We start from the raw sequence: 57,671 nt of genomic DNA on the forward strand, positions 1-57,671 counted from the left end.
AAAAGCTAAAGCGGGCACGGTCAAATGTGGGAGCTGGCTTGCCTGCGATGGCATCAACTGGGTGTACCTGATGCACCGAGTTGTCTGCATCGCAGGCAAGCCACCCACAGAAAAGCAGATCTGCTTTTGATCTTGATCTGAGCGAACGCGGGTAGTGCAGAGCGGGTAAACCGGCAGGACGCCGTGACCGAAGAAACGGATATGTACACCCGCATGGCGCAGTAATTGCGTCCTCCCCAATCCACCCCCCCAAAAAAGGAGCACCCCCCATGCAACTACGCGCCTTGCGATATTTCCACGAGGTCGCCCGCTGCGCCTCCCTGCGTAAGGCCGCCGAACGTCTTTACGTCACCCCCACCGCCGTCAGCCGCCAGATCGAACACCTGGAACACTTCTTCGGCGCCGCCCTGATTGAGCGCGGCCCCCGCGGCATCCGCCTCACCGCCGAGGGCGAATGCCTGGCCGAACAAGTCACCTCAACCCTGCGCGGCCTCGACCAGGTACGCGAAGTCATCGCCAGCCGCCAAAGCCAGGTGGCCGGTAACATCAGCATCCATGTGTCAGAAAGTATCGTTTCCACCGTGCTCGCCCCGGTGCTCGCCACCTTCTACCGCGCCCACCCCAAGGTCACCTTCAACATCGTGATCGCCAGCGCCTCGGCCACCCTCGACGCCCTGTGCAGCGGCGAGGCGGACCTGGGCCTGGCGTTCTACCTGCAAGAGCGCGCCGACGTCGAAGTCACCGCCCACTGCCAGTTATGGCACCGGGTGCTGGTCAGCGCCGAACACCCCTTCGCCCAGCGCGACAGCATCGAATTGAGCGAACTGCAAGGCCAGCCCCTGGCGATTCCCGACTCGGCCTACGGCGTGCGCCAGGCCCTGGAAGTGGCGGCAAAAAAACGCGGCGTCACCCTCGAACCGGTGTTCACCACCAGCTCCCTGGAAGTGCAGAAGAGCCTGGCCCGGCAACGGGCAGCGGTGCTGATTTTGCCCCAGGTCGAGGCAGACGTGCGGGACCTGGGCGACGGCCTGGTCGCCGTGCCGATCGCCGATGAAGACCTCGGCCGCATCCGCATCGACCTCTGCGTGTACCGCAACCGCCCCCGCTCGGTGGCGGTGCTCAAGTGCCAGGAAATGCTGGCGGGGGCGATGCAGCGTTGTTCGCTGAACTGAGCCTGAGCCTCAGAAGATGTTGATCGGCACATTGGCGACGAGGCGGAACTCATCGTAGCTGCCGTCAATCTGCCCGCCGCTGGCGCGATGGTTGTAGACGATGGTGCGCAGTACGGTGTTCTTGAGTGTTCCGGACTGAATCACATAGGCCAGCATCAAGCCGTTTTCGTTGTGCTTGGCGCCATCCAGGCTGCGCACGTTGTAGCCGGTGTTGTGACCGTTGCGGTCGCCATCGTAATGGGTGCCGTCGATGTCCCAACCCTTGGCGTGCCACAGGCTGGCGGTGAGGCCGGGCACACCGTAGGCGGCGAAGTCCAGGTCGTAGCGCAACTGCCAGGACTTTTCGTTGGGGCCGTTGTAGTCCGAGTACAGCGAGTTGGCCATGTAGTTGCCGGTGGACTCCCACACGTAGTCGAAGTATTCGTTGCCGAATACCTGCTGCCAGGCCAGGGTCAGGCTGTGGGCCAGGTGCGTGGCGGTGAAGGCCAGGCTGGCGGCGTTATTGTCGATGTAGCCGAGGTTTTTGTCGCCCGAGTCGCTGGTGTGGTAGTAGTTGAAGGCGGTCTTCAAGGCGATGTCGCTTTTGTCACCGATGCGGTGGGTCAGGCCGACGTAGGTCTGGTCCCACATGTCTTCGAAACGCGACGCGTAGACGCTGGCTTCCAGCCCGTAACCCGGTTTTACCGTGGCTCCCAGGTAGCTGATGCGTGCGCCGCTGTAGGCGCGGTTGCCGAAGGTGGTGGTGAGCTTTTCGGCGCCGGTGCCGGTGCGTGGAATCGCCCGCTCGAAGCTGCCGCCCTGCACCGACAGCCAGTCGAATTCGTTGCTGAACAAGCCCACGCCCTGGAAGCTGGAGGGCAGGGCGCGGTTGTCCTTGTAACGCAGGATCGGATTGTCGGCCATCAGCCGACCTGCCTTGATCTCGGTGCTCGACAGGCGCAAACGCACGTCGCCCACCCCCAGGCGGCTCCAGGTGGGAATCGCATCGCCGTCGCCGTCCACCAGCACCCGGTCGCCGCCATTGGCCACCTTGCCGTGCCCGCGCTCCAGGTTGACCGCGCTGAAGATCCCCGCATCCACGCCCACGCCAATCAGGCCCTGGGTGTAGCCGGAGCTGTACTTGAGCATGCTGGTCTGCACCCAGGTTTCCCGTACACGCGTGGGCTCGACGCCGCCGGCTTTCTTGATGCTCAAGTGGGTGGTGCGTTTGGTGTGCTGGTTGGAATAGTAGTGACGCAGGTTCAGGTCCAGGGTGCTGCCTTCGAGAAAGCCCGGTGCGCTGGCCTGGGCGTTTTCCTGGGCGAAAGCCTGGGTGCTGGACGCCAGGGTGACGGCCAGTAAAAGACGTGGATACATGGTAAATCCCCATACAAATCAGACGTAAGGCGACCGTCCCGGCAGGCCCTCAGGTGCTGCCGGTCGGTGGCGAAAAGACGCGGGACAGTGGGAAAAGGTATTCAGCGAACCGAAGCTTCTGCGAGCCGGGTTTCGCGGGCCGGGCTGCCGGGCAGCGGCGGACGGGTTTCCTTGGCGAACCAGGCGGCGGTGAGGCACACCAGGTTGGCGATCAGCAGGTACCAGACCGGCGACATCGGGTCGCCTGTGGTGCCGATCAGCCAGGTGATGATGATCTGCGCAGTGCCGCCAAACGCCGCCACACCGAAGGCGTAGACGATGGAGAAACCGGTGGAGCGCACGGATTTCGGGAAGCTTTCCACCAGCAACACGATCAGCGCCGCGCCACTCATGCCGTGCAGGCCCGAGAGTACCGCCAGGGTCAACAGGAAGGTCGCCGGGCTTGGGTGCTCGGTCATCAGTTGCAGGGCCGGGAATAAAATCAACAGCAACACCACCCGCGGTGTCATCAGGATCGTACGGCGCCCGAAGCGGTCGCAGAGCATGCCGCCGGCCACCGCGCACACGGCCATCGCTGCGCCGGCCACCAGAGTCGAGAGCATCGAGATGCTGGTGGGCAGCTTCAGTTCGGTGAGGGCGAAGGTGGTCATGTAGTTGAGGAAGTACTGGGTGATGGTGCTGCCGGAAAGGATCAGCAACCCCAGCACCAGTGCGCGCCGGTGCTTGCCGCAGACTTCCCGTACCAGGTCGCCGGTGCTGGTCTGCTCGCCGTGGCCGTGGAAGGTTTCGGCGAGGTTGCGGCGGATGTAGATGCCGATCGGCAACACCAGCAGGCCGAACACGAACGGCACGCGCCAGCCCCAGCTGTTGAGGTCTTCCGGGGACATGACCTTGGTCAGGGTGAACCCTACCAGCCCGGCCACCATGGCTGCGACGCCCTGGGCGACTACTTGCCAGCAGGCGTAGGTCCCGCGTTTGTGGGGTGGCGCCGCTTCGAGGATGTAGGTGGTGGCGGGGCCGGCTTCACCGCCCCAGGCCAGGCCCTGGATCATGCGGGTGAGCACCAGCAGGATCGGCGCCGCGATACCGATGGTCTCGTAACCGGGCAATATCGCGATGCTGCCGGTGCCCACGGCCATCATCACCAGGGTCAACAGCATCGCCGGTTTGCGCCCGACGCGGTCGGCGTAGGCGCCGATCAGTACTGCGCCCAGGGGCCGGACGATAAAGCCGATACCGAACGCCGTGACCGACAGCATCAGGCTGACGAAGGCGCTGTCGGACGGGAAGAACGTGTGGCCGATCATCACCGCAAAGGTTGCGTACACACCAAAGTCGAAAAACTCCACGGCGTTGCCCAGGACTACGGCGAAGATGCTCTTTTTGCCGGCGTCCGGGGACGGTGTTTCGGGTGCGTGATCAGGATCGGATCGTGTCAATTGCTCAGTGTGCATACCAGCCCCTCGATTTTAGTTATAGGTCGTCCGAGCTCCAGGCCAAGAGGGCCCGGAGCTGGCGTGTGGGTGGGCAGTTCTTACAGCGTCAAAAGTCAGGAAGGATTCGGCCAGTGGTGGATTGCGCCACGCCAGCTCTCGTAGGTTTTAGCGATTTGCAGCAGCCATTGATCGGCAAAACGCGGGGCAATCATCTGCAGGCCGATGGGCATGCCATCGGCGGCGAAACCGCAGTTGATCGACAATGCCGGTTGCTCGCCCATGTTCCACGGCACCGTGAACACGATGTGTTCGAACGGCAGTTGCGGGTTGTTGCTCGGTGATGGCCACTCGGCCGGGAACGCATTGACCTGGTTGGTGGGGGACAGCACCAGGTCGAGTTCGGTGAACACCTGCGCGGCGCGGCGGCGCATTTCAAAGGTCTGGTTGAAACCCTTTACGGCTTGTACGCCGCTGATCTCGGCGCCCGGCGCGGCCCAGTCGCGGATGTACGGCAAGACCTTGTCGAACTGCTCGCTGCTCAGGGCCGACAAATCGCCCCACTGGCGGGCGCGCCAGAAATGGTCGAGGCCATCGAGTTGTGCGCGGTCCATGATTGGCGGGATCAGCGTGACTTTGGCGCCGTGGGCTTCGAACAGCCGTGCGGCTTGCTCCACGGCTTCACACACGAAGCCCTCAGGCTGCATGCCTGCGCCGGGTTCAAGCATCAGGCCGACGCGCAGGCCCCTGACCGACAGCGGCTGGTTACTCCACTGGGTGGTGAGCGGCGGAAGGCTGGTGGCATCGCGGGCATCGGGGCGGGCCAGGTGTTGCATCAACAGCACGCAGTCGTCGACGGTGCGGGTCATGGGCCCGGCGGCGCGGCCGGTGTAGTACGGGTCGATGGGAATGCGGCCCAGGGTCGGCTTGAATCCCACCAGGCCGCACCAGGCGGCGGGCAGGCGCACCGAGCCACCGATGTCGGTGCCCACGTGCAGCGGGCCGTAACCGGCGGCGGCCGCTGCGGCGGCACCGGAGCTGGAACCGCCGGTGTTGTTGGCGGTGTTCCACGGGTTGCGGGTGATGCCGTGGAAGCTCGACAGGCCGGAAGACAGCATGCCGAAGTCCGGGTTGGTGGTCTTGGCCAGGATTATCGCGCCCGCGTCACGCATGCGGGCTGCGGGCGGTGCGTCCCTGAGGGCCGGGGTCAGGCGGGTGGCCGCGCTGCCGAGGGGAATGGGCACGCCTTCGGTGGCGATCAATTCCTTGAGAGTCACCGGTACGCCATCAAGGGCGCCGTTGGGTTGGCCCTTGTTCCAGCGTTCGGTGGAGGCCTGGGCCTGCTGGCGCACCTGTTGCGGGTCGAAGGCATAGAGCGCGTTGATCTGCGGCTCCCAGCGGTCGATGTGGGCCAGGAGTTGGTCGTAGTAGTCGATGGGCGCGAGTTGCCGGCTGGCAAATTGCGCCAGCAGTTCGGCGGCCGTAAGGGTATGCAGGTCAGTCATCGAACGCTTCCTTGTGATGGGCCGGCTGGCTCATGGCGGGTTGCAGTAGGAACGACTATATAAACCCCGGTGTGAAGCGGCCATCACAATCGGTGCAGTTCAGTGTTGCGTTTTTGTGTGCACTGAACCCCGAGGCGCAGCCCCTGGGTTATTTCAAAACCTCAGGCGCAGGCGCTTGAGGCTTTTGTCGTACGGATGGAGCGGTGATTGAAGAACGGCTCCTGTCGAGGTGGGCGGTTCGTTCGAGCGTGTGAAGTGTTCCAGGTGGTGAAGTCGAAGCGAGTGACGGAGACTACGTTTTCCTGGATGAGCATGATGGGGGCAGGGTGGCTGTTGTCTGAATAACGCGTGCCCAGGTTGACTTCCAGTGTGTCCTTGTCACGGTAGCCGCTGAGCAGGGGCAGAAGAGTGAAGGTGTGGTCCATTCCTTCTGACTCGGTGGGCATGCCCACGAATACGACAATGCCGACATACACCTTTCGATCGTTCAAGCTGAACATGCAAGGCGTGTACTTCTGGATGGATTCTTTGAGCAGGTATTTGAAAGGCGTGCCTTCAAGGATGTTCAAGGCGAGCCGGCAGTTGAGTTGTTCATCGGATTTCAACTTCAGCTGTTTTTTCTTCGCGTTGACATACAGTCTCGCCCAGAGGGAAGGAATGACCAGGGTGGTCAAACCGGTCTGCAGCCAAAAAACCCAAAGTGCGGCATTCTTTTTGTTGGCAATATCGAGCTCTACCAACAGGGCGCCAAGATAGCTGCCGTAGTCTGTTGCAACCTCACGACCTGCAAATGCCAGAGTCAAGGCACTTGCCAGGCTAGCGACGACCAGGCAAACCAGCCCCAGTCGCGCAACCTGTAGATAGAGTAACTGCCCTTCAAAACGATGCAGCCGGCAGTAGTAATAGGGATGCTTGATACACACCAGATAACCGCTGACCAGTAACGGGAAAATGATCAGCAGGCCCATGAATCATTGGCCTCCATTTTGCGGACTTGGCGAATTGCTTCCTTGTAGGCCTCGGATTCCATGACTTCTTCGGCGGAGACTGAAATACCCCATTCTCCCTCAATCCTCATGGTTCTTTTTGACTTGATGGCTTCCACCGTATCCAAGTCATCCTGAGTCGGCTTACCGGCAAACAACGAATACAATCCAAACATGGCGACGACCTCGAAAAGATGTAGTCGTTTTTATAGCAAGCGGCCTTGACCCCCGCCATTGATGGCCGGCGTGCCAGCGTCGCCAGTTCCCGTAGGAAACGTCTCCATTCACTCCAACGGTCTAAAACGTCGGCGGCGTAATCACCCAGATCACCACCGCATCCACCTTTCCGGGGTTGCCATAGCGATGGGGCTCACTGCTGGGGAAGCTGAAACTGTCGCCTTCAACCAGCTGAAAATGCCGCTCGCCCACCCATAACTCAAACGTTCCGCTCAACACATAACCCGCCTCTTCACCCTCATGGCTATAGCTCTGCTGGCTATAGGTGCCCGGTGGAAAGCGCGAGTGCAGCATCTCCAATTGATGATTGGGCAGGGGCGTCAGCAACTGGTCGACGATCCCGTCCTCATAGTGAATGCTCTGGCGATTGTTCCTGCGCACCACAAAACCTTCATCCTCCGCTGCCGGCGTGGTCTCGCTGGCAAAAAACCACTGGATCGTCACCCCCAGGCTGCGGGCGATGTTGAACAAGGCCGGGATCGACGGGTAGGCGAGGTTGCGTTCCAGTTGGCTGATATAGCCGGCCGTCAATTCGCTCATCTGCGCCAATTCGGTAAGCGTCATGCCCCGGGCCTTGCGCAAGCCGCGGATGCGGGTGCCGAGAAACAGCTGTGGCGGTTGGTCGTTCAAATGTCCCACGCTACTTTCAATCCTTCATAAATCGCCTCTTCGGCGGTACGCGGCGCCAGGCAATCGCCGATCCGCGTGAACGCCACCAGGCCTTCCAGTTCTGCGCCCAGAGTGTCCACCGGCTGGTGGCCCTGGCACAACACCAGGGTGTCGATATTTTCCAGCAGCATCGGCTCGCCGCTGGCGGTATGTTGCAGGTAGACGGTAGTGTCGTCGCAGCCGTACAAACGGGCGTAAGGGATGATCGGAATGCCCAGCCGATGCAGTTCGCCGGCCAGTTGGTCACGCACGTACAACGGCAGGTTTTCCCCGCAATGGGTGCCGTTCACCGCCAGTTGCACCTGATGGCCGGCACGGGTGAGGCGCTCGGCAATGCCCGGGCCGATCCAGTCGCAACGCCAGTCCACCACGACCACCGAACGGCCCAGCGGCACCTCATCGCGCAGCACTTGCCAGGCATCCACCACCTGTAATTCGCCGCCGCGTTCGAAGGCCGGCCAGTAGGGCTCGGCGCCGGTGGCGATGATCACCCGGTCAGGTTGTTCGCGTTCCACCAATGGGCGGTCGACGCGGGTGTTGCGCACCACGCGGACCCCGGCCAGTTCCATCTCGCGCTGCAGGTTGGTACTGGCGCCGCCGAACTCGCTGCGTCGGGGCAGTAACTGCGCCAGAAGCACTTGGCCGCCCAATTGGGCACTGGCTTCATACAAGGTCACCTCATGTCCGCGCTGCGCCGCCACCGCTGCCGCTTTCATCCCTGCCGGGCCGCCACCGGCGACCATGATCCGCTGGCGTCGCAGTGCCGGTTGCAGTTGGCCAAACTGCAATTCGCGGCCGGTCTCGGGATGCTGGATGCAGGAGATCGGCAGGCCTTTGTGGAAGTGGCCGATGCACGCCTGATTGCAGGCGATGCAGGCGCGTACATCCTCGGCATGGCCGCTTGAGGTCTTGACCGGCATGCGCGGGTCGCAGATCAGCGCGCGGGTCATGCCGAACACATCGGCCTGGCCGCGTTGCAGCATCAATTCGGCCTCCTGGGGCTGGTTGATGCGCCCGGTAACGAACAGCGGAATCGACAGGTGCGTCTTGAACGTCGCCGCTTCTGTCGCCAGGTACGCCGGGGCAATGGCCATGGGCGGCACGATATGGATCGCGCCGCCGAGGGAGGCCGAGGTGCCGGCAACGATGTGCACATAATCCAGGTGTGATTGCAGCTGTTGCACGGCGGCCAGGGAATCCTCTTCGGTCAGGCCTTCGGGGTCGCGTTCATCGGCAGAAATGCGCAGGCCGATGATGAAGTGCTCGTCGGTTTCGGCACGCACCGTGGCGATGATTTCCCGCAGGAAACGCAGGCGTTGTTCCAGCTCGCCGTTGTAGCCGTCGGTGCGGCGATTCACCCGCGGGTTGAGAAATTGCGCAGGCAGGTAACCATGGCTGGCGACCACTTCCACACCGTCAATCCCGGCCTGATACAGGCGCCTTGCCGCAGCGCCGTAGCCGGCGACGATCTCGTCGATCATTGTCTGGTCAAGGGCGCGCGGCATCACCCGGAAGCGTTCGTTGGGCACCCCGGAAGCCGAGTAAGCCACCGCCAGCAAACCGTCGGCCGACTCCATGATTTCCCGCCCTGGATGGAAAATCTGCGACAGCACCACGGTGCCGTGGGCGTGGCAGGTTTCGGCCAGTCGGCGATAGCCGTCGATGCAGCTGTCATCGGTGGCCATCAGCACATGGGAGGTGTAGCGGGCGCTGTCGTGCACCCCGGCCACCTGCAACACAATCAACCCCACGCCGCCTTCGGCGCGTGCCCGGTGGTAGGCGATCAACTGCTCGTTGACCTGGTTGTCGGTGGGCATCGAGGTGTCGTGCCCGCTGGACATGATGCGATTTTTCAGGCGTTTGCCGCGCAGTACCAGCGGTTCAAAAAGATGCGGAAAGGCATGGGGCGACATGGTGCGGATACTCCAGGCGCTGTTGTTATTATTTTTCTATAGGAGGTCAGCCTCAGTAAAAAATCAACTTGTTTTTTTACTGGTGACTGGATTAGCGTCAACCACATCACCCACCCGCCTGGAGAATAAAAATGCCTGGGGCCACCGAACGACAGCTGCGCGAAGAGCTTGCCGCCTGCTACCGGCTGATCGCGCACTTTCGCATGAGCGATTTGATTTTCACCCATATCTCGGTGCGTATCCCGGGGCCCGAGCATCACTTTTTGATCAACCCCTATGGGCTGATGTTCGAGGAGATCACCGCCTCCAGCCTGGTGAAGATCGGCCTGGACGGACGTGCGGTCGAGGCTTCGGCCCATGGCGTCAACCCGGCGGGGTTTGTGATTCACAGCGCGATTCACGGCGCCCGCGAAGATGCGCAGTGCGTGCTGCACACCCACACCCGCGCCGGCTGTGCGGTGGCGGCCCTGGAATGCGGGCTGTTGCCGGTGAATCAGATTTCCATGGAGTTCTACGGCAAGGTCGCCTACCACGACTACGAAGGCGTGGCGCTGGACATGGACGAGCAACAGCGACTGGTGCACGACCTCGGCGACAAGCCGGTGTTGATGCTGCGCAACCATGGTTTGTTGACGGTAGGGGAGACGGTCAGTCAGGCGTTCCTGCGCATGTATTACCTGGAGAAGGCCTGCGATATCCAGATCGCCGCCCAGGCGTGCGGCAAGCTGATCCTGCCGCCTGCGCACGTGTGTGAGTACACCGAGCGGCAGTTCAATGAGCCAGGCCGGCCACTGGAAGAGGGCGAACTGGCAGACCCGGACGCCATGCAACTGGCATGGGCGGCATTGCTGCGGTTACTGGATCGGGTGTCGCCGGGGTTCCGGGAGTGAGGTAGAGTCGTCCAGCCGACTCAACCCAAGGACACCGCCTCATGACCCAGGAATCCCGTTTCTCCCGCATGGAACCGGAGTTGCGCAAGGCCAATCTGGTGCAGGCGACGTTGGCCTGCCTCAAGCGCGACGGCTTCCAGGGCGCGTCGATCCGCAAGATCAGCGCCGAGGCCGGGGTGTCGGTGGGGCTGATCAGTCACCACTATTCGGGCAAGGATGAGCTGGTGGCCGAGGCCTATCGGTCAATCACCCGGCAGGTCATGGACCTGCTGCGGGATGCGATGGCCAAGGCGCCGCCCAGTCCGCGGGAGCGGCTGTCGGCGTTCTTCCGCGGCTCGTTCTCCCCCGAATTGCTCGACCCGCAACTGCTGGATGCCTGGCTGGTGTTCTGGGGGGCGGTCAAGACGGCCCCGGCGATCAACCAGGCCCACGAACACTCCTATGGCGAGTACCGCACCATCATGCGTTCGGCCTTGGTGGACATGGCCGGGGAGGAGGGCTGGAAGCAGTTCGATGCCGATTTGGCGGCCATCGCCTTGAGCGCCTTGCTCGACGGCTTGTGGCTGGAATCGGGGCTCAATCCCGGCACCTTCACCCCGGAGCAGGGCATCCAGATCTGCGAAGCCTGGGTCGATGGCTTGCAGTCGGGCGGGCGCAAGCGCTTCCAGATCAAACCCTGAACTGACGATTCCGCGCCGCCTGGACGCAATGTCCGGGCCGGCATTTTCCCCTCGAAAAATATTTGCAGTTACCCGATTGCCTCCTTACTGAACACTCGTTTAGTATCGCCCCATGTCGCACCCCTCAAGCCAATTAAAATAATTCGAGGATTCCATGACTACAGATCCGTCCGTGCTCACTCAGGTGCAGGCAGGCGTTGCCTGGATCACCCTCAATCGCGGCCCCCAGCGCAACGCCCTGGACATCCCGACCCTCAAGCACCTGCATGCCTTGCTGGACGGTTTCAACCGCGACCCGGCTGTGCGCGTGGTGGTACTGACCGGCAGTGGTCGCAGCTTCTGCGCCGGTGCCGACCTTGCCGAATGGGCCGATGCCGAAGCCCGTGGCGCCCTCGAAACCTACGGCTGGACCGAAACCGCCCACGCCCTGATGACCCGCCTGCACACCCTCGACAAACCCACCCTCGCCGCCATCAACGGCACGGCGGTCGGTGCCGGCATGGACCTCACCCTGTGCTGCGACCTGCGCGTCGCCGCGCAATCGGCACGCTTCAAGGCCGGCTACACCAGCATGGCCTACTCGCCGGACGCCGGCGCCAGCTGGCATCTGCCGCGCCTGATCGGCAGCGAGCAAGCCAAGCGCCTGCTGTTCCTCGATGAATTGTGGAGCGCCGACCGCGCCCTGGCCGCCGGGCTGGTGGGCGAAGTCGTTGCCGACGAGCAACTGCATACCCACGTCGCCGAGCTGGCCACGCGCCTGGCCAACGGCCCGACCTTTGCGTTTGCCCAGACCAAAACCCTCATCCGCGAAGGCGCCGGGCGCAGCCTGCCCGAGCAGCTTCAGGCGGAACTCGCCGCCGGTTTGCTGTGTGGACGCAGCGCCGACGGTGCTGAAGCCCTGCGCGCCTCGATGGAAAAGCGCCCACCGAACTTCTCCGGCAACTGATTCCCCTTCAAAACACCCTCGAACGATCGACAGGTAGCGCCATGAATTTCCAGCCCAGCCAAGAACAAGACATGTTGGTGGACGCGGTACGCAGTTTTGTTGCCAAGGAGTTGTTGCCCCACGAGGAGGCGGTGGACCGCGCCGATGAAGTTTCGCCGGAGCTTGCCGCGCAGATTCGTGACAAGGCCATCGCTGCCGGTTTCTATGCCTTCAACATGCCGGAAGACGTCGGCGGTGGCGGCCTGGACTACCTGTCACAGGCGTTGATCGAGCGTGAGTTGTCGAAAGTCTCCTGGGCGCTGCATGTGTTTGTCGCCCGGCCGTCGAAAATCCTCATGGCCTGCACCGGCGCGCAGATTGGCGAGTACCTGTTGCCGTGCGTGCAGGGCAAGAAGATCGACTGCTTTGCCCTGACCGAACCGGGTGCCGGTTCCGACGCCAATGCGATCAAGACCCGCGCCGTGCGCAGCGGTGATGACTTTGTGCTCAATGGCAGCAAGCACTTCATCAGCCACGCCGGCCACGCGGATTTCGCCATCGTGTTTGCCGTTACCGACACCTACGAACACAACGGTCGCCAACGCAATGCGGTGACCTCGTTCCTGGTGGACCGTGGCACGCCGGGCATGACCATTCGCCGGGGGCCAAAATGCGTCAGCAACCGCGGCTACCACACTTATGAAATGTTCTTCGACGACTGCCGCGTACCAGCCTCCAAAGTCCTCGGCGAAGTCGGCAAAGGTTGGGAAGTCGCCAATGCCTGGCTGACCGCAGGCCGGGTGATGGTGGCTGCCAACTGCGTCGGCCAGGCCCAGCGTGCGCTGGACGTTTCCCTGCAATGGGCGGCCGACCGCAAGCAGTTCGGCCAGCCCATCGGCACCTACCAAGGCATCTCGTTCAAGCTCGCCGACATGGCCACGCAAATCCGTGCGGCCGAACTGCTGACCCTGAACACCGCCTGGAAAATGGACCAGGGCACCATGACCGACGGCGAGGCCGGCATGGCCAAGTTGTTTGCCAGCGAAGTACTGGGCAAGGTTGCCGATGAAGCAGTGCAGATCTATGGCGGCATGGGTTTGATGGACGAAGGCCCGGTGGAGCGCATCTGGCGCAACGCGCGGATCGAGCGGATCTGGGAAGGCACTTCGGAAATCCAGCGCCACATTATTGCCCGCGAACTGTTGCGGCCACTGTTGCGTTGATCGGGTCGGAGAACGCTTATGTCCCAGGCTATTCGCGACAATCTCAAGCGCCTGCTGGCGCCCCGTCACCTGGCATTCGTCGGTGGGCGCAGCATGGCCCGTGCCCTCAAGCGCTGCGCCGAGGGTGGTTTTGCCGGCCAGATGTGGCTGGTCAACCCGCAATATGACAGCCTCGATGGCGTTCCCTGCGTGCGTCGCGTGGCCGATTTGCCGTGCGGTCCGGACGCGGTGTTTATCGCTACCAATCGCGAGCTGACCCTGACCTGTGTCGCCGAACTGGCGGCCATTGGCACCGGTGGCGCCATCTGCTACGCCTCCGGGTTTGCCGAAACCGGCGCCGAGGGCCAAGCCTTGCAGCAACAACTGCTCAAGGCCGCTGGCGAGATGGCACTGCTGGGCCCCAATTGCTATGGCCTGCTGGATTACCTGCACAGCTCGGCGTTGTGGCCGGTGGCCCATGGCGGCAAGCCGGTCGAGAAGGGCGTTGCGGTGCTGACCCAGAGCGGCAACTTTGCCTACAACCTGTCCATGAGCGACCGTTCGCTGCCGGTGGCCTATATGGCGTCGGTGGGCAACCAGGCGCAGTTGGGGGTTGCCGAGTTGATGGACGTGCTGCTCGACGAGCCGCGCGTTACGGCGATTGGCTTGCACCTGGAAGGCTTGAAGAATGTGCCGGGGTTCGCCCGTGCGGCCCACAAGGCCCTGGAGAAAGGCATTCCGATCATCGCCCTGAAAACCGGTGTGTCACAGATCGGCGCCGAGTTGGCTTTGAGTCATACCAGTTCGTTGTCGGGTTCCGATGCGCTGTACGACAGTCTGTTCGCGCGCCTGGGTGTGATCCGGGTCAGCGGGCCGGTGAGTTTTGTCGAGACCCTGAAGGCGGCGGCCTGCGGTAATCTGCCGGCGGGCAACAGCCTGATCGCCCTGGCTTGTTCCGGTGGTGATGCCGGGTTGATTGCCGACTACGCCGAGCGCAACGATTTGAGCCTGCCGAAGCTCGACGAAGGCCAGCGTGAAGAGTTGGCGCAGGTGCTGCCCAGCTACGCCAACCTGGTCAACCCGCTGGATTTCACCACGGCCATCTGGGGCAACAGCGACGCGCTTAATACGATGCTCGACACGGCACTGCGCACCGAAGCGGATGCGGCAATGCTGGTGCTCGACTACCCGGCGGAATTTACCGGTGAGCGCAAGGAGTGCGACCTGCTGCTGGAGCTGTTTTGCAGTGCGCTGACTCGCCACGGCAAGACTGGCTTTGTCACCTCTGCATTTCCCGAATTGCTCCCGGCCCACGCTCGCGAGCGTCTGCATGCCCAGGGCGTTGCCGCGTTGCAAGGCGTGGAAGATGCGCTGGCGGCCTGGGGCCGGATTGCCGACTATCAAGACAATCGCCGGGCGTTGTTGGCGCGGGGTGAGTCGATACTGGTGCCGCTGTGCCCGCAAGCGCTTGAACAACACGGACAGTCGCTGGATGAATGGGATTCCAAGCAGGCTTTACGGGCTTTCGGCCTGACCACGCCAGCCGGTGTCTTGAGCACTCCCGAGCGGGCCATCGCCGATGCCAAAGTGCTGGGTTACCCGCTGGTACTCAAGGCCGTCAGTGCCGACTTGCCGCATAAAACCGAAGCCGGCGCCGTGGCGCTCAACCTGCAGGACGGCTTCGCCTTGACTGCTGCCCTGGCTCATATGCGCGAGCAAATCGCCGCTTATGCGCCGGATGTGCCGTTCGATCAGCTGCTGCTGGAGTCCATGGCTACGCCGCCGCTGGCCGAGCTGATTGTCGGCATCAAGCGCGAAAACGACTTCGGCCTGGCGCTGGTGATCGGCGCTGGTGGAATCCTCGTGGAGTTGCTCAAGGACAGCCGCAGCCTGCTGCTGCCCACCACCGACGACGCAATCCGCAACGCCTTGCTCAGCCTGCGCAGCGCCGCATTGCTGCAAGGCTTTCGCGGACGCGAAGTGGCCGACATGGAAGCCCTGGTGGCGGCGATTCGTGCGGTGGCCGACTACGCCTGCGCCAACGCCGGGCAATTGCTGGAACTCGATGTAAACCCATTGCTGGTCAATGCCCGGGGCGCCACGGCGGTCGATGCATTGATCCGTCTCGCCCAGGCGTGAAGGAGATGACAATGCAAAGCAAAACCTTGACGGGCGGCCAGGCCCTGGTGCGATTGCTGGCCAACTATGGTGTCGACACGGTGTTCGGGATTCCCGGCGTGCACACGCTGGAGCTGTATCGCGGCTTGCCGGGCAGCGGTATTCGGCATGTGCTGACCCGCCACGAGCAGGGCGCCGGCTTTATGGCCGACGGTTATGCGCGGGTCAGCGGTAAGCCGGGGGTGTGTTTCATCATCACCGGGCCGGGGGTGACCAACGCCGCGACGGCGATCGGCCAGGCGTATGCCGACTCGATTCCGCTGCTGGTGATTTCCAGCGTCAACCACACCGCCAGCCTCGGCAAAGGCTGGGGCTGCCTGCATGAAACCCAGGACCAGCGGGCGATGACCGCGCCCATCACTGCGTTTTCGGCAGTAGCGTTGAGTGCCGAGGATTTGCCGGAGTTGATCGCGCGGGCCTACGCGGTGTTCGACAGTGAGCGACCGCGCCCGGTGCATATTTCGGTGCCGCTGGATGTACTGTCGGCGCCGATCAAACGGGACTGGAGCAATGAGGTGGTGCGCCGTCCCGGGCGCGGTTTGCCATCGGCTGAAAGTCTTGATCAGGCAGTGGCAAAACTGGCTGCGGCCAAGCGGCCAATGATCATTGCCGGTGGCGGCGCACTGTTGGCGGCCGAGGCCTTGCAGCGCTTGAGCACACAACTGGCGGCGCCGTTTTTCAGCAGTGTCGCCGGCAAGGGATTGTTGCCGGTGGAGCATCCGCTGAATGCCGGTTCGACCCTGTGTGTCGAGCCCGGCTGGCAGCTCATCGCCGAGGCGGATGTGGTGTTGGCCATCGGCACCGAAATGGCCGATACCGACTTCTGGCGTGAACGCCTGCCGATTAATGGCGAGCTGCTGCGGGTGGATATCGACCCGCGCAAGTTCAACGATTTCTATTCCTGCGCCGTCGCGTTGCACGGTGATGCCCGGCAAACGACGCTGGCTTTGCTGGAACGCTTGCCAGCCACGCCGCGCAACGCGGATGCCGCCACCGCTGCGGTCGCGACGTTACGCCAGGCAATCAGCAGCGGCCATGGTCCGTTGCAACGCATTCACCAGGCGATTCTCGACCGCGTCGCCGCCGAGTTGCCCGCCAATGCCTTCATCAGCAGTGACATGACCCAACTGGCCTACACCGGCAACTACGCCTTTCCCAGCAACACCACCCGCAGTTGGCTGCATCCCACCGGCTACGGCACCCTGGGCTATGGCCTGCCGGCCGGTATCGGCGCCAAGTTCGGCGCACCGCAACGGCCCGGCCTGGTGCTGGTGGGCGACGGCGGCTTTCTCTACACCGCCCAGGAACTGGCCACGGCCGTGGAAGAACTGGACAGCCCGCTGGTGGTGTTGCTCTGGAACAACGACGCCCTGGGGCAGATTCGCGACGACATGCTGAACCTGGACATCGAACCCATCGGCGTACTGCCGCGCAACCCGGACTTCGCCGCCCTGGCGCGGGCGTTCGGCTGCACGGTCAGCGAGCCACAGAACCTGGATGAGCTGCAGACGGATTTGCGTAACGGTTTCAAGCGCAACGGCGTGACCTTGATCGAGTTGAAGCATGCCTGTGTGAACCTTTAGAGGAGCAACACCATGAGCGAAAACAACAACAAAATGACTCAAGCGATGCACCGGCGGGACTTCCTCAAGCACAGCGCCGTAGCCGGTGCCGTGGCCGCCGCGTTTTCCATGGGCCTGCCGCTGCAGGCCTTTGCCGAGGAGGCCACGCCCAAGCCGGGCGGCGTGCTGCGCATGGGCCTGGCCGGCGGCAGCACCACCGACTCCCGCGACCCGGGATCCTGGGTCGACACCTTCACCTTCGTCGGCTTTTCGGCGGTGTACAACACCCTCACGGAAATCGCGGTGGACGGCAGCGCCATCCCCGAATTGGCCGAAAGCTTCGAGTCGACGCCCGACGCGCGCACCTGGACCTTCAAGCTGCGCCAGGGCGTGACCTTCCATAACGGCAAAAGCCTGACCGCTGACGACGTGGTGGCCTCGATCAACCATCACCTGGCAGCCAACTCCACCTCGGCGGCCAAGACGGTGATCGGCGATGTGGCCAGTGTCAGCGCCAAGGGCAGCGATGCCGTGGTGTTCGAATTGCACTCGGGCAATGCCGATTTCGCTTATGTAGTCGCCGATTACCACCTGGTGATCATGCCCGCCAAGGACGGCGCCGCCGACTGGCAGGCCGGGATCGGCACCAGCGGTTATCGCCTGAAAAGCTTCGAGCCGGGGGTACGCATGGACCTGGAGCGCAACCCCGATTACTGGAAGCCGGGCAGGGCACACTTCGCCAGTGCCGAGCTGTTGGCGATTGCCGACGGCGCAGCGCGGGTCAATGCGCTGGTCACCGGGCAAGTCGACGTGATCAACAAGGTCGACCTGAAAACCGTAGCCCTGCTCAAGCGCAATCCCACGCTGGTCATCGAAGAAACCAAGGGCGCCCAGCACTACACCTTCCCGATGTTGTGCGACAGCAACGAGTTCAAGAACAACGACATCCGCATGGCGATGAAGCATGCGATCAACCGCGAAACCCTGCTGGCCTCGGTGCTGCATGGCTATGGCCTGGTGGGCAACGACCATCCGATCCAGCCCGGCAGCCGCTTCATCAACGCCGCCCTGGAGCAGCGCACCTACGACCCGGACAAGTCGCGATTCTACCTGCGCAAGGCCGGTGTGGAGTCGCTGAAGGTGCGCCTGCAAGCTTCCGATGCCGCCTACACCGGCGCGGTGGATGCTTCGGTGCTGTTCAAGGAGCAGGCGCGCCAGGCCGGGATTGATATCGACGTGGTGCGCGAGCCGGCGGATGGCTATTTCTCCAATATCTGGATGAAGCAGCCGTTCACCACCTCGTTCTGGTACAGCAGCCTGACTGCCGACCGCATGTTCAGCATCGGCTACGCCAAGGGCGCGGCGTGGAACGAAACCCATTGGAATAACGACCGCTTCAACCAGTTGCTCAACGCAGCGCGAGGCGAGATGAACGCGCCGCTGCGCCAGGAGATGTACAACGAAATGCAGAGCCTGTGCCGGGACGACGGCGGTGCGATTGTGCCGTTGTTCGCCAGCTCCGTGGCGGCCCGCTCGAACCGCGTCAGCCATGGACCGCTGACGGCGCCGTATGGGGAACTGGATGGGTTGCGGCTGATCGAGCGGTGGTGGCAGGCGTGAAGATTCCAGATACGCCACAAATCAAATGTGGGAGCGGGCTTGCTCGCGAATGCGGTGGGTCAGTCTCTATCTGTATTGGCTGACACACCGCTTTCGCGAGCAAGCCCGCTCCCACATTGAACATTTGTCGCCTTCGAGAACATGCCCCACTCATGAGAACCGAACATGAATAGCCTATTCAAACTGGTACTCCAACGCCTCGCCCTTGGCCTGCTGTCGTTGTTCGCCGTCTCGGTGATCATCTTCCTGGCGGTCGGCATGCTCCCCGGTGATATCGCCCAGGCCATGCTCGGCCAGTCCGCCACGCCGGAAACCATCGCCGCCTTTCGCGCCCAACTGGGCCTGGACCTGCCGCCCCTGAGCCGGTTCGTGCAATGGCTGCTGCGCCTTCTGCACGGCGACCTCGGCGCTTCCCTGGCCAACCAGCGGCCCATCGCTGAACTGATCGGCGCACGCCTGGGCAACACCTTGCGCCTCGCGGCACTGGCGGCGTTGGTCTCGGTGCCCCTGGCGCTGGTGCTGGGGATGCTCGCCGCGCTGTACCGCAACAGCTGGTTCGACCGCCTGCTCAACACCTCGGCCCTGAGTGCGGTGTCGTTCCCGGAGTTCTTCGTCGCCTACCTGCTGATCCTGGTGTTTTCGGTCAAGCTGGGCTGGTTTCCCAGCCTGTCCAACCTGGCGCCGGATGCCTCATTCGCCACCATTCTCGAACGTTCGGTGTTGCCGGTGGCCACCCTGAGCCTGGTGGTGATCGCGCAGATGATGCGCATGACCCGTGCCTCGCTGATCAACCTGCTGGCCAGCCCGTATATCGAAATGGCCCGGCTCAAGGGCATCAGCCAGTCGCGGATTATCTGGCGCCACGCACTGCCCAATGCCCTGGCGCCCATCGTCAACGTGATCGCGCTCAACCTCGCGTACCTGGTGGTGGGCGTAGTGGTGGTGGAGGTGGTGTTTGTCTACCCGGGCCTCGGCCAGTTGCTGGTGGACTCGGTGTCCAAGCGCGATATCCCGGTGGTGCAGGCGTGCAGCCTGATCTTTGCCGCCACCTACATCCTGCTCAATACCGGCGCCGATGTGCTGTCCATCGCCACCAACCCACGCCTGATGCATCCCAAGGGGTAGACCATGAGCCTTCTCACACAACTGGCCCGGGCGCCATTGAGCGCGAAGTTCGGCCTGCTGGTCATCGTGCTGTACGTGCTGGTGGCGTTGTTTGCACCGCTGCTCGCGCCCTATGGCGAAACCCAGGTGGTGGGCGACGGGTTTGCGCCCTGGAGCGGCCAATTCCTGCTGGGCACCGATAACCTCGGGCGGGACATGTTCAGCCGCCTGGTGTATGGCGCGCGCAACACCCTGGGCATCGCTTTTTTGACCACGGTGCTGGCGTTTTTGCTGGGCGGTTTGAGCGGCTTGATAGCCGCGATCAAGGGCGGCTGGGTCGACCAGGGATTGTCGCGGGTGGTGGATATCCTGATGGCGATCCCGCAACTGATCTTCGCCTTGCTGATCCTCAGCGTGGTGGGCACCAATGCCACCTCGCTGGTGCTGGTGATTGCACTGCTGGATTCGACCCGGGTGTTTCGGCTGTCCCGGGCTGTGGCGATGACCGTGGTGGTGCAGGATTTTGTCGAAGCCGCGCGCTTGCGTGGGGAAGGGCTCTGGTGGCTGGTCACCCGGGAAGTGCTGCCCAACGCCGCCGCGCCGCTGATTGCCGAGTTCGGCCTGCGCTTTTGCTTCGTGTTTTTGTTTATCAGCGCGCTGTCGTTCCTTGGCCTGGGCATTCAACCGCCCACCGCCGATTGGGGCAGCATGGTCCGCGACAACGCGGTGCTGATCACCTTCGGTGACATCAGCCCGTTGCTGCCGGCGCTGGCAGTGGCGTTGATCACCGTCAGCGTGAATTTTGTCGTCGACTGGATGCTGCATAAATCCAGCGGCCTGAAGGAGTGTTGAGGATGGACAAGCCATTGCTGGAAATCCGCAACCTGCAGATTGAAGGGCATTACGAAGACGCCTGGCATCCGTTGATCAAGGGTATCGACCTGACGTTGCAACGGGGTGAGGTACTGGGGCTGATTGGTGAGTCTGGCGCGGGTAAATCAACGTTGGGCCTGGCGGCCATGGGTTTTGCCCGCGATGGTTGTCGCATCACCGGTGGCTCGGTGTGCTTTGACGGCATTCAACTGTTGCAGGCCAAACCCGAAGCCTTGCGCAAGCTGCGAGGACTGCGGATTGCCTACGTAGCGCAATCCGCTGCCGCGTCGTTCAACCCGGCCCATCGGCTGATTGACCAGCATGTGGAAACCGCCGTGATCAACGGTGGCATCAGCCGCGCCCAGGCTGAACGCGAGGCGGTGGAGTTGTACCGCGTGCTGCGCCTGCCCAATCCGGAAACCATCGGCCAGCGTTATCCGCATCAGGTCTCCGGCGGGCAACTGCAACGGGTGATGACCGCCATGGCGATGGCCTGTCACCCGGACCTGATCATCTTCGACGAACCCACCACCGCCCTCGACGTCACCACCCAGATCGAAGTGCTGGCGGCGATTCGCGATGCGGTGAAAACCTTCGGCAGTGCCGCGCTGTATATCAGCCATGACCTGGCAGTGGTCGCGCAGATGGCCGACCGCATCATGGTGCTGCGCCACGGCAAGCTGGTGGAGGAGGCCGAGACCCGCACCATGCTCAGCGCACCGCAGCAGGACTACACCAAGTCCCTGTGGGCGGTGCGCAGCTTTCGCACCGAGCCCAAGGCTTGCCCGCAGCAGCAGGTGCCGTTGCTGGAAGTGCGTCAGGTGTGCGCCAGCTACGGGCATCAGCCGGTGCTGCATGACGTGTCGATGAGCTTGCATCGCGGCCAGACGTTGGCGGTGATCGGTGAGTCCGGCAGCGGCAAAAGCTCCACCGCACGCTTGATTACGGGGTTGCTGCCGGCTACGGCGGGGCAGGTGCTGTATGACGGTGAAGCGTTGCCGGCGGACTTTCGCCGGCGCAGCAAGGAGCAGTTGCGACGGATCCAGATGATCTACCAGATCCCCGATACCGCGCTGAACCCGCGCCAGCGCATCGTCGACATCATTGGCCGGCCACTGACCTTCTACCTCGGCCTCAAGGGCAAGGCCATGCGCGCCCGAGTCGCCGAGTTGCTGGAGATGATCGAGCTGGACCCGGCCACCTTCATGGAGCGTCAGCCCCGTGAGCTGTCCGGCGGCCAGAAGCAACGTATCTGCATCGCTCGCGCCCTGGCGGCCGACCCACAATTGATCATCTGCGACGAAGTGACCTCGGCCCTGGATCAGTTAGTGGCCGAGGGCGTGCTGAAACTGCTCAACCGCATTCAGCAGCAGTTGGGCGTGGCCTACCTGTTTATCACCCATGACGTGGCCACGGTGCGCGCCATCGCCGACGAAGTGGTGGTGATGCAGCGGGGCAGGGTGGTGGACCAGGGCAGCCGCAGCGCGATCTTCACCCCGCCGTATCAGGACTACACCGGCTTGCTGTTTTCATCGGAGCCGGAAATGGACCCCGACTGGCTCGACCATTTGCTGGCCAAACGGGCCGCGCTTACTTCTTGAGGAGTTTTTATGAAGGTGTTGATTGTCCACGCCCATCCCGAGCCGCAGTCGTTTACCGCGGCCTTGCGTGACCAGGCCACGGCTACCCTGCAAGCGCAGGGGCATGAGGTGCAGGTCAGTGATTTGTACGCGATGAACTGGAATCCCGTAGCCAGCGCCTCGGACTTCACCTCGCGGGAGAACCCCGACTACCTGGTGTATGCCCTGGAGCAGCGCCTGGGGGTGAAAAGCCAATCCATCGCGGCGGATATCCAGCAGGAGTTGGACAAGCTGCTGTGGGCCGATCTGCTGATCCTCAATTTCCCGATCTTCTGGTTCTCGGCGCCCGCGATGCTCAAGGGCTGGATTGACCGGGTTCTGGTGTCGGGCGTGTGCTACGGCGGCAAGCGGTTCTATGATCAGGGCGGGCTCGCCGGCAAGAAAGCGCTGGTCACGGTGACCCTCGGCGGGCGCGAGCATATGTTTGGCGAGGGTGCGATTCACGGGCCGTTGGAGGACATGCTGCGGCCGATCCTGCGTGGCACGCTGGCGTATGTCGGGTTTGAGGTGCTGGAGCCGTTTGTGGCGTGGCATGTGCCGTATATCAGCGCCGAGGCCCGGCAGACTTTCCTGCACAGTTACCAGCAGCGATTGGAAGGGCTGGCGGATGACCAGCCGTTGGTGTTTCCGAAGTTGGCGCAGTTTGATGAGGCTCTTTATCCACTTTAGTCAAGTGAATGAAGATCCAGTGTGGGAGCGGGCTTGCTCGCGAAAGCGGCGCGCCAGTTGATGCATGTGCTGGCTGAACCACCGCATTCGCGAGCAAGCCCGCTCCCACATTTGATCTTCATTGTCAGGCGCGATTGTGTACCCGCAACCGCTCGGCAGCGCTGCGCAGCAGCTGTTCCGTGCCGTCCCAGCCCAGGCAGCCATCGGTGATCGACACGCCGTATTTCATCGACGGGCTCAATGGCTGGCAGCCTTCGAACAGATGGCTCTCGATCATCATGCCGATCAGCGACGTGTCGCCCTGCAGGCGCTGCTCCAGCACGTCGTTGAACACCGCCGGTTGGCGCAGCGGGTCTTTGCCGCTGTTGGCGTGGCTGCAGTCGACCATGATCCGCGGCGCGACTTTGCTCTTGGCAAGGTCGGCGTGAACCTGGGCCACGCTCTGGCGATCGTAGTTCGGCCCACGATGGCCGCCACGCAACACGAGGTGAGTGTCGGGGTTGCCCGGGGTCTGGATGATCGCCGGATGGCCCTGGCTGTCGACACCGAAGTGACGGTGCGGGTGAGCGGCGGAGCGCATGGCGTCACAGGCGATGGCCACGCCGCCGTCGGTGCCGTTCTTGAAGCCGACGGGCATGCCGAGGCCGCTGGCCATTTCGCGATGAATCTGCGATTCGGTGGTGCGCGCGCCAATGGCGACCCAGCTCAACAGGTCATCGAAGTAGCCGGCAGCCATCGGTTGCAGCAGCTCGGTGGCGACCGGCAGGCCCAGGCGCAGCATTTCCCGCATCAGTTCCCGGGACAGGGTCAGGCCCGCGGCCATGTCGTCGCTGCCATCCAGTCGCGGGTCGTAGGCCAGGCCTTTCCAACCGATGGTGGTGCGGGGTTTTTCGACGTAGGCGCGGATCACCAGCAGCATCTGGTCACTGACTTCATGGGCCAGTTTTTTCAGGTTGCGTGCGTATTCCATGGCCGATTCCGGGTCGTGGATCGAGCACGGGCCGACGATCACCAGCAGGCGTGAGTCTTCGCCCTGGAGAATGGCGCGCACGGCTTGGCGATGGGCGTGGATCTGTTCGTTGAGGAATGGGCTCAGGGGCAGTTGGTGCTTGAGCTCAAGGGCACTGGGCAAACGCTGGGTCAGCGCTTCATTGGCGCAGGACAGGGTGGAAACAGGCAGAGCGGCGATCGAGGCGTTCATATTCGGGCTTCCTGGGCAAGCGGCGGGCTGTTCCCGCACGCTCTGCCCTACTGGGGTGTTCGACAATTGGCCGTATTGGCTACGTGTGTTGGCTTGCCACCAATAGGTGACCGATCGGAGGCGGCAGGCTGTCCCGAACGGAGCTTGCTAAATCGCCAGGCGGTGGAGGTGTCGTAGCGGTAATAGGTGGCGTAGTTCATGGCGTGAGTCCTTTAAGTGTTCGGTGTGTGGCAAAAATAATAAGGGCTGAAAAAACAAAACCCCCGGTCGGGGAGCCGACCGGGGGTTAGATTTCTCTGGTAGGCGACCCCTTGAGTAGTGGGCGCCGATTTCAGGTATCAGGCGCGCCAGTGGCTAAACCAATACCCAAAATAAAAGCTGACCAGTGCGCTCAAATCGCTCACGCGGGCAGCCACGACCGAGCGCTGGGCGCTGGCAGCAGGGCAAACCTGAGTGTGGGTGAGTTGCAACATGGTGTGTCTCCAAATGATGGGGGGAGCTTAACTGAGGCGAGCGGGTGGATTCAATCAGTAATTTCTATTGAGTGTGGGTACTTACGGCTATGACCCTAGTGTCGATATGCTGCACGGACTTCACGATGATTGCCTGGATGCGACCATGACGGCCTTGACGATTGCTGCTGCCCAATCCATTTCCATTGCGGGCGACGTACCCGGAAATATCGCGCGTCACCTGGCATTCATGCGCACGGCGGCAGAGCATGGTGTGCAATTGCTGGTGTTTCCGGAACTGTCCCTGACCGGCTATGAACCGTCACTGGCTGCCGGGCTGGCGATCGCGCCCGGCGATGAAGCGCTCGCGCCGCTGCGGGAGATGGCCTGTGAGTTGTGCATCACCGCGGTGGTGGGCATGCCGATTCGCCTGGGGGGCGCCAGTGAGGTGTTGATCGGTGCGCTGGTGCTGGGGCCGGATGGCTCGGTGGCGGTCTATACCAAGCAGCATCTGCATCCCGGTGAAGACGTGGCGTTTGCTGCGGGGCAGGGCGGGGCGGCCCTTGAATGGGGGGACGACCGGATCGCCCTGGCGGTATGCGCGGATTTTTCCCACGCCAGCCACCCTCGACAGGCTGCCGAGGACGGGGCGAACATCTACGCTGCGGGTGTGCTGATCAGCGAAGGCGGCTACGCGCCGGACACCGCCTTGCTACAGGGCTATGCCGCCGAGCACCGGATGCTGGTGCTGATGGCCAACCACGGTGGCCCATCCGGTGGCTGGGCCTGCGCCGGGCGCAGCGCAATCTGGGGCGCCGACGGTGGTTTGATCGCGGCTAGCCCGGGTGTAGGCGATACGCTGGTGATTGCACGACGCGACACCGGCGGCCAGTGGCAGGGAGAACAGGTGGCAATCTAGGGAGTTCAGGCACATGGCGTTTCAACTGCAGGCCGCGACCAGCCAACACCTGGCCTTCGCCCGGACCCTGACCCACCAGGCCATGGGTAATTATTATCGCCAATACGACTTGTCGTGGTCCGATGCCGGTTTCGATACCGCCTGGGCCGGACGAGAAAACTGGCTGATCTGTCGCGATAACGAGGTGCTGGGTTTCATCAGCATCAGTCGTGACCCCAAGGCACTGTATATCCGCGAGCTGCACATCCTTGAGGCGTTTCGTCATCAAGGGGCTGGCGGCTGGGTTATCGAGCAGATGGTGTACAAGGCGCGCGCGGAAGGGCTGGGTCTTTTACGGTTGACCGTTTTCAAGACCAACCCGGCGCGAAGGCTCTATCAGCGCAAGGGCCTGGAAATCGTTGGGGCGGAGGATTGCTTCTGGCGCATGGAGCGCAATTGCCGGCCGTGATCGGGTGCGAGTACTGCCAGTTCGAGGAAAACAGGCACTTGGTTTTAATAAGCGCATACTCACTTCAAGAAATGACTTCCTGCTCTTGTCTCACGGTTTCGCCCTCAACCGGGATGATCCCGTCCTTCATGCCCAACAGGACCGCGACCTTGTGGGCTTCTCCACGCCGTCCCTTTTTGCGCCCAGCGAGCACTTGATAAGTGGTTGCCGGGTCCACGCCATGTTCCCGGGCGAACGCTTGAACAGACTTACCTTGATGTTCCAGCCAGGCCTTGGCTTGTGCAGCAGTGCGAATACCGGGCATAGTTCAAAACCGTTCAAGTTTGTGTAAAACGAGATGAGTGTGTCACCTCTAGGGGTGTGCCAAATAGGATCATACATCCAAATGAGTGGAATCGGTTTCCGGTTAAGGCAAGAAAGAGAGCGGCTTGGCCTGTCGCAGAAAACTTTTGGTGAAATAGGAGGTGTAGAGGCGAACGCACAGGGTAAATATGAAAATGGCGGACGCGCGCCAAAGGCTGATTACTTGTCCCGCGTGGCAGAAAGAGGTGTCGATATCCTGTACGTGTTGACCGGCAATCCAACGCCGACCCAACTTGAAAACCTGAGCCAGGTCGAGGAGAAAGTGCTGGGGAACTACCGTGCGATGTTCAAGGAAGACCAGGACGCAATCCATCGCCTGACTTCTACCCTGGCCGAGCATTCACTCACCACCAATGGAAAAAACCGGTCATCGGCCCCGGATTCCTGACCTTTTACCCAGGAAATTGAGCCGTCCGCCATTCGGCGGCGGCCCGTTGTGCATTGAAACTCTATATATATGACGCTTGCAGCTAGGTCTGCGCCGTGGTTTTTTGCTAAGGTGTTCAGCAACCTATAAGACCATATCGCGAGGTGTCTGCTTGATTAGGGTGCTAGTAGTCGATGACCATGATCTCGTTCGTACAGGCATTACACGAATGCTGGCTGACATCGATGGCCTGCAAGTAGTCGGCCAGGCCGAGTCAGGGGAGGAATCCCTGATCAAGGCCCGGGAGTTGAAGCCCGATGTGGTTTTGATGGACGTCAAGATGCCCGGGATCGGCGGTCTTGGCGCCACTACGAAGTTGTTGCGCAGCCATCCGGATATCAAAGTCGTGGTAGTGACCGTGTGCGAGGAAGATCCTTTTCCTACACGGCTTCTACAGGCGGGCGCTGCCGGCTATCTGACAAAGGGCGCGGGATTGGCCGAGATGGTCCAGGCTATCCGCCTGGTATTCGCCGGCCAACGCTACATCAGCCCGCAGATTGCCCAGCAGTTGGCGATCAAGTCGTTTCAGCCCACCAGCGACTCGCCGTTCGATGCGCTGTCGGAGCGGGAAATTCAGATCGCCCTGATGATTGTCGGCTGTCAAAAAGTCCAGTCGATTTCCGACAAGCTGTGCCTGTCGCCGAAAACCGTGAACACCTACCGTTATCGGATTTTCGAAAAGCTTTCCATCAGCAGTGATGTTGAATTGACCCTGCTGGCGGTACGCCACGGCATGGTAGACGCCAGCGCCTGAAATGACAGCCTCTGAAATTAAAGTGCTGTTCGATCCGAGTGCGTTCCTTGCAACCTGCAGTGGCCGTCCCGGCGTGTATCGCATGTTCGACAGCGAAGCGCGCCTGCTCTACGTCGGTAAAGCCAAGAACCTGAAAAGCCGCCTGGCGAGTTACTTCCGCAAGACGGGCCTGGCGCCGAAGACCGCGGCGCTGGTGGCGCGTATCGCCCAGGTGGAAACCACCATCACCGCCAATGAAACCGAGGCGCTGCTGCTTGAGCAGACGCTGATCAAGGAATGGCGGCCGCCCTACAACATCCTGCTGCGTGACGATAAGTCCTACCCGTACGTGTTTCTCTCGGACGGCGACTTTCCGCGTCTGAGCATCCATCGCGGCGCCAAGAAGCAGAAGGGCAAGTACTTCGGGCCTTACCCCAGCGCCGGCGCCATCCGCGAAAGCCTGAGCCTGCTGCAAAAGGCGTTTTTCGTGCGCCAGTGCGAAGACAGTTTCTATAAGAACCGCAACCGCCCGTGCCTGCAGTACCAGATCAAGCGCTGCAAGGCGCCGTGCGTGGGCCTGGTTGAGCCTGCGGAATATGCCGAGGACGTGCGTCACTCGGTGATGTTCCTCGAAGGCCGCAGCAATGCCCTGGCCGATGAACTGTCCGGCGCCATGGAGCAAGCGGCCAGCACCCTGGATTTCGAGCGCGCCGCAGAGCTACGCGACCAGATCTCCCTGCTGCGCCGCGTACAGGACCAGCAGAGCATGGAAGGCGGCACCGGTGACGTCGACGTCATCGCCGCCTTCGTCAACCCGGGCGGCGCCTGTGTGCACCTGATCAGCGTGCGCGGCGGCCGGGTGCTGGGCAGCAAGAACTTCTTCCCCCAGACCGGTATAGAAGAGGAGGTCGCCGAAGTCATGGCGGCGTTCCTCGGCCAGTACTACGTCAGCAGCCCCGAGCGCGACCTGCCGAGCGAACTGATCGTCAACGTGGTGCACGAGGACTTCCCGGCGCTGATCGAAGCGATTCACGAACTGCGTGGCCGCGAGCTGGACATCAGCCACCGCGTGCGCGGCACCCGTGCGCGCTGGCAGCAGTTGGCCGTGACCAACGCCGAACAGGCCTTGGGTGCACGCTTGGCCAACCGGCAGCATGTCGCCGCGCGGTTTGACGCCTTGGCCGAAGTCCTCAACCTTGACGAACCGCCCCAGCGCCTCGAGTGCTACGACATCAGCCACTCCAGCGGCGAGGCTACCGTGGCTTCCTGCGTGGTGTTCGGGCCGGAAGGGCCGATCAAGTCCGATTACCGGCGCTACAACATCGAAGGCGTCACCCCGGGCGATGACTACGCCGCCATGCACCAGGCCCTGACCCGCCGCTTCAGCAAACTGAAGGACGGCGAGGGCAAGCTGCCGGATATCCTGCTGGTGGATGGTGGCAAGGGCCAACTGTCCATGGCCCGCGACGTGCTCAACGAACTGGCGGTACCCGACCTGATCCTGCTCGGCGTGGCCAAGGGTGCCACCCGCAAGGCCGGTTTTGAAACCTTGTACTTGAATGATGCAGCCCATGAGTTCACCTTGAAGGGCGACTCCCCGGCGCTGCACCTTATCCAGCAGATCCGCGACGAAGCCCACCGTTTCGCCATCACCGGCCACCGTGCCCGACGTGGCAAAACCCGGCGTACCTCAACCCTGGAAGGGGTGGCAGGGGTCGGGCCGACACGGCGGCGGGACTTGTTAAAACATTTTGGTGGCTTGCAGGAGCTGTCCCGTGCCAGCATCGAAGAAATAGCCAAAGCTCCCGGTATCAGTAAAAAGCTCGCAGAGTTGATTTATGCAAATCTGCACAGCGAGTAGAATGCCTTCTCACCTCGTAGCCAGTTGTGCCGATGAATATCCCTAATCTGATCACCGTACTACGCGTCCTGCTCATACCGATTTTCATATTGCTGTTTTACCTGCCGTACGAATGGAGCTACATGGCATCCAGTTCGGTGTTTGCCTTCGCAGCCGCCACCGACTGGCTGGACGGTTACCTGGCCCGTCGCCTGGAACAGAGCACGCCGTTTGGCGCGTTCCTGGACCCGGTGGCCGACAAACTGATGGTAGCGGTCGCCCTGGTGCTGCTGGTGCAGGAACACGGCAACCTCTGGCTGACGTTGCCGGCGGCCGTGATCATCGGTCGCGAGATCGTGGTCTCCGCCCTGCGGGAGTGGATGGCCGAAATCGGTGCCCGAGCCCACGTGGCCGTGTCCAACATGGGCAAATGGAAAACCGCGGCGCAGATGCTTGCCCTGGTGATCCTGCTGGCCAACCCGTCGGATTTCTCCTTCTGGGTATTGCTGGGCTACGCCTTGCTGCTGATCGCCGCGGGCCTGACCTTGTGGTCCATGCTGCAATATTTGCGCGCCGCCTGGCCGCATCTGCGCACCGAGGTTGAAAAGAAATAAAACTTTTTTGAATCAAGGGGTTGACGGGTGATGAGGATTCTATAGAATGCGCATCACCAAGACGCGGGAATAGCTCAGTTGGTAGAGCACGACCTTGCCAAGGTCGGGGTCGCGAGTTCGAGTCTCGTTTCCCGCTCCAATTATTGTTCTACAGGCTTCTATTGAAGTCTGCAGAAATTGAAAAAAGAGGCTTCGGCCTCTTTTTTCATTCCAGTAAGTTCCACTCGAAAACACTACGAGCCACGGTTTTTTAGTACATTGTTTAGTACATTAATCAGGCGCTTGGTAGATCACTTTTTCGTGGGCCTCGCTTCGCTGGAAACCGTACAAATCTCCTCTATTCAAACGAGACGGAGATTGTACGATGGCTCTCACCGATACCGCGGTCCGATACGCCAAACCCCGTGCCAAGGACTACACCCTCCCTGACTACAACAGCCTCGCTCTTTTCGTGAATACGAAAGGCGCCAAGTGCTGGCACTTCCGCTTTTCCTGGGCGGATAAGCAACCCCGTATTTCTCTCGGTACCTATCCTGAAATTAGCCTACGAGATGCTCGCGCTCTGCGGGATGTTGCGAGGGCATTGGTCGCTAGGGGCATCGATCCGCGTATCTATCGGCGGCTGGAGCGTAATGCTAGGCGCCTGGTTGCGGAAAATGCTTAAGCAGCGGTTGTTCAGCATTGAAAGTGGCACGCAACGTTGAGCATCGTGCTTCTGGTCGTGGGCCTCGATAATCCGGTCGGGCCCAGAACCTCCCGCTTCAAGTGGCCACCGAGTCGGCTGGCAGCGAGGGCGCTCAAGTTGCATGTAGAGGCGGGCGCCTGACCTTCGCTGTTCATGGCCAGCTAAGCCGTTGGGCCAGGATCAGTCAGTAGGCAAGTGCAATTGCACTTCCATGGCGTCATGCAGGAGCCGGACGACCTCGATCACGTCGTCGCTTGCTACACGATAAAACACGACATGGCGTGGGCTTTTGACCGCGCCATGGGGGTGTTTGGCCTGCTGGCGTGAATAGGTGAGGTGATAGCTGCGAAGGCCCGGTGCCAGCTCATCGCGTTCGTGGCTGCCAATGCGATAAGGCGTGTCGGCAATCGCTTGCAGCGCCGAGAGGATTAGCGCCTGGTAGCGCTGGCGTGCTTGATCGCCGAACTGCGTCTGGGAGAGCCCGAGTATGTCGACAATGTCGGCGCGCGCCGCGTTGGAAATCCGATACTGCGGCATGCTCAATGTTTCTCGCGCGCAGGGAGGGTTGCCTCCAGGCTCAAGCCCTCGAGGTAGTGCTCCAGTTCTCCTTCGTTTAACTGAGTAAAGCGCACGTGCTCAAGGTCCATGATGCCGATCGAGGTCGCCTGACGCAGGGCCTCAATTTTGGCGGTGTCTTCTGCGACGCGCTGTTCCAATAGGCGCAAACCTTCTCGCATCACTTCGCTGGCATTTTGATAACGACCGGACTGGACCAAGTCATGGATAACCTGTTCCTGGTGAGGGGTGAGCACAACGTTTCGCGTCGCCATAGATAGCTCCAGCTTTGGTCAAACAGATTCTTTCAATCATTGGCATATTATGCCATTTTACTCGCGAACACATCGTTTGGGATTTGTATCTGACGAACTGTGTCGCATGGGTTCATCCGCCGCGCCTGACAGCGCGTGCATGCGTGCGCACAAAGTCCAAAAAGGGTGTTGTGTATCTTCCATGGGTAAGCCCTTTGAGAGAGGTGGTCGTCGAGTTCGGTTTTGGCTAGATCATCCTAACTATAGCGTTATGACAATCTAGACCGATTCTATCCGGGGTAACAACACAGTTTAACTCGAAGGCTTATAACCACCAGCGGCCTCTGCCGCCTCCTTCTTATGCTGCTCCCACTCCCATAAATACTCTTCATCTCGGTCGTTAGAATAGTCGGGTGCAACTTCGCCGAAATCAAGGAGCTCTAGTTCGCCAATCACCTCTATTTCTTCATGGGTGACGCTTCTTTCATGGTCAGCCCAATCACCTCCAAAATAGATCAGTACGTCGGTTTCGTATGAGGTTTCAACCGAGGCCTCTACTCCGCCCAAGCTAACGTAGTCCTTATCTATAGAATCGTATTGGGAGAAGTTGAATGATGCAGTTGCGTGTACTGTGACAAGGGCTTTTATTCCTATCACGGCGGAATTGTCTTCTATAGAAACAATATTGACTAAAAGCTCGTCCGTGTCAGAAGCCAGCGCTAGCTGATGATCAACATATTCGAGTTGGAGATCGTCGTACTCATAATGGTGGAATGAGCTGGCTTGTATTTCGGGCTCCATATTTGCGGTAGCGTTGGATAACGCAGTCATTATTTTTTCATATAATGGCCCGCTGTTCTCCAGTGCACCGTCTTTTCGTAACCGCTCAATGACCTTGGTGATTTTTGTATGAGGCTGGAACAGGGAAAGGGCATGTGGCAATTCGCTGACTACGTGAAGCCACTGAGAATTTTTAGCATAGGCATGCCACCCTTTATCTTTACTGACTACTACCATGACCTTGTCGTTTTCGCTAGCCCAGCACTCCAGAGACAGTAAAGCTATTGCATCAGGAAATTCGCTTTTTTTCTCAGCCTTATTCTCGAACGGAGGTAGGGTGTTGAAGTATAGGTCCATTAGCTCATTGACATTAACTTTAGAAGCCGAAATGACTTGTCCATTGACCTTTGAATAGAAGCTCTGAAACCGCTCGGTGGCCATCTGAGACGCGACGGTTGTAGAATTAAGCTTTTCGGATAAATGATCCGATGTAGATGCGCTGGGGATGTATTTAGATAAGGCCTTGAGGCTGCTTCGCGCGGACTTTAAATGCTGATCAATTTCTGCAGTTAAATGCTTAAGCCCCTCCCGATGAACGACGTCAGGTTGAATAATGGGGATGATGCTTCCGTCGAATTGCTCGAGTTGCTTTAGTATGCCTCCGTCGAAATTGTATCGCTGGCCTCTCAAGATATTACTGTCTATGGAAAGTGCAGCGAAATCTAAGGTGGGTTCGAAGTCATCCATATACACATCCTTGAGTGAGGTTTAGTTGGCTCTATGCCGAATAGGCTGGGGCAACATGCAATCGGTCCGCTACTTCTTGTCTCGCCAGTCTTTAGTGTAAAGAAGATCATTGTGGCTGAGTTTTATAGCGGTGTGCTTGAGCAAAGTCCCCGCGGTGTCTTTTCCGAATTTTGAAGCTTCGTCGAACGCTAGGAAGATCTGTTTTTTCTTCACTGCTGCCAAAATTCGCAAAATGTGCTTGGTCGCTGCAACTTCAATGTTCTTGTATATAACCGAGTCATGAATAAGAAACGGCAGTGAAGTCAGTGAGAGCAACGCGAGGTCAAAGCCGATCAGTCCTGCGAAAGATTTTCCAGTGCCAGTGTCTTCGGAAGAGGTAAAACTGTACGATGCAGAGGTATGTAGTCTCAGTTGTGAGGGGTTTCGATTTTGTCCATATACAACTCGATTAAATTTAATTAGCTTTTTATTGATTGCTGATTCGATGTCAATAAATATGCGTGTAAATATGTTCTCAAGTCGCTCCTTGGAGAGGCGAGCACCTTCTTGAAGGCCTATTTTTTGGTCGTAAAATTTATTTTCCTCGATGGCCTTGTCCGTAAGTTCTTTGAGTTCAAATACTCGAGAAAACAGGTCGCTAGGGGTTCCTTTGGCAGAGAGGGCATCACGGACTTGCTTGTCTAACTGGCCTATTTCACCCGATAGCTCACGTTCCTGCCCTTGTAATGCGGTGAGCTCTGCTTTCAGCTCTTTCTTAACAATGGAAGAAATTTTCTGATGGAAGGCCTCCACCTGTTCAAGCCTAGAGATGTCTGCGCTTGGGAAAAACTCTGCAACGAGTGCAATATTTGCAGCAGTTCTTGGGTTTACGCCGGAGATGTCCTTGCTCAACCTCTCAGTTCTGACCTGGAGGAGATTTTTCTGCTGGCTTAAATCATTCTTGCTCTGCTGCAAGCTACGGATATCCTCGTCAAATAGCGCCTCGTAGGCAGAGAGAGCCCCGGAAAAACCCTGCTTCACGTCGTCAATTACTTTGGCATTATCAGAAATGAGGTTCTCATTCAGCTTATATTGCGACTTGTTGATATTAGGGATGATCTCTGCTGCCATGGACTTCGTCATCAGATTTTTTTTGCTGACAAAAGATTCTAGAATGGCCCTTTCTTCGGCGATATCACTTGTGCGCCCGAAGATATCGATTAGACGACTTATCGATGTTCCTTGGGATTCTTTTGGTGACCCTGAGAACGGATGCTCGGGATCAAACTCTCCCTTGTTCCAGATTCTGCTGAAGGCACTGACAATTGAACGGAAAGGGCTTTCCTGCACAAGCATACCGTAATGGCACTTCAAAATATCCTTGTAATCTTCGAGTGAAATAGTGTCGCTGACTTGATATTGGTTATCGCAAATGTCTACTACGTCGGGCTCAGCGGTGGAGCGACAAATGTAAAGCGGTTTCTTATCGAATTGGAATTCGATAAAGTAACTGTGATGACCTAGGGACTGAATCACACCGGTCTTATCGTTTAAAAGGCTCTTACCGCCCATTACGAAGTCGACCACCATCAGGGCAGATGATTTTCCGATGGAGTTTTTCGCATCGTCATCACCGAGAATGACATTCAGTCCTTCGTGGAAGATGATTTCCTTATGATTAAATAATTCGCACTTGATCCTTTTAAGCATATTCAATCACTCCGTCGTCCTGTACATCTAAATATCCCAAGAAAAATAAAATATCCAGCGCGGATAGAAATTCTGATGCGTCTTGAAAGTCTTTTTTTGTCTTGGCTAGCAACTGAGCAACATTTTCTCCCTGCTGGCCCTTAGCCAAAATAGCGCGCATCTTGAAAATGGTTGATTCTTCGAGTTTAGTGAATTTACTCGGAACTAACATCGAAGACCTCGCAGTTTTGCACGAAAAATGAGGTTAGGATCTTGGCGGCATCAACTGACTTGCCAGTCCTTTTGCTCATCCATTGGGTGATGTAAGTGAACACCAAATCTTTGTTATCTGGGATTATTCGTTGCATTTCCAGGTAGTACGTATTGATCTGGTTCTGTAGAACCCTCACCGTTAGCTGGTCGCGTTGTTCTAAGATTTTTATTTCGTCTCGTATCGTTACATAGTAGTCAAGTACGTCTCTTTTGACGTTGCGTTTCAGTAGAGGGCTCGCATGGGTTTTCAGCTTGTCCTTAATGGTCGCTATATCCATTTCTACTTCAGTTACTTCTGTATCTTCAGGAGTTAGCTCAATGATCGTTTGCAGCAGTTCTTTGATTTCTTCCTTTAGATGACACTCGGCTGTGACGAGCTTTGCTCGCGCCTCCTGTAGATAGCCTTTCTTGATTTTTTGGATGTTGAGGTACTCTTCGATTTTGAAGTCTTTGTCGTATTTTCTATGACAACTCGGACACAGGCACATTACATTTTCGAGAGAATTGCTATCCGCGGGGGCCGCATATCCTACGAGGGCTTTAGCTTGCGAGGGTGTGGGATTAAGCGGGTAAATGTGAGCAATCTCATACCCTTTCTCGGGATGTTTTGATGTTGCTTTCTTGAAGATGATAGGTAACGTGCAGAGAGGACAGGCCCCGCCAGTCTCTCCATAGAGAATGCTCTGCTCGTTTGGAGTGTAGTCCACTCTTTTCTTTGCCATGTTTTTCCTAGAGTCGTCCTTTCTGAGGCTCGATGCTGGCGCGATGTATACACCTGTGGTACCAAATATGTTGGTTGGTAGCGAATGCATGGCCTGGGGAAGGGAGGTCGCTAGGGAAGGCAAGCCTGCTTTGTTTTTATATATCTGTAGACCACGCTTTCCTTGATTATCATCTGGCATCCAAGACTCCAATAGCGTGCTGATCAATGCGGATTATCATACCATTAGGCCACTACTCACGAAAACGTACTGTCTATGCGGACATGCCCCGGAGTGATTCAGGGTGCCCAACGCTCTCGTACAATGGGAGGCCGGGGTGGTCACGATAAACACTGCCAGGGCGTCTGGTTTGAACGTGGTTGTTGCGCAGATCGGCCAACGTCTTGAAAACCAGCACACAACCGCTCGGGCGGTACACCACGCCCTGCTCCAGGGTATGAAAGGCGCTGCGAAACACACGCAAGCGGCGATAACCGAAAATCTGCAAACCGGGCAGGCGCTGCTTGAGTCACCCGCCAATGGCCAGGTCGAGGTTATCGGCGCGCTGAACCAGCATGCCGAGGCGCTTAGCGCTCGGCGTGATCAGAGCCAAACCAAGCTACGAGAACTGACGATCACCACGGGCGTCATGTTCGTCTCGACGCTGGTCATACGTAGGATATGAGTTGCTAAGTTTTACGGCATTGTCTTATGGACCATAAAGGCTCGTTGAGGAAACCAGTAATCGACGGGCGTATTCTTTAGGGCCCCAGTTTGCAGCGAACGTATCTGAAACCTCATACCACTTACCTGCTGGTTGGCCTGAACCGTGATTAGCTCCCATGCATGAGCATTCACAGTGCAATCCATTAGCATCCCAGCAGGCGCGTGCGCAGACTTGATGAGAGCGATGGAGCTGAATCACATAGGCCTTATTAACGCGACCAACCAAGCGTTTAGCCACATTTTCGAACCAGGCGGCGGGAGCCTCCCAGGCCTTGTATTGATCACTCCAAGCAGGCTTGCTCCGGTTCCCATCTCTAAGCCAATCGTAGTTGTTCTTGGCATACGGTAGCCGAACTAGCAGAGGGGCCTTCTCCCTTTTGAAAACCACAGGGACCGTCGTTTGGTGCCATATCGCAATAATTCCTGAGTCATTCTCAGCCATAGGTAACGCTCGTTAGAATCCATCCAGCAGCACTAAACATACCCGATTGGTGCCGTTCTTATGATATCCCTTCCATGGAGCCCCCCTCACGGCCACCTATAGCCTAAAGGTTTCGACATGTGGGGCATCTTGAACACCTTGAGAGACAAGGAGCGAAGCAATACATCGGTAGTGACACGATGATGTAGCTCCCTGATGATCGTCACTTTCCGAAAGCACAAAAAGACACATGGCGCCTATAGGGTTGGTAGTGTGGGGGAGTAGTGTAGCTGCTATAAAAGCTTTAGCAGGCTACCCCTACCCTCAATTGGATTGTGGTCACAGCTACTTCATACTTTACGTAGCGGCCCTTTGCCTTCAGTCTCCCTGCGATTAGGATTAGGACTTTCTTAATTTCCAGGGAGGGATTGGTATGGCGTTTTTCCGGGAGCAGGCGAGCGCGCTGAATCTCTTCCAGCAGCATCGTGAACCCAACCGAGGTTTCAGGCCTGGCCAGTTGGGGGCCTTACATGCGGTATTGGCACACTTTTCGGTGCAAGACGATCCTGCATTGGTGTGCTTGCCTACGGGATATGGGAAGACATCACTGATGATGGCGCTTCCATATTTGTTGAAGGTCAGACGCGTTCTGATCGTAGAGCCAACTGACGCTTTGAGGAAGCAGGTCTCCTCGCATCTTTCCGAGCTTTCCACGCTACGACGCATTGGTGCTCTCCCAGATGATTGCATGTTGCCAGAAGTCCTTCTGCACGTCGGCAGAGTTGGGTCAGTTGCAGAATGGCGATCACTTGAGCGCTATGACGTTGTGGTTTCGACGCCAAGTAGCTCATCACCCATTTACGACCACCCACCGCCTGCAGACCTATTTGATCTGGTGATTTTCGATGAGGCACATCACGCTCCAGCCAACTCATGGATCGCCTACCTCCAACATCTGACGGCATCAAAATTTGTATTCTTGACTGCAACACCATTTCGTAGCGACCACCTCGTCATTCCAGGCAAGCTTATCTACCGATACCCCGTCATGCGGGCGATTGATGAAGGCGCATTTGATCCGGTGACGTTCCGCGCTGTTCCGGTTGATGACGAACTGAACGACACCGAGGTAGACCGAGCTATAGCACGGGTCGCGGTGGAGCAGTTCACCGAGGATAGAGCTAATGGCTACGACCACCGAATATTCGTCAGAGCTTCCAACATTCAAGCGGCCAAGGATCTTGTGCCGCTCTATCAAGGGTTGGGCCTTGCTGTAGAGGCAATCAATAGTCGATTGACGAAGCGAAGGCAGGATCAGATTGAGGCGAAACTTAGAACGGGAGAACTGGATGGCATCGTTTGCGTGGACATGTTTGGTGAAGGGTATGACTTCCCTAAACTCAAGGTCGCGGCACTACATGCTCCGCACAAATCACTGGTGCCAACCATCCAGTTTATCGGGCGTTTTGCGCGTATGGATGAAGCGACGGGAACGCCCACACTCATTGCGCCGACTTCCAGGGTCCAAGAGGCCACCGCTTCCCTGCTCAGGGAGGGGGTAAACTTGGCGCAAATGATCGACGAGGCGGCGCACGATCAAATTCAAGCTAGCGTTCTAGATCAAGAGTTCATTGATAGCCTGCCTGTCCGTAGGCAAGCCGAGTCAGACTACGATGCGGTCTCACCGTTGTCCCTCAATCTTTACGCGCATGTCCGGATTTTTCATTGCGAAGAGATTCCAGATTTTCTTCGTCTGGACTCAACGGTCGGTCGTCGCCTGCGGATTGCGAAGCAGTGGGCGACAGCTGACGGAAGCATTTCTCTGGTACTGACGGCTGACGAAACGCCACCACAATGGATTTTCTCTGATGCGGTTATGGATGTGCGTCACGATGCATTCTTGCTGATGTATTTCCCGGAATCTAAATTTTGCTTTATTGGCTCTACCCTCAGGACAGAGAAGCTCTACCTTTCCATCATGGATGCCGTTTGTCTTGGCCATTGCCGCCCATTGAGCTACGAGGAGACCAGCCGGGCTAGGGCTGGACTGGAAGCGGTGCATTTCTTCAACCTCGGCTTCAAGAGTCAAGCGCTTAACTCCCAAGGTGAGACTTATCGTGTGATGACTGGGCCGCAAGCCGAGCGAGCTGTAACGTCCGGTGATAGCAGGGCGTTTTCACAGGGGCACTATTTTGGTAGCGGCCATAACGGACACATTCGTGAAACCGTGGGAGCGAGCAGCAGCTCGCGTATCTGGAGTAATCAGCGCCTCTCCACTCCAGACTTCGTCGAGTGGGTCCAAACGTTGAATGCGCGGATTTCCGGCGATGCTCCTATCACCGCAACACAGCTGGATCAGGTGCGAATTGCTACCAAGTTACTCCGCCTGCCTGATGTAGTCATTGCAGCCAACTGGCCACGACAAGGGTTCAAAACTAACCCCAGGCTTCGATATCGTGCTGCACCCCAAGGTCGTGACCGTTACTCCCGGCTGGCTGAATGGGAGCTATTGGGCTTTCAGGTCGAGCCTGGCGTGGGACGCATGGCTTTTTCCGTTGCACACCTCGATGGTGCTGTGGAGATGTGTTTCCATCTCGGTGTGGCAAGAATGTTTACATGTGCTACTCCTGGAGCCTCTCTTGAGGTTGAGTCTGCTCACGACAACTGGATGCCACTTGACGAATGGTTGTCAGAGTACAGCCCAGTTTTTTATGCCGCTGATAGATCGTCCTTCGAGGGCATGAACTTGATGGCGCCGCCACTCCTGCAGACACAGGGGCTGGCCCCTGGTGACGCAGCGTCTATCGATTGGAGGGGATGTGAGATTCGCGTCGAGTTTCTACCGAACGACAATTCTGCGACGACCGTCGCGCGTCGCGCAGAGTTGGGTGGGCTCGTAACGGTCCAGGAGCATCTGGCTCAACATTTGCTCAGCCTGCCGGATGTACAAGCTATTTTTTATGATCATCGGACTGGCGAAGCGGCTGACTATATCTGCATTACTCGCGATGCGAGGGGCGAAGTGAGTGTCGACTTCTACCACTGTAAAGGTGCTGGAGGGCCAGCAAACGGCGGGCGAGTAGGGGACGTGTATGAGGTTGCTGGGCAATTAGTGAAGTGCGCTTACTACTGCGATGTACCCACATTGCTGCAACACATGGCGGACAGAATGAATCCGGCACGCCACAGCGCTCCTTCATCATTCGTCATAGGCACCCTGAGAGATGTCGAAGAATTACTCAACGCAACCTTGGCAACAAAGCTAAGTTTTTGCGTGATTGGAGTCCAGCCAGGGATCCGCAGGACAATGGTTGATCAGCGTCTAAGTGATCTGATGTCGTTCTGTATCGACTACGCGAGAGGGGGAGGGACGGCCAAGGCTTATTGGTTAGTAAGCGAGTAAAACACGACTATTCCCATGATCTTGAGTGGCCCATAGTTCGATTTTTTGATCGGACTGTGGAGGGGGCGAGGTCTTTAGACCTGCCCCTCCGCCGAGCTTTACGCATTTGAGTATTTCGCAGCCAGGGCACGCCAGTGTTGAGCGATGCCACTTCTGCCGGATATCCCGGTTGGTGAAAGCCGGTGTTCCAGGAATAGGGTTGAGGCTGATTTTTCCTATCCATGAGTGCTTAGTGAGGCCCAATCAATCGCTCTGATGTTCCCATGCAACTGAATGATGCAGAGTTTAAGTTGATGATGCGAGAGTTCGACTCTGGATGCAGGAATGGCTTGCACTGAAGCGTCCGGCTCATGGCGAGGATCTTCCCATCTGTCAGCGATGACGCTGGTTCGTCGATTGAAGAGGAGCGGGCGTGAGTATCGGCCCTGAGGCCGCGAATCACGAATTATTCGGAATTGGGGCTCAGTAATAACTTCTCTGGGGGACATGATGACCAAGGTGCATTTGAACGATGAATCAAATGAGCGAGAGCCTGCGATGACGTCAGGCATGCAAGACGACGAGGCCGGAAGTCCTCATCCGTTGCCCGGGACGATTGCAGGTAACATTGGCGACCCAATCAGGTTCGAGCAGGTTGAGGATATCATCGGGTTCAGTGCTTCCGCTGCGATGAAAGGGGAGGACGTCAAAGTCATCACGTGCTGGGGAATCACCTCAGACGAGCCAGGTTTCCACCGTTTGGCCGAGTCGGTCGGTAGCATGATCCGAGCATGGTCCGAGCGTGTGCAGATGGCCATCGACGTCAGCAGTTACAAAATTGTCTTGCTAGTGATCCGGCCCGACAGGATTGCTGATCTTTGGTTGGATACAGCAGCCATGTCCATGAAGTGCATTGTCACGCGCAACGTTGAGGCCGGGACAGCTGTTTTCCTAAGCGACATCGGTGACATGATGGCGATGCAGTTTCCCTGCGTAGAGTTCGGTAAGCAGGACAAGGTGCTTTGTTTGATGCGCGAGGCTTGGGGATTCGCCTTGGCGTTCGACATGAATCCGTCAGGTCAGTTGGACATGGATGCCTTCGAACGCGAGTTGGGCAGGCTGTACAGGCAGCTCAAGTACAGACACTTGTATGAGATCGTCGCTAATAGTGAAAGCCTGGATCGGTTGATTGCCCAAGGCTGGTTTCCTTTTGTGGAAATCCTGCATAAGGAATTCAGCGGGATTCTGGGACTTCACGAGGGCGGTCTCGACCTCACTGACCTTGAGACTGAGATTGTCGCCAGCTTTGACCTGAAACGCCTTGACCACATGCTGTCTCGTTGGTTTGCGAAGCCCCACTTCGCCGCTAAAGAGGCGCTGCTCCGAGAAGGTGTAGAGGCGTTCGCTCTGGGCAGGCCCATCACCGCCATCAAGATCCTAGTCACCGAAATTGAAGGAATCTTGAATGTCGCTTACCGTGCACATACTGGAAGGGCAGGGAAGACCAAGACGCTGCTGGCATTCGCCATCGAGAGCGCGGAAAAGCGTACCGGTGGCCCAGGCACCTTGTTCCTAACCGCTGAATTCAACCGTTATCTTCTGAATTACATGTTCGCCAGCTACGATCCTGAAAATCTCACAGAAGGTGCTGTTTCCAGGCATCTCGTAGGGCACGGAGATGCTAGCAGCGCGAGCTACACGATGGTCAAGGCGCTTCAGGTGATCCTGACGCTAGACCAGTTGGCCTTCTATACCTGATGCGATTGGGCCTTGAGGTGGTGGCTACAAGACCCAATGCAAGCTCGTCGCCGCTCTGAGTTCCAGGCGGCAGCACATGCAGGCAACAGCTTGCGGTGGGATGGAGTGAGCGGTTCATTTATGCAGTGTCTTTTGCTGACCAGCGATTGTTTCTACGCCCGACTCGGAAATATTCGTTTCTTTAAGTGGGACTTCACCTACCGAAAGCGCGCGCTCGATGAGTAACTCGCTGCCCTTGTCTTTCAATAAGACCTGCAGCCGCTGGAATTGTAACCGTCCGGCCAAGGCACCTACCGAACTCCAGCATTAAGGGCGATGGTGTCCGCGTATTTTTAAGCGGACACCATCGCCCTTATCGCTAGGACTTTCATGCGCCAACGAAGCTCTTACCCCAAACCATTCAAAGCCCAGGTCGTCCAGGAATGTCTGCAACCCGGAGCGACGATTTCCAGCGTGGCCATCCATCACGGCATCAACGCTAACGTGATCCGCAAGTGGCTACCTGCTTACCGGGATCAATCGCCTGCAACCTTGCCGGCTTTTGTTCCAGTAAAAGCGGTACCAAGGCGAGCAACAGAAGAGATGGTCACCATCTCGCTGCCTCTGGGTGATAAATCCATCACCGTAAAGTGGCCAGCCTCGGATCCGGACGGCTGCGCGTGTTTTATTCGTGGCCTGGCCCAATGATTCGTGTCGATGCCATCTGGCTCGCCACCGAGCCCATGGACATGCGCGCCGGCACTGAGACCGCGTTGGCCAGAGTGGTCGCGGTGTTCGGTGCGGCGAAGCCGCACTGCGCTTACCTCTTTGCCAACCGCCGGGCGAACCGGATGAAAGTCCTGGTGCACGACGGCGTCGGTATCTGGCTGGCGGCGCGGCGCTTGAACCAAGGTAAGTTTCATTGGCCAGGCATCCATCGGGGGACGGAGGTCGAACTCGACCCCGAACAACTTCAGGCACTGGTACTTGGATTGCCCTGGCAACGAGTCGGTGCGGGCGGCGCAATCACATTGCTTTAAACGCTCCTTTCAGCTGTAGCACTCGGGCTGCTTTGGTAAAATCCACGGCATGACTTCCTTGCCCGATCTCGACCAAATGACTCCTGAACAACTGCGCGCACTGGCTGCGCAGTTGATGTCCAAGATCGACACCCAGGACAGAAAGATTCATCGTGATGAGACGATCATCGAGCAACTCACTCACGAAATCGCCATTCTCAAACGCCACAAGTTCGCCAAGCGCAGCGAGCAGATCAGCCCGGCGCAAGGCAGCTTGCTCGATGACCTGCTCAATACCGACCTAGAAGCCATCGAGGCGGAGTTAAAAGCACTTCATCCTGCACCTGCGCAGACAGAACCACGCCAGCAACCCAAGCGTGCACCGTTACCGCCGCAGTTCCCGCGTACCGTGATCCATCACGAGCCAGACAACACCCAATGCACCTGCGGCTGCCAGCTTCAGCGCATCGGCGAAGATGTCAGTGAGAAGCTGGACTACACGCCGGGCGTGTTCACCGTCGAACAGCACGTTCGTGGGAAATGGGCCTGCCGCCAATGCGAAACGCTGATCCAGGCGCCGGTGCCGCCGCAGGTAATCGACAAGGGTATCCCCACGGCGGGCCTGCTGGCCAACGTGATGGTGGCCAAGTTCGCCGACCACCTGCCGCTGTATCGACAGGAAAAGATCTTCGGTCGTGCCGGTCTAGCCATCCCGCGTTCGACACTGGCGCAGTGGGTGGGCCAAACTGGCGTGCAGCTTCAGCCGCTGGTCGATGCGCTGCGCGAAGTGGTGCTGGCCCAGCGTGTGGTTCACGCCGATGAAACGCCGGTAAAAATGCTGGCGCCCGGCGAGAAGAAAACCCACCGCGCCTATGTGTGGGCCTACAGCACGGCGCCGTTTTCGGCACTCAAAGCCGTGGTCTACGACTTCAGCCCCAGCCGTGCCGGCGAACATGCGCGTAACTTCCTGGGCACCTGGAACGGCAAGCTGGTTTGTGACGACTTCGCCGGCTACAAGGCCAGCTTCGAGCTGGGCATCACCGAAATCGGCTGCATGGCCCATGCGCGCCGCAAGTTCTTCGACGTGCATATCGCCAATAAAAGCCAGTTGGCGGAACAGGCTCTTCACTCGATTGGCGGACTGTACGAAGTCGAGCGAAACGCCAAGGAAATGAGCGACGAAGATCGCTGGCGATTACGCCAGGAAACAGCGGTGCCCATCGCCGAAAAACTGCATGAGTGGATGCTGGCCCAACGCGAACTTGTGCCCGAGGGTTCGGCTACGGCCAAGGCTCTGGATTACAGTCTCAAACGCTGGATAGCGCTGACGCGCTACCTGGAAGATGGTGCTGTGCCCATCGACAACAATCAAATCGAGAACCTAATCCGGCCGTGGGCTCTTGGCCGCTCGAATTGGTTGTTCGCAGGCTCGCTACGCAGTGGCAAACGTGCCGCAGCGATCATGAGTTTGATCCAGTCTGCGCGGCTCAATGGGCATGATCCATATGCATACCTGAAGGATGTACTTACACGCCTGCCGACGCAACGGGCGAGTGAGGTTGATCAGTTGTTGCCACATTGGTGGACGCCTACCTAAGCACGTAAGTGGATTTAGGTAGGCGCTATTCCGCTAGCTATAGGATCCGAGACGGATCAGATCCAATCTAGCGTCCAGCGGATTCAGCTTTGGCAGAATCTTATCCGATTACCGAAAGGGTCATAAACCTCCAGAACCTGCCCCCATCCCTGCTGGACAATATCCGGACGACCGTATCCGTACCGTTTGCCAAGTAGCTCATCACGAAGCATTTCGATATTTTGCATCGGAACAAATATCGTCGACCCTGGACTGGCATCACCATGATGTTCGGACAAGTGGAGCTGTAACCCGTTTCGATTGATCCCTAAATACAGCGGTAGATCCGCTTCGAATCGGTGCTCAAACTCGACGCTGAAGCCCAGAAAATCAATATAAAACTCGCGGGCCTTGGTTTCGTCAAATATTCGCAATATGGGAATTGCTTTGTCGAATGTTACAGCGGGTTGAGGATTTTCATCCGGAAGCATCGCTGATGCTACGTTCCAGTCCTTATAGCCCAGTTGCTGTGCCACCAGTTCGAGTGCAACGGAGTGCGACACTTCCTGATTGCGCTTCTCCAACGAAGCACGCAGGCTCTTGGCCATCTGTTTGGCTTTCTGGATTGAAGACATTATTTCTCCTGGAGTCGAAGCATTTTGGTGCTCGCCTTGCCAAACCTCGACCATCAAGAGAGATACGATGTGGTTTGTAAAAATATGCTTTCACCTTTCCTTTACGGAGCGAGCGGCTGGCAGCATCGGCCAGCCCTGATAATACACAACCACTAATAAAGGCGAAAGTTTGTGCCAGCAGGCCGCGTAAAATCACGCAAGGTGGGTTAACCGGGCGCATACCTGGAATTCGCCGCACCAGATGGTTTCAATGTCGCGATCCCGCGCCTTGTCGCGATCACTGCTGAGGGCTATGGCGCGAACCTGCAGACGGCCATTATCGGCTTTGCCACCCACTTCCACTCCGTAGCCGGGGGGAGCGGCCTTGCGCAGCACGACCTTGCCGGTTTCTGCCCAGGCAGTCGCCATGCCTTCGCGCACTTCGTAGCCGAGGCTGGCCAAGCCGCTGAGCACGGCTTCGCGGCGGGCGAGGGCGGCCTGGTCCTGTAAGTGGGAAGCGATAAGCGTTTTACACTGCTCGATCAGTCCGGTCATTGCCGAGAGTTCGGTGTCGGTTGTGCAGGCGCCAATATGTTCAAGTAAGGTCGCGTGTTCGATGCCCGTGTAGGTTTCGATTTCGCTGGCCAGGTCCTGCAATTGTTCGAGACATTCGCGCTGTCTCTGGAAGTTTCGGGTGGCCGCGGCGAGGTCGAGTACCAGGCTGTCGAGCAGCAGGTTGCGCCGCTTGGCATCGGTTTCCGTTTCAGCTCTTTCCAGTGCCAGGAGGAACGGCGCGGCACGCTCAGCGCCTTGCAGCAGTTGCAGCTCCGCGATGTGGCGGTCAATACGTAGCATCCGTACGTCGCGCGTTGCATCCGGTTCCCGGGCCGCAATCCATTCGCGCAGGGAAACCTCGGGTTCGTCGACTTTGAGTTGCTGCGCCAGGGCGCGTTGGGTATCGCTCAGGGTTGGCTTCTCGCTTGCCTTGCTCAAGTGGACGAAACCCTCGGCCAGTAGACGTTCGGCATCTTCCCGACTGGCACCGCTGGCCAATTGTGAAAGGGATTCCAGTAAGGCCTGACCGGCGCGCCCGCGGAATGACTGATAGGCGGCCAGGAAGGGCAGTGCCTCATGCAGACGATCAAGGCTCAGTTGATTGCTCAGGTTGTGTTCGACGGCGTGCTGCAGTTGTCGCACCAACTCATCCCCCAGCCAGTCGCTGAGAGTCTTGAGTTGTTCGAGGCTGGATTGGCGTACGCCATGGCGCATGAGCGAAGCATCCAGATCGCTGAGCAGCGCCTCGAGGTGCTGTTTGTCACCAGCGAGGGCCGCCTCGTCGGCCTGCCGGGCGCGAGGCGATTGCGCCAAGGCCAGCGCCAGTGCCTGGATTTCCAGCAGGTGGCGGATGTCGCTCTTCACGAAGCTGATCAATTCCAGGCAGGCCTGCTTACTCACAGCTTCCAGTTCCAACGCCTGGTGCAGGGTACTCAGCTCGGCGCGCAATGGTCGCCACTGGCTTTCAAGGTGGATGGCTGCCTGTAGGGTTGGTAGTGCTTCAATAACACGGCTTTCCCCCTGGCCCTGAAGGAAGTTGCGCAGTCGCTTGCGCCGCAGTAGATGCAGCGGATTGATGTTCGCCAAATTGGGCATCACCCGTAAGCAGTTGATCGACACTGAGAAGGATCAGTACCCGGCGACGCGCAAATGGGCCGAAGCGATCCATCGCCAATGCCCGGATGCGCAAGGCTTGTATTGGGTATCCAGGCAAGACGATTCTGCACGAGCTGTGGTTCTTTTTGGTGACCGTATTCCCGGAGGTTCGCTTCGTCCACAAGGTGTTTCGCGCAGCCTGGTAGACGATCCTATTGTCTACGACGCGGTGCTCGATCTGGCAGATCGGATTGGTGTCGCGGTCATTGCAGGGAAAAACTGAACGAATGGTCGAACAGTGTCCTGTGATTCGTTTCTCTGAGATCGAAGCGGCCGTGCCTACGGCCCCTGGTCTTTATGAGATCGTCACTGATCAGGGCGAGCTTCTGAAGGTGGGCATCAGCGTTAATCTTCGTAAAAGGCTTATACAGCACCGACAGTCGAGGCAGTCTCGCTTGAAGCTCAAGGATGGAGGTAAATGGCGTAACCCCTCTGGCGTTGTAAGCAAGCAGTCAATCCTCGCCAAGCATCTCTTCTTCTCGGGGCAGGTCCCAGGTTATGACTTGCAGACCGAGGCTGGCCGGCAATGCTATTTAGAAGAGAAGTGTCATATTCTCATAACGCCCATCACGACCCGGGACGAGGCACGGGCTATCGAAAGGGTGAAAAAAAAAGCGGGGCCTATCGATTCGAAGGCAACGTCAGGCTTTCATGCTGAGGCGCTCTAGTACAAACGTACATGGATAAAATGGAAACGACCCACGCGGTCACTAACAATATGGAATGTTCACATACGGCTTCCATACGACGTGAATTCAGAAATTAAGGAGGCCAGTTGGATCAACAGGATGAGAGCGAGGTTCGGGACCGAAACAAACAGAACCGAGTAAAAAAAATCTACGAAAACGTCGTGATAGGAAATTTCCTATACGGTCTTGGATTCGCGGTGCGGTCATGTTTGGACGCCAATACCTTGCTTCCGAGCGTGGTCAACTTGCTACAGCAGACTCCCGCGGACAGGGAGCTGGCAGACGTACTGTTAAGCTTTCCAGGTGTAGTGCGACTGATCGAGTTCAAGATGAAGGGCGCCAAGCTTTCAAAGGAACGGATAAGGCATCGATTACTCATGGCAGCTTTATCAGGTGAGAATCGCGCTTTGGTCGAAACATCGAGAAGTCTGCATTGGTACGTCGAGGTTGACACCAGCGACACCAAAACTCCTTTGATATCCCGGGTCGTCCCATACCTTGACGCGTTCGATACCGAGTGTTTGAGATTGACTGCGGGAAGTCTTGAACGATTGGTAGAGCAAACTGCGTTGGAGGCCACCCGCGAACTCGACCCGGTATCGCGACAGCATTCGGAAATATATCTGCGGTTTCTACGCAATATACAAGACGGCGATCCGGTAGACGCAGGTGGCGTGCTCTTGGTCATGGGCGCAGGTGGTGCAATGCATTTTGCTCAGCTGCGGGACATCTGTGACTTGAGCATGCCGCATCGGGAATGGTTGGAACTAGAAATGCGGGGGGCGGAGTTCGAGCGATCTATTCCTTCGCTGGAGCGAAGCAAAGAATATCCCCGAAAGCGCCGCGATGGCCCTGAACATACTATGTGATGGGAATGGAGCTATGTGATGGGAATGGAGGAAGACTTGAACGAAAATGATCAAAGCCTGCGAGCGATGGCCGTTGCCGCCAAGGGCATAATGGGCGCTGCAGAGAATGACAGAAAGGCTGCCGAGCAAGCGATTACGCGTTTAGCGGATTTGGAGAGGCGAGTCGAGCAAAGTCTGCAGCAGGTACCAACGGCGCTGAGAGCTTCCACTGCGCAGATTGCTGAGTCAGTTGCATCACAAGCGGCCAAGCTACTAGTCAGCAAGTTTGAAGAGGCTGACGTCGCAGCGCTTAATGCTGCACGAAAATACCAGGCGGCCAGTGACAGTCTTAGGCGTCGATTCTGGCTCACCATCGTAGCGATTCATCTTGGCGTGGTCTTGCCTCTAGCGCTGTTGTTTTTTTTCGCAGTGCCCAGCACAGATGAAATTGCTAAGAGGAAGCAAGAGATGGCGACGCTTGAGCACAACATCGCAGAGTTGAAGCGACTGGGTGGAGGCGTGGAAATTGAAGAGTGCGACGGGAGCCCTTGCGTGCGAACACGCGAGATCCCAGGAGAAAAACCCTATCACGACAAGGCCACTGAAAAAAAAACCTATCGACTCGTCTGGACGAAGTGATGTCAGTTTTCCAGCTGACGTCCAATGTGATGATGTGGACTATATCTCGTGCAGTGGATCTAAGAGGTCAGCCTGCTTGTGAGTTCAAATCAAACCATTGCCTGCCTGACTTCCAGATCCGGGTCGCTGACTAGGGCCAACTGCACGTTTTTGTCACTCGGAATGGCCAGAGGCCAAACAGTTTGTTCGCCAGTTCATTGAGGACTTTGCTGTTACTGTCCGTGGCCAGATTCCACTGGGTTTCACGCTTGGCGAATAGTGTTCTCGAAGTGCATCAGCAGCGTCATCTTTTCTGTAACAGTCTCAAGGACTTTCTGTTCGTTGAAGGCTTTCAGGTCCCACTCGAAACCGATGATGGATTTACCTTCGTTCCAAGGTTGTCGACTCATGCCAGTGAACAGTTGACGCCCCTGTTTCATGAGGTACTCGTCTGCGTCGATCAGGTAGACCCGTATGAAAGGTTTCAGCTTGGATTGGCTGCAGTCCAGGTAGAGGACTACATCTGACCAGCTCTCCCAGTCATTGCAGGCGTATCGCAGAGCTGGACCGTTACTCCAAGTGTGCCGTCTCGTATAAGGCACGTAGCCGGGAATCTCTGCTTGGAGTCGAGCGAGAATTTTTCTGTTGAATGCTTCAATTGCTTTATCGCGCAACTTGTTGAGCGCGTTGATTTGAGGCAGGTGTTCGAAGATGAACTCAATGCTGTCGACACTCATTGCTTGCTCCACGGTGATGTTTTCCAGGTGCAACAAGAACTCCGCTGCCAGCACCTGCCATTTGTCCAGTGCCTGGAGTTGCGGGTGATGGGACATTTCTTCGCGCAGCGCCTTGATGAATGCTGCGTAACTCAAACCGATCCACGTACTGTCTGGGCTTTGCCCTGAAGGGGACAGCACGGCAAAAAACGCGCGACTTGAACCTTTGTTGGCTAGTCCTGCGGCATGGAGTTCGTAATCGGCGAATGGGTTGATCTGGCCATGGAGTATCTTGTTCTCCACTACCAGTACCCAGTCGCTCCCTTGAAGGAGCAGGTCGGTGGTCGGATTTTCGTAGTAGCCTCTCCCGCCGAGGGCAAAGATGCTGGGCTCGTAGGCAGGTTGTTGATGGTGTTGAGCTTTTGCCAACAAGGCCAGAGCCTGTTCCATGTTCAAGATATCACTCCGATGGGTCGCCATTTATGCGAGCAGTAAATAGCTACCCTTGAGTAATCAAGACCATATGACCCCGTACTCATCCCAGGCATCTCGTACCAGCGATGCCCATTCTTCTTCATCAAATAAACGCGAAGAACTGCGGTATACATCGGCGAACTCCCCTCCTACTGTAAGTAACGCGTGCCAGCGCAGATGCTCCAAAAAGCTGCGCTGGCGGAAAGCTGATCGGTAGCGAGAGGAGGGCGTCTCGTCCTCTAGTTGAGGTTTATCCAGGTCGAGATTCGGCATTGCTGCCCCCCATTCAATCATCTTCGCTCCAATTCGTGTGGCAACTACCTCGGGCTTCAAGGCAAAAGCCTTGGCCAGCCTTGGCAAGTAGACGGGTTCGTCTTCTTGCGCTTCGGCCAGTACCGCTTCTGGTCCTTGCAGACTTTCCCATGGTAAAGGTTTGGATACAGCGGCTGTGCCAGGTGAGTTAGGCTCATGAGTCGCACCGGCTTCCAATGCAAGTTGGCGCAGAAGGGGGTGGCACGTTTGCGGGTCGAGCATGCTGTGGAGAATGACGCGCAGGGGCGGTGCCTTCGTCGATTGCAAGCCGCTCAGAAGTCCCAGGGCAAGCGACAGTTTTGCATCAAGAAAGCGGAACTCTCCTTGTGCAGCCCTCAGCGTCGGTACATCGCGGCTATTTCGACGTGCGACAAGCTGTTCCAGTAGAGCCAAGCGCTCGTGTCTGGCAAGAAATACTATCGCATCGGTGGCAGCCGCTCGGTGGCGTAGGTTTTGATCACCCAGTCTCAACCAGAGCAGGTCCACGATACAGTCATTGACATTGCCTGCACGTGTGAGCCAGTCCTGATGACGGCCGACGTCATCCCGTTCTGCCAGTAGCGCAACCGGGCTATCGAGCACTTGCTTTACAACGTCTGACAGGTTCGGGGCATCAAGTTCCTGAGAGAGCGTTGCCCCAAGCGCAAGCCATGCGGCAGGCGCCACATCGACCCTCCGTTGGCAGGCAGTCGCAACGATGTTACAGGCTACTTCACAGGCAGAGGTTGGCCCCAGCGCCGCCAGCTTGCCGAGCAGGTTGTCCAGCGCGTAAGGCTCACCCACCAAAGCCGACAGATTTTCTGAAATCAGTGCGCCCGCCAACGTGGTGCGCAGGGTCTTCAAGGAGGGGGTCTTATGCCATTCATCCAGGCAATCCTGGATTGCGACAAGCAGCACATCCAGCTCGCCCGAGGGGGAACGGATTTGGCTCAATGCCTGTACATGAGCAAACCGCTGGGCGTATTGAACGTTGGCACGCAAGTCTTTGAACAGTGACTGAGGGCGTAAAGCGTTTGTTTCCACCAGATACATCCAGCTCGCTTGAATCGATGAGCTGTCGCAAGGATCAGTAGCGCCAGCCAACTCCGTAACCAACGTGTAGGGGTCCTCGGGATCGGGCCAGGTTGAACCAGAATTCGTTGCATGGATTTCGGATGAAGCAGGCCCGATCAATGTGGCTTGCTGCGCATGATACAAGGCCTCGAGCCGCGCTGGGAACGCCCCAGCATCTTCGGGACGCTTCTTTACTGCCGCGTGCAGACCCCACAGCAGCAGCGTCGGCAGTTTTTCGCTGCGCTCCCATTCGCGCTCTACACGCTGGGTCAGTTCTTCTACGACCTCGATGAATGTCAGGTCTGCGCGGGAAACCAAAGCATCAATTATACCTATATCGCAGCTGTCACGTTGTTCAAGCCGGTCCAGTTGAAAGCTATTCCAATGCTCCGGGGTTTCAAGCACCAACAATGCCAAGGCTTGCACAGCGTCAATGGCCTGTTGATGCAGCAAGTTGACCAGCACCGGTGCCAATGAATGTGAAAGGCTCGCGTGGTTATCGTTATCCCAACGGCTGATCAGCGTTAATGCTCGATAACCGAACGTGGCTGTAGCAGCCTTGCCGAAAATCAGCCAAGGGAAATCAACGCCATAGTGGCCAGCACGACCGGTTTCGCAAAGACTCGCAAAACGGCTGGCTTGCGAAACGTTGAGTGCGGATGAGTCGGCGTGCTGGCAGATCGAAAACACGCTGTGCAGGAAGAGTGTATCGGTAAAACCGACGTCGTCGATCAACTTCAGCCCTTCGTTGTACAGGCTGTAGGATACCTCTGGTGATACAGGCAATATTGCCCGTGCAAGACTGGCATAGGCATCTCGCCGCAAACCAAGTTCGCGTATTTGCAGGAACCGTGGGGCAGCGTTGTCCGCCATCTCTCCAGCCAGGTTATGCAGAGCGGGCTGATTGGCGAAGTGTTCGACATAGTCAATCGGTTCAAATGCATGGCGTGCGCGGCAGTCCAAGGCTTGGGAAAATGCTGCAGCATTACCCGCCGAGAACCCTTGACTTGAGCGTAACAGGCGAAAGGTAAGGCGTCGGGCCAATTGTTCCAGGTCACTGGGAGATGGCAGTGTGGGTTCGAAATCAATCTGCTCGTCGCGAATGGTTGTGCACAGGCCAATCAAGTCAGCTACAGCGGCATCAATTACTTCAGCTGTGCTGCTCAGTATGGAGGCACACAGTGCAGTTACACTCATCAACGGTGCAATACGCGCCCGAAGCGTTTTCAGCATTCTCTCTCTGTGCTGCGCCTCCTCCTCCTCCTCCTCCTCCTCCTCGTTGGTGCTGCTCTGTTTATTCAAGTGGGCAGTAATATTCTCGATGCAGGGATCCTGCATGTGTTGTGCAATGTCGTTGAGTGGAGTGGGCAAGATGTCCATCAACGTAGGTTGGCGCGCGCAGAGCAGCGCACCCAGCATCCTGTCGATCAGCCAGTCCGATAGATCCTGCCCATGTGACCCGTGTTCGAAGGCAATCACTTCAAGCGGCGTTATATTGCAGGCAGTGCGCAATATACGGCAGGTATCCAGCTGGCCTGACCGGTAGGCGCGAATGGCGGCATCCAATAGCGGGTTGTCGCCAAACGTTCTTAGCTGGGTACTTTTTGGTGTGGCCGTTATGGCACTGGCCAACTGCTCAAGCAAACCGGCTTCATCCTCTCGTGACAGGTTGTAGAGGGTATGGAGCACGCCAGCGAGCAGGCCCAGGGATAACGTTCCAGAATCGCGTAACGCCGTGACCATTTCAGTGATAATGCCGCGATCAGGTAGCGTTCGCGCCAGAGACAGCACCTTGACGGTGATTTGAAATGAATCGCTGGTTGAATGAAGCAAGGTCGAATTGAATAACGCACTGAAGTCCCGCTGGAGCAACAGATAAAACGACACTGCTACATGGGCAAAGTGAGTGTCGGAAGCGGATCCTCGACTTTTCTCAAGTTTATGCAGCCACTCTCTGGTGTATTTGAAGTGCTGTGCGGCATCGTCTGGCGCCCCAGACAGAAGGTAAGCAATGGTCAGCCGAGCATGACGCAGAGCAGGGTCCCCGTTACGGTAGCGGTACAACTGAAGCAGTATGTCGCTGTCACTCTGTATGGCCGAGAGGTCAGGATAAGTCGCAATGTACCGGCTTCCTTTTTGCGCGGCGTGGTGGAGGGTGCCGGCTTCCACGATCAAGCGCGCAATGATGCCGGCGTCGACGTGGCCAATTGCCAACCACAGGGCAGCCTGAACACGCTCAATCTTGATCCTGCGGCCTCCGGTAGTGTCCAGCAGGTCGCGTGGGGCACTGTCGTTCAATGCCAGTTCCACAGCTCCCATGATGTCTTTCAAGACCACCAGCAAGTGAGGCAGCGCAATACCGGCATAATGCGATTCCCCTTGTAATTTTCTCAGGCGATCAGCGAGCTCGGCCAATACTCCCGACTTTGATGCATAGCATTTGCGAACCCAGGTTTCGGTCGGTTCATCTCGGAAGATCACCCCGAATGGAGTCACCTCCAATAAGGGGCTCAGAGACGCAAATAAACTGTGAACCTCTTCGGAGGTGACGTTGTAAGCCACGGCATAGTCGGCCACTGGCACAGGAACGGGCAGAACGGCCAGCCCAGCCAGGAACTGATCCAGATAGTTCTCAGCGTGGTTATCCTTCGACGCTTGCAGGATATGATCCTTGATCAGTTGTTCCACAGTGATGGGGGTCGGTTGCCGGTAAGCGTCCCCCAACCTGTGCCAGTGCTGTGCAAGATAAGCCAATACCCGGGGAGTTCCACCCGATTGGGCAAATGCGATGCTTGCATCATTGGGCTGTGATTTGGGCAGGGCTTCTTCAAGGTACTGAGCGGTTTCCAGCCGAGTGAAGGGCAGCAGTGCGACCTCTTCTACATCCAGTTGCTTACCGAGCAAGCGACGCCGCTCGGTCCTGCATGTCAGGACCAAGCGCATCTTGAGAAGCAAACCTTCTGATTTGGCAAGTCTGAGTAGTTCGGTTGGGAAGGCAACTTCACCCAGATCAGAGGCTTGTTGGGCTGAGTTATCGACACTGTCGAGAATCAGCACAAGCAAGGCGCCGGGAGCAATTTCCTGCAGCGTTGTGCTGGCGTCTTTCAGCCGCTTGATGGCTGCGCGGAGTATCTTGGCATCGTCTTCCTGGCCTGGCAGCAACGGATCGCACAGTCCTTCCAGAGCCAACAGATTGACTATGTGCAGCAATCCACGATCAAGCCTGTGGCGTTGATCCAGGCGGTCTCGGTAGGCACCCCCGCCGAAACAGTCGAAAAGCACGACTTTGAATTCGTCAGGTGCCGACTCTCGCAGTTGCTGCATCAGCACGGTTTTTCCCATGCCGCCGGTACCATGCACAAGCAGAGGACGGTCGAGAGTTTTCAGGCGAGTGATGAGTTCGAATGCCTGCAATCGTGTCAGCTTCGCTCTGACGGGTGGGAACGCTTCAGGCGTAGGCAATAAATCCTTTACTTCTTCAAGCTGCAGCACGTCCAAAACGTCTACGAGCTGAATCACATTGTTATTCTGACCAGCGCCTTCAGCTTTGGCGCGAATCATTGCTCTCAAGTTGCCCAGCCGTGCTGATGTATGCAGCCCGCTGCCTGCGGACCAAAGGTTTATGCGTTTCGACACAATGTTTTCAAGGCCCTGGAGAGTGGGCTCTTTTCCAACGAACTCCAGACGGCTGGCAAACACACCGTAATCGGCCGGGTTCAACTGCAGAACCCTCTTGATCTGGTCAAGTTGCGAAGAAACTTGACTGTCAGTCGGTTGCACAGCGGTTTTCAGCGCTTCGACTGCATCCAGGAAGTGCTGACCGAAAGGACGATTGCTCACGACGCGGTAGGTGCGTTTCAAGATGCTGTGGGTGCCGCGATACAGTTTGAGCAACTCGATTTCAGACTGAGAGAATTTCCTGATCGTCTTGATCATGTCCGACGCAACCAAGGGCACGTTCGCCTTGGCGATCGAATACTTCAGCTGCAGAATGGCTTGCGCGTCACAATGGGCGAAGTCGGGGCTGGCGCCGTAGTAGAGGGCAAGGTCTGCAATTTCTGCAGTTGCATCGTCACTGTTGACCTGGTCGGCCGGTGAAAGTCCCTCGACGGCAATGCCGATCAATTTGTCCTTCGGTGCTAACAGTTTGAGTGCCCAGCGTGCTGTCCATGCTTCGTGAAAATGGTGCCCTTCGCGGGAGGCGCGCACTGTGTCGATCAATTGGATATCCATTTCAATTGTGGTTGCCGGGCGGGAACAGCACCTCGACGACTGAAGAATTGTGAATGCCTACTGTGGAATTGGCCGTAAAGGCAGTTATCAACTGCGCCAGTTTGCTCTGGGAAGATAGTGTAAATAGTCATTTGGCCAGCACCTTCGCGTCAACCTCTGAATCCAGGTGAATTGCCCCGGATTCTCTAAAGGTCTTGAGTGCTGCTGAAGTGCCACTATATCAGGTGCTTTACCGGATGCCTTGCCGGTTCAGCACGTCAAGCGCCTCTATTTCTAACGGCGTGCCGATCTGTTCCGTTTTTTTGCTACGAGGTTGAATATGCATTGCCAATCGAAGTTGACGCACTGGTTGCATTGGCCGGGTTGAGGAGTCATTTTCCGTTTTGCTTTATGCATTGGACCTCCATCAATAACGCAATAGGGGAGCTCATGTGTTGTTGGGTTTTGGACATTAGGCCTACCAAATGCTGGCTTACCTTGGTTTCGCTCTCTTGACTACGCTTGGCCCCAATACTCAGCTCCACCACTAACACTGCCACGGCCATGGCGACCTCATGCCGTCCAGATTTCGCCTCAATCAACTCCTGGGTGTACGCGCTGGCGGCATGGTTGAAAATCTGCTCCACCGACCCCTGCTCAATCACCGGGCCATGGCGCAGCACCAGCACCCGGCGGGCAAAGTTGGAGACCACCGACAGGTCGTGCAACACCAGTACGTAAGCAATGCCCATCTCACGCTGAAGCTCTTTAAGCAGCTCAAGAATGCGCGCCTGCACCGACACGTCCAGCGTGCTGACCGGTTCGTCTAGCAGCAGGTCGGGCTTGTTGCAGGTGGCTGCGCGTCTTGTCCGGCAGGATATGGATTTCCTTGTCGTTGCATTCAGCCTCGAATGCCCTCGATTGCCACGTTCGTTGCATCGGTCTTTCTTGGCTCTTGATACACCCCAAAAACAAGTCCAGAATTGAGTCTTTTCTTGCTTTCGCAAGAAAAGAAACCCCTTATATTTCAATGAGTCGGACGCCAGATACGAGTCTCGTTTCCCGCTCCAAACACAAAGAAAAAGCCACTCTAACGAGTGGCTTTTTTTTGCCTGTGATTTATGCAATAGACGCTTCGGCGTCTTTTTTCGTTTCTGCGAGACGCTTGGCGCCCGCAGGCTCCGGTGCGCTATCTACTCTTTATCGACGAACTCGGATTTGTAGGGTGCCATTTCTCACACGCATCGGTAGTCGCCTTCCTATAGACCTTCACCCGGCCTCTCTCTGAAGTGAATGGCCATTCGGCATGCCCGACCCGCAGGTAAAGATGGCTTTCAACGCAAAGAGGCTGCCTATCAAGCGACAACGTTCTGACTATTAGAGTTTTTCGCGATCGAAGCTAATCTCAGAATTCAGCCATTAATGCCTGATGTGTGCCAGTGGGCGCGATGGTACGGATGAACATGACGAAAAGGTGTATCAAGCATGTCAACTGAATCGAAATGCCCTTTCAACCACGCTGCGGGTGGCGGCACCACGAACCGAGACTGGTGGCCCCAGCAACTGAACCTGAAGATCCTGCATCAGCATTCCTCCCTCAGCGACCCCATGGGTGAGGGCTTCGATTACGCCAAGGCGTTCAAGAGCCTTGACTTCGAAGCGGTCAAGCAGGACTTGCGCGATGTCATGACGCAATCCCAGGACTGGTGGCCTGCGGACTTTGGCCATTACGGCCCGCTGTTCATTCGCATGGCCTGGCACAGCGCCGGGACCTACCGTACCGCCGACGGTCGCGGCGGTGCCGGTTCCGGTCAGCAGCGCTTTGCACCGCTCAACAGCTGGCCTGACAACGTCAGCCTGGATAAGGCCCGTCGCCTGATCTGGCCGGTCAAGCAAAAGTACGGCCGGCGGATTTCCTGGGCCGATTTGATCGTACTCACCGGTAACGTTGCGCTGGAATCCATGGGGTTCAAGACCTTCGGGTTCTCCGGCGGTCGCCCGGATGTCTGGGAGCCGGACGAGGACGTTTACTGGGGCGCCGAGACCACGTGGCTGGGGGGAGAAGAGCGTTACGGCGTGCAAAAGAAAATGCAGCAGCCGGGTGATGGTCCGTTGGTGGCTGAACCGCAGAACCATGGCAACGAAGAAAGCCGCACCGGAGGCGGTGAGCGCAACCTGGAAAATCCCCTCGCCGCTGTGCAGATGGGCTTGATCTACGTGAACCCGGAAGGGCCTGAAGGTGTTCCGGATCCGGTCGCCTCGGCGAAGGATATCCGTGAAACCTTCGGTC

General features: G+C 58.0%; 50 protein-coding genes, 1 tRNA gene and 1 pseudogene (1 of these 52 running past the window's edge). 31 read left to right on the plus strand and 21 right to left on the minus strand.

Annotated features, from left to right (window positions below; genetic code table 11):
* Nucleotides 1-269: 269 nt before the first annotated feature.
* Entirely contained in the window at nt 270-1,172 is a 903-nt protein-coding gene (locus tag HX818_RS12070) for a LysR family transcriptional regulator (protein WP_003208975.1), read from the plus strand.
* A 9-nt stretch (nt 1,173-1,181) separates the two neighbouring features.
* Here the strand turns inward: HX818_RS12070 and HX818_RS12075 are convergent, their stop codons facing one another.
* The 7 genes from HX818_RS12075 to HX818_RS12105 form a co-directional block, all read right to left on the minus strand.
* Nucleotides 1,182-2,528: an OprD family outer membrane porin gene (locus HX818_RS12075; RefSeq protein ID WP_177020170.1), complete on the minus strand. Its 1,347-nt coding sequence runs from the start codon at nt 2,526-2,528 to the stop codon at nt 1,182-1,184.
* Between the two features lie 101 nt (nt 2,529-2,629).
* Complete coding sequence (locus HX818_RS12080; protein ID WP_003208972.1) at nt 2,630-3,982, minus strand: citrate-proton symporter; 1,353 nt, start codon at nt 3,980-3,982, stop codon at nt 2,630-2,632.
* A gap of 95 nt (nt 3,983-4,077) precedes the next feature.
* Nucleotides 4,078-5,466: an amidase gene (locus tag HX818_RS12085; RefSeq protein ID WP_177020171.1), complete on the minus strand. Its 1,389-nt coding sequence runs from the start codon at nt 5,464-5,466 to the stop codon at nt 4,078-4,080.
* Nucleotides 5,467-5,627: 161 nt separating this feature from the next.
* Nucleotides 5,628-6,434, minus strand: coding sequence for a hypothetical protein (locus HX818_RS12090; protein ID WP_177020172.1), 807 nt, complete (start codon nt 6,432-6,434; stop codon nt 5,628-5,630).
* Entirely contained in the window at nt 6,422-6,628 is a 207-nt protein-coding gene (locus tag HX818_RS12095; RefSeq protein WP_063028939.1) for a hypothetical protein, read from the minus strand. The genes HX818_RS12090 and HX818_RS12095 overlap by 13 nt, the downstream gene beginning before the upstream one ends.
* Before the next feature lie 121 nt (nt 6,629-6,749).
* Nucleotides 6,750-7,328: a helix-turn-helix domain-containing protein gene (locus HX818_RS12100; protein WP_238544244.1), complete on the minus strand. Its 579-nt coding sequence runs from the start codon at nt 7,326-7,328 to the stop codon at nt 6,750-6,752.
* Nucleotides 7,316-9,271 (minus strand): FAD-dependent oxidoreductase, encoded by a 1,956-nt coding sequence (locus tag HX818_RS12105; protein ID WP_177020173.1) that lies wholly within the window; start codon nt 9,269-9,271, stop codon nt 7,316-7,318. Before HX818_RS12105 ends, HX818_RS12100 begins: the two co-directional genes overlap by 13 nt.
* Nucleotides 9,272-9,402: 131 nt before the next feature.
* Between HX818_RS12105 and HX818_RS12110 the strand changes: the two genes are divergently transcribed.
* The 11 genes from HX818_RS12110 (at nt 9,403) to HX818_RS12160 (ending at nt 22,614) form a co-directional block, all read left to right on the plus strand.
* The gene (locus tag HX818_RS12110; RefSeq protein WP_087694886.1) at nt 9,403-10,161 is read left to right on the plus strand and encodes a class II aldolase/adducin family protein; all 759 of its coding nucleotides are present in this window, start codon (nt 9,403-9,405) and stop codon (nt 10,159-10,161) included.
* 41 nt (nt 10,162-10,202) lie between these two features.
* On the plus strand, nt 10,203-10,841 hold the full coding sequence (locus HX818_RS12115) for a TetR family transcriptional regulator C-terminal domain-containing protein (RefSeq protein ID WP_003208961.1): 639 nt from the start codon (nt 10,203-10,205) through the stop codon (nt 10,839-10,841).
* Nucleotides 10,842-10,995: 154 nt separating this feature from the next.
* A complete protein-coding gene (locus tag HX818_RS12120) occupies nt 10,996-11,787 on the plus strand; it encodes an enoyl-CoA hydratase/isomerase family protein (RefSeq protein WP_023658721.1) in 792 nt (263 codons plus the stop codon).
* A gap of 41 nt (nt 11,788-11,828) precedes the next feature.
* Nucleotides 11,829-12,989, plus strand: a complete 1,161-nt coding sequence (locus HX818_RS12125) for an acyl-CoA dehydrogenase family protein (protein ID WP_008436052.1) — start codon at nt 11,829-11,831, stop codon at nt 12,987-12,989.
* A gap of 18 nt (nt 12,990-13,007) precedes the next feature.
* Nucleotides 13,008-15,107 (plus strand): acetate--CoA ligase family protein, encoded by a 2,100-nt coding sequence (locus HX818_RS12130; protein ID WP_177020174.1) that lies wholly within the window; start codon nt 13,008-13,010, stop codon nt 15,105-15,107.
* A gap of 11 nt (nt 15,108-15,118) precedes the next feature.
* Entirely contained in the window at nt 15,119-16,729 is a 1,611-nt protein-coding gene (locus tag HX818_RS12135) for a 5-guanidino-2-oxopentanoate decarboxylase (RefSeq protein WP_177020175.1), read from the plus strand.
* Nucleotides 16,730-16,741: 12 nt separating this feature from the next.
* Nucleotides 16,742-18,328 carry an ABC transporter substrate-binding protein gene (locus tag HX818_RS12140; protein ID WP_134326242.1) on the plus strand — a complete coding sequence of 529 codons (1,587 nt, stop codon included), beginning with the start codon at nt 16,742-16,744 and terminating at the stop codon, nt 18,326-18,328.
* A 165-nt stretch (nt 18,329-18,493) separates the two neighbouring features.
* On the plus strand, nt 18,494-19,453 hold the full coding sequence (locus tag HX818_RS12145) for an ABC transporter permease (protein WP_008436056.1): 960 nt from the start codon (nt 18,494-18,496) through the stop codon (nt 19,451-19,453).
* 3 nt (nt 19,454-19,456) lie between these two features.
* Nucleotides 19,457-20,284, plus strand: coding sequence for an ABC transporter permease (locus tag HX818_RS12150; RefSeq protein ID WP_087694880.1), 828 nt, complete (start codon nt 19,457-19,459; stop codon nt 20,282-20,284).
* Nucleotides 20,285-20,286: 2 nt separating this feature from the next.
* Nucleotides 20,287-21,906, plus strand: coding sequence for an ABC transporter ATP-binding protein (locus HX818_RS12155; protein ID WP_177020176.1), 1,620 nt, complete (start codon nt 20,287-20,289; stop codon nt 21,904-21,906).
* A 9-nt stretch (nt 21,907-21,915) separates the two neighbouring features.
* Nucleotides 21,916-22,614, plus strand: a complete 699-nt coding sequence (locus HX818_RS12160; protein WP_177020177.1) for an NAD(P)H-dependent oxidoreductase — start codon at nt 21,916-21,918, stop codon at nt 22,612-22,614.
* 124 nt (nt 22,615-22,738) lie between these two features.
* On the opposite strand, the gene HX818_RS12165 is transcribed toward HX818_RS12160, so the two are convergent.
* The gene (locus HX818_RS12165) at nt 22,739-23,815 is read right to left on the minus strand and encodes a 3-deoxy-7-phosphoheptulonate synthase (protein WP_008436060.1); all 1,077 of its coding nucleotides are present in this window, start codon (nt 23,813-23,815) and stop codon (nt 22,739-22,741) included.
* 338 nt (nt 23,816-24,153) lie between these two features.
* Nucleotides 24,154-24,288: a hypothetical protein gene (locus HX818_RS31220; protein ID WP_256346355.1), complete on the minus strand. Its 135-nt coding sequence runs from the start codon at nt 24,286-24,288 to the stop codon at nt 24,154-24,156.
* Between the two features lie 145 nt (nt 24,289-24,433).
* Here HX818_RS31220 and HX818_RS12170 point away from each other — a divergent pair, with 145 nt between their 5' ends.
* Both HX818_RS12170 and HX818_RS12175 read left to right on the plus strand, forming a co-directional pair.
* Nucleotides 24,434-25,186 (plus strand): carbon-nitrogen hydrolase family protein, encoded by a 753-nt coding sequence (locus HX818_RS12170; RefSeq protein ID WP_177020178.1) that lies wholly within the window; start codon nt 24,434-24,436, stop codon nt 25,184-25,186.
* Nucleotides 25,187-25,199: 13 nt separating this feature from the next.
* Nucleotides 25,200-25,634: a GNAT family N-acetyltransferase gene (locus HX818_RS12175; protein WP_177020179.1), complete on the plus strand. Its 435-nt coding sequence runs from the start codon at nt 25,200-25,202 to the stop codon at nt 25,632-25,634.
* Nucleotides 25,635-25,698: 64 nt separating this feature from the next.
* On the opposite strand, the gene HX818_RS12180 is transcribed toward HX818_RS12175, so the two are convergent.
* The gene (locus HX818_RS12180; protein ID WP_008436063.1) at nt 25,699-25,938 is read right to left on the minus strand and encodes a DNA-binding protein; all 240 of its coding nucleotides are present in this window, start codon (nt 25,936-25,938) and stop codon (nt 25,699-25,701) included.
* Between the two features lie 81 nt (nt 25,939-26,019).
* Here HX818_RS12180 and HX818_RS12185 point away from each other — a divergent pair, with 81 nt between their 5' ends.
* From HX818_RS12185 to HX818_RS12210, 6 genes are all read left to right on the plus strand, one after another.
* Nucleotides 26,020-26,385, plus strand: a complete 366-nt coding sequence (locus HX818_RS12185) for a helix-turn-helix domain-containing protein (protein WP_032899473.1) — start codon at nt 26,020-26,022, stop codon at nt 26,383-26,385.
* A 151-nt stretch (nt 26,386-26,536) separates the two neighbouring features.
* On the plus strand, nt 26,537-27,178 hold the full coding sequence (uvrY, locus tag HX818_RS12190) for a UvrY/SirA/GacA family response regulator transcription factor (protein ID WP_008436066.1): 642 nt from the start codon (nt 26,537-26,539) through the stop codon (nt 27,176-27,178).
* A gap of 1 nt (nt 27,179) precedes the next feature.
* Nucleotides 27,180-29,018 (plus strand): excinuclease ABC subunit UvrC, encoded by a 1,839-nt coding sequence (gene uvrC / locus HX818_RS12195; protein ID WP_218173899.1) that lies wholly within the window; start codon nt 27,180-27,182, stop codon nt 29,016-29,018.
* Nucleotides 29,019-29,050: 32 nt separating this feature from the next.
* The gene (gene pgsA / locus HX818_RS12200) at nt 29,051-29,611 is read left to right on the plus strand and encodes a CDP-diacylglycerol--glycerol-3-phosphate 3-phosphatidyltransferase (RefSeq protein WP_003208929.1); all 561 of its coding nucleotides are present in this window, start codon (nt 29,051-29,053) and stop codon (nt 29,609-29,611) included.
* Nucleotides 29,612-29,674: 63 nt separating this feature from the next.
* Nucleotides 29,675-29,750, plus strand: a tRNA-Gly gene (locus HX818_RS12205).
* 225 nt (nt 29,751-29,975) lie between these two features.
* Nucleotides 29,976-30,275, plus strand: a complete 300-nt coding sequence (locus HX818_RS12210; RefSeq protein ID WP_177020180.1) for an Arm DNA-binding domain-containing protein — start codon at nt 29,976-29,978, stop codon at nt 30,273-30,275.
* A 201-nt stretch (nt 30,276-30,476) separates the two neighbouring features.
* Here the strand turns inward: HX818_RS12210 and HX818_RS12215 are convergent, their stop codons facing one another.
* The 6 genes from HX818_RS12215 to HX818_RS12240 form a co-directional block, all read right to left on the minus strand.
* Nucleotides 30,477-30,833 (minus strand): type II toxin-antitoxin system RelE/ParE family toxin, encoded by a 357-nt coding sequence (locus tag HX818_RS12215; RefSeq protein WP_177020181.1) that lies wholly within the window; start codon nt 30,831-30,833, stop codon nt 30,477-30,479.
* Nucleotides 30,834-30,835: 2 nt separating this feature from the next.
* Nucleotides 30,836-31,126 carry a type II toxin-antitoxin system ParD family antitoxin gene (locus HX818_RS12220; RefSeq protein WP_177020182.1) on the minus strand — a complete coding sequence of 97 codons (291 nt, stop codon included), beginning with the start codon at nt 31,124-31,126 and terminating at the stop codon, nt 30,836-30,838.
* Between the two features lie 291 nt (nt 31,127-31,417).
* Entirely contained in the window at nt 31,418-32,632 is a 1,215-nt protein-coding gene (locus tag HX818_RS12225; RefSeq protein WP_177020183.1) for a PIN domain-containing protein, read from the minus strand.
* A 69-nt stretch (nt 32,633-32,701) separates the two neighbouring features.
* Nucleotides 32,702-34,321, minus strand: coding sequence for a DUF2326 domain-containing protein (locus HX818_RS12230; RefSeq protein ID WP_177020184.1), 1,620 nt, complete (start codon nt 34,319-34,321; stop codon nt 32,702-32,704).
* On the minus strand, nt 34,314-34,532 hold the full coding sequence (locus HX818_RS12235) for an ABC-three component system middle component 7 (protein WP_177020185.1): 219 nt from the start codon (nt 34,530-34,532) through the stop codon (nt 34,314-34,316). Before HX818_RS12235 ends, HX818_RS12230 begins: the two co-directional genes overlap by 8 nt.
* Nucleotides 34,516-35,475, minus strand: coding sequence for an ABC-three component system protein (locus tag HX818_RS12240; protein ID WP_256346354.1), 960 nt, complete (start codon nt 35,473-35,475; stop codon nt 34,516-34,518). Before HX818_RS12240 ends, HX818_RS12235 begins: the two co-directional genes overlap by 17 nt.
* 169 nt (nt 35,476-35,644) lie before the next feature.
* Here HX818_RS12240 and HX818_RS12245 point away from each other — a divergent pair, with 169 nt between their 5' ends.
* The 6 genes from HX818_RS12245 (at nt 35,645) to HX818_RS12270 (ending at nt 44,156) form a co-directional block, all read left to right on the plus strand.
* Nucleotides 35,645-35,959 carry a hypothetical protein gene (locus tag HX818_RS12245; protein ID WP_177020186.1) on the plus strand — a complete coding sequence of 105 codons (315 nt, stop codon included), beginning with the start codon at nt 35,645-35,647 and terminating at the stop codon, nt 35,957-35,959.
* Between the two features lie 895 nt (nt 35,960-36,854).
* Complete coding sequence (locus tag HX818_RS12250; protein WP_177020187.1) at nt 36,855-39,824, plus strand: DEAD/DEAH box helicase; 2,970 nt, start codon at nt 36,855-36,857, stop codon at nt 39,822-39,824.
* Nucleotides 39,825-40,313: 489 nt separating this feature from the next.
* Entirely contained in the window at nt 40,314-41,561 is a 1,248-nt protein-coding gene (locus HX818_RS31045) for a hypothetical protein (protein WP_218173898.1), read from the plus strand.
* Nucleotides 41,562-41,930: 369 nt separating this feature from the next.
* Nucleotides 41,931-42,248 (plus strand): transposase, encoded by a 318-nt coding sequence (locus HX818_RS12260; RefSeq protein WP_098950582.1) that lies wholly within the window; start codon nt 41,931-41,933, stop codon nt 42,246-42,248.
* Nucleotides 42,245-42,580, plus strand: a complete 336-nt coding sequence (gene tnpB / locus HX818_RS31225; RefSeq protein ID WP_177009613.1) for an IS66 family insertion sequence element accessory protein TnpB — start codon at nt 42,245-42,247, stop codon at nt 42,578-42,580. The genes HX818_RS12260 and tnpB overlap by 4 nt, the downstream gene beginning before the upstream one ends.
* Before the next feature lie 49 nt (nt 42,581-42,629).
* Nucleotides 42,630-44,156 carry an IS66 family transposase gene (locus HX818_RS12270; RefSeq protein WP_177020188.1) on the plus strand — a complete coding sequence of 509 codons (1,527 nt, stop codon included), beginning with the start codon at nt 42,630-42,632 and terminating at the stop codon, nt 44,154-44,156.
* 83 nt (nt 44,157-44,239) lie between these two features.
* On the opposite strand, the gene HX818_RS12275 is transcribed toward HX818_RS12270, so the two are convergent.
* Nucleotides 44,240-44,770 (minus strand): glyoxalase superfamily protein, encoded by a 531-nt coding sequence (locus HX818_RS12275; protein WP_145187290.1) that lies wholly within the window; start codon nt 44,768-44,770, stop codon nt 44,240-44,242.
* Between the two features lie 192 nt (nt 44,771-44,962).
* Nucleotides 44,963-46,390, minus strand: coding sequence for a hypothetical protein (locus HX818_RS31230; RefSeq protein ID WP_256346352.1), 1,428 nt, complete (start codon nt 46,388-46,390; stop codon nt 44,963-44,965).
* Between HX818_RS31230 and HX818_RS12290 the strand changes: the two genes are divergently transcribed.
* From HX818_RS12290 to HX818_RS12305, 4 genes are all read left to right on the plus strand, one after another.
* A complete protein-coding gene (locus tag HX818_RS12290) occupies nt 46,380-46,682 on the plus strand; it encodes an RES family NAD+ phosphorylase (RefSeq protein WP_256346351.1) in 303 nt (100 codons plus the stop codon). The two genes, HX818_RS31230 and HX818_RS12290, sit on opposite strands and share 11 nt — an antisense overlap.
* A gap of 4 nt (nt 46,683-46,686) precedes the next feature.
* Nucleotides 46,687-47,127: a hypothetical protein gene (locus HX818_RS12295; RefSeq protein WP_177020189.1), complete on the plus strand. Its 441-nt coding sequence runs from the start codon at nt 46,687-46,689 to the stop codon at nt 47,125-47,127.
* A 107-nt stretch (nt 47,128-47,234) separates the two neighbouring features.
* Nucleotides 47,235-48,017: a hypothetical protein gene (locus HX818_RS12300; RefSeq protein ID WP_177020190.1), complete on the plus strand. Its 783-nt coding sequence runs from the start codon at nt 47,235-47,237 to the stop codon at nt 48,015-48,017.
* A 36-nt stretch (nt 48,018-48,053) separates the two neighbouring features.
* Nucleotides 48,054-48,635 (plus strand): hypothetical protein, encoded by a 582-nt coding sequence (locus HX818_RS12305; protein WP_177020191.1) that lies wholly within the window; start codon nt 48,054-48,056, stop codon nt 48,633-48,635.
* 242 nt (nt 48,636-48,877) lie between these two features.
* Here HX818_RS12305 and HX818_RS12310 read toward each other — a convergent pair whose 3' ends face one another.
* The 3 genes and pseudogenes from HX818_RS12310 to HX818_RS12320 all read right to left on the minus strand — a co-directional run.
* Nucleotides 48,878-49,780, minus strand: coding sequence for a PD-(D/E)XK nuclease family protein (locus HX818_RS12310; RefSeq protein WP_256346356.1), 903 nt, complete (start codon nt 49,778-49,780; stop codon nt 48,878-48,880).
* 63 nt (nt 49,781-49,843) lie between these two features.
* Entirely contained in the window at nt 49,844-55,390 is a 5,547-nt protein-coding gene (locus tag HX818_RS12315) for an NACHT domain-containing protein (protein ID WP_177020193.1), read from the minus strand.
* Between the two features lie 557 nt (nt 55,391-55,947).
* Nucleotides 55,948-56,226: pseudogene (locus HX818_RS12320) on the minus strand (ABC transporter ATP-binding protein); the annotation flags it as partial.
* A gap of 640 nt (nt 56,227-56,866) precedes the next feature.
* On the opposite strand from HX818_RS12320, the gene katG reads away from it, so the two are divergent.
* On the plus strand, nt 56,867-57,671 hold the beginning of the coding sequence (katG, locus tag HX818_RS12325; RefSeq protein WP_177020194.1) for a catalase/peroxidase HPI. 1,466 nt of this gene lie beyond the right edge of the window; the window shows 805 of its 2,271 coding nt (coding positions 1-805); it begins with the start codon at nt 56,867-56,869; its stop codon lies beyond the right edge, outside the window.

The organism is Pseudomonas sp. F9001 (genome assembly GCF_013385435.1).
In the GTDB taxonomy this organism is placed as follows: Bacteria; Pseudomonadota; Gammaproteobacteria; order Pseudomonadales; family Pseudomonadaceae; genus Aquipseudomonas.

Bases quoted from the DNA above. Each gene is read 5' to 3' on its own strand.
- HX818_RS12295 (WP_177020189.1), top strand. From the start codon at position 46,687: ATGGTCGAACAGTGTCCTGTGATTCGTTTCTCTGAGATCGAAGCGGCC.
- HX818_RS12110 (WP_087694886.1), top strand. From the start codon at position 9,403: ATGCCTGGGGCCACCGAACGACAGCTGCGCGAAGAGCTTGCCGCCTGC.
- HX818_RS12310 (WP_256346356.1), bottom strand. From the start codon at position 49,780: ATGGAACAGGCTCTGGCCTTGTTGGCAAAAGCTCAACACCATCAACAA.
- HX818_RS12290 (WP_256346351.1), top strand. From the start codon at position 46,380: ATGTTCGCCAAATTGGGCATCACCCGTAAGCAGTTGATCGACACTGAG.
- HX818_RS12240 (WP_256346354.1), bottom strand. From the start codon at position 35,475: ATGCCAGATGATAATCAAGGAAAGCGTGGTCTACAGATATATAAAAAC.
- HX818_RS12120 (WP_023658721.1), top strand. From the start codon at position 10,996: ATGACTACAGATCCGTCCGTGCTCACTCAGGTGCAGGCAGGCGTTGCC.
- HX818_RS12155 (WP_177020176.1), top strand. From the start codon at position 20,287: ATGGACAAGCCATTGCTGGAAATCCGCAACCTGCAGATTGAAGGGCAT.
- HX818_RS12115 (WP_003208961.1), top strand. From the start codon at position 10,203: ATGACCCAGGAATCCCGTTTCTCCCGCATGGAACCGGAGTTGCGCAAG.
- HX818_RS12085 (WP_177020171.1), bottom strand. From the start codon at position 5,466: ATGACTGACCTGCATACCCTTACGGCCGCCGAACTGCTGGCGCAATTT.
- HX818_RS12095 (WP_063028939.1), bottom strand. From the start codon at position 6,628: ATGTTTGGATTGTATTCGTTGTTTGCCGGTAAGCCGACTCAGGATGAC.
- HX818_RS12260 (WP_098950582.1), top strand. From the start codon at position 41,931: ATGCGCCAACGAAGCTCTTACCCCAAACCATTCAAAGCCCAGGTCGTC.
- HX818_RS12220 (WP_177020182.1), bottom strand. From the start codon at position 31,126: ATGGCGACGCGAAACGTTGTGCTCACCCCTCACCAGGAACAGGTTATC.
- HX818_RS31220 (WP_256346355.1), bottom strand. From the start codon at position 24,288: ATGTTGCAACTCACCCACACTCAGGTTTGCCCTGCTGCCAGCGCCCAG.
- HX818_RS12175 (WP_177020179.1), top strand. From the start codon at position 25,200: ATGGCGTTTCAACTGCAGGCCGCGACCAGCCAACACCTGGCCTTCGCC.
- HX818_RS12250 (WP_177020187.1), top strand. From the start codon at position 36,855: ATGGCGTTTTTCCGGGAGCAGGCGAGCGCGCTGAATCTCTTCCAGCAG.
- pgsA (WP_003208929.1), top strand. From the start codon at position 29,051: ATGAATATCCCTAATCTGATCACCGTACTACGCGTCCTGCTCATACCG.
- HX818_RS12210 (WP_177020180.1), top strand. From the start codon at position 29,976: ATGGCTCTCACCGATACCGCGGTCCGATACGCCAAACCCCGTGCCAAG.
- HX818_RS12235 (WP_177020185.1), bottom strand. From the start codon at position 34,532: ATGTTAGTTCCGAGTAAATTCACTAAACTCGAAGAATCAACCATTTTC.
- HX818_RS12225 (WP_177020183.1), bottom strand. From the start codon at position 32,632: ATGGATGACTTCGAACCCACCTTAGATTTCGCTGCACTTTCCATAGAC.
- uvrC (WP_218173899.1), top strand. From the start codon at position 27,180: ATGACAGCCTCTGAAATTAAAGTGCTGTTCGATCCGAGTGCGTTCCTT.
- HX818_RS12130 (WP_177020174.1), top strand. From the start codon at position 13,008: ATGTCCCAGGCTATTCGCGACAATCTCAAGCGCCTGCTGGCGCCCCGT.
- HX818_RS12070 (WP_003208975.1), top strand. From the start codon at position 270: ATGCAACTACGCGCCTTGCGATATTTCCACGAGGTCGCCCGCTGCGCC.
- HX818_RS12150 (WP_087694880.1), top strand. From the start codon at position 19,457: ATGAGCCTTCTCACACAACTGGCCCGGGCGCCATTGAGCGCGAAGTTC.
- HX818_RS12160 (WP_177020177.1), top strand. From the start codon at position 21,916: ATGAAGGTGTTGATTGTCCACGCCCATCCCGAGCCGCAGTCGTTTACC.
- HX818_RS12165 (WP_008436060.1), bottom strand. From the start codon at position 23,815: ATGAACGCCTCGATCGCCGCTCTGCCTGTTTCCACCCTGTCCTGCGCC.
- HX818_RS12215 (WP_177020181.1), bottom strand. From the start codon at position 30,833: ATGCCGCAGTATCGGATTTCCAACGCGGCGCGCGCCGACATTGTCGAC.
- HX818_RS12180 (WP_008436063.1), bottom strand. From the start codon at position 25,938: ATGCCCGGTATTCGCACTGCTGCACAAGCCAAGGCCTGGCTGGAACAT.
- HX818_RS12080 (WP_003208972.1), bottom strand. From the start codon at position 3,982: ATGCACACTGAGCAATTGACACGATCCGATCCTGATCACGCACCCGAA.
- HX818_RS12105 (WP_177020173.1), bottom strand. From the start codon at position 9,271: ATGTCGCCCCATGCCTTTCCGCATCTTTTTGAACCGCTGGTACTGCGC.
- HX818_RS12090 (WP_177020172.1), bottom strand. From the start codon at position 6,434: ATGGGCCTGCTGATCATTTTCCCGTTACTGGTCAGCGGTTATCTGGTG.
- HX818_RS12140 (WP_134326242.1), top strand. From the start codon at position 16,742: ATGAGCGAAAACAACAACAAAATGACTCAAGCGATGCACCGGCGGGAC.
- tnpB (WP_177009613.1), top strand. From the start codon at position 42,245: ATGATTCGTGTCGATGCCATCTGGCTCGCCACCGAGCCCATGGACATG.
- HX818_RS12275 (WP_145187290.1), bottom strand. From the start codon at position 44,770: ATGTCTTCAATCCAGAAAGCCAAACAGATGGCCAAGAGCCTGCGTGCT.
- HX818_RS12145 (WP_008436056.1), top strand. From the start codon at position 18,494: ATGAATAGCCTATTCAAACTGGTACTCCAACGCCTCGCCCTTGGCCTG.
- HX818_RS12170 (WP_177020178.1), top strand. From the start codon at position 24,434: ATGACGGCCTTGACGATTGCTGCTGCCCAATCCATTTCCATTGCGGGC.
- HX818_RS12135 (WP_177020175.1), top strand. From the start codon at position 15,119: ATGCAAAGCAAAACCTTGACGGGCGGCCAGGCCCTGGTGCGATTGCTG.
- HX818_RS12075 (WP_177020170.1), bottom strand. From the start codon at position 2,528: ATGTATCCACGTCTTTTACTGGCCGTCACCCTGGCGTCCAGCACCCAG.
- HX818_RS12270 (WP_177020188.1), top strand. From the start codon at position 42,630: ATGACTTCCTTGCCCGATCTCGACCAAATGACTCCTGAACAACTGCGC.
- HX818_RS12230 (WP_177020184.1), bottom strand. From the start codon at position 34,321: ATGCTTAAAAGGATCAAGTGCGAATTATTTAATCATAAGGAAATCATC.
- HX818_RS12185 (WP_032899473.1), top strand. From the start codon at position 26,020: ATGAGTGGAATCGGTTTCCGGTTAAGGCAAGAAAGAGAGCGGCTTGGC.
- HX818_RS12125 (WP_008436052.1), top strand. From the start codon at position 11,829: ATGAATTTCCAGCCCAGCCAAGAACAAGACATGTTGGTGGACGCGGTA.
- HX818_RS31045 (WP_218173898.1), top strand. From the start codon at position 40,314: ATGACCAAGGTGCATTTGAACGATGAATCAAATGAGCGAGAGCCTGCG.